We start from the raw sequence: 54,475 nt of genomic DNA, 5'->3' as shown, positions 1-54,475 counted from the left end.
TGTGGCATATCGGTCGCGTTCGTGCCGAAACCATCCTGCCGCCGATCCACGGTGCGCCCTGGGGCTACCGTCACCGGGCGCGCTTGGGCGTGCGCAAGGTCGATTCGCGCGGTGGCATGCTGATCGGCTTCCATGAGTGGCGCAGTAGCTATATCGCTGACATTCGCAGCTGCCTGGTGCTGCCTCCTCACGTTTCCGACTTGCTGATGCCCTTGCGTGAGCTGATCGGTGGTCTGAGCGTTGCCGATCGTCTGCCGCAGATCGAAGTGGCCGTCGGCGAGCACTGTACGACGCTGGTCTTCCGTATCCTTCAGCCGCTGATCGGGGGCGACGAGAAGTCGGTTCGGGCATTTGCCGATCGTCACGACGTGGTGATCTACCTCCAGCCGGCCGGTCCGGACAGTGCCCGGCGCTTCCATCCATTACCGGGGCCGCGCCTGTCCTACACGCTGCCCGAGTTCGATCTCGAACTGGATTTCCGGCCGACCGATTTCACCCAGGTCAACCATGCGGTGAATCGCGTCATGGTCCGCCGCGCGTTACGCCTGCTCGATCCGCAACCGGGTGAGCGGATCGCCGACATGTTCTGCGGCCTGGGTAACTTCACCCTGCCGATTGCGCGCAGCGGTGCCTCGGTCGTCGGTATCGAAGGCAGCCCGGCATTGGTTGCCCGCGGGCGCGAGGCGGCGCTGGCGAACGGTCTTGGCAAGTGGGTCGAGTTCGGCGTCGCCAATCTGTTCGAGTGCACCGAGCAGTCGCTGGCCAAACTCGGTCGCTTCGACAAGATGCTGATCGACCCGCCGCGCGAAGGCGCGCTTGAATTGTGCAAGGCGCTCGGCGACGATGCGCCGGGTCGCCTGGTTTATGTTTCCTGCAACCCGGCCACGCTGGCCCGTGACGCCGGCGTACTGGTTTCGCTCAAGGGCTACCGACTGGCCGCAGCGGGTATCGTCAACATGTTCCCGCACACCGCTCACGTCGAATCGATTGCACTTTTCGAGCGGGCATGAAAAAGGGCGGCCTTGGCCGCCCTTGTTTATACGCGGTGCAGCTTATTCGCGTTCGCCGGTCAGCGCCATGATCAGTTGCAGCAGGCCGACGAAGACGTTGTAAACGTTCAGGTAAACCGCCAGAGTGGCGCTGACGTAATTGGTTTCGCCACCCTGAACGATGCGGCTGATGTCGTACAGGATGTAGGCCGAGAAGATGCCGACGACAGCCGCCGAGATCGCCAGCGACAGCGCCGGGATCTGGAAGAAGATGTTGGCGACGATGGCCAGCAGAACCAGAATGACGCCAGCAAACAGGAACTTGCCCATGCCGGTGAAATCCCGCTTGCTGGTGGCGGCGATCGAGGACAGGGTGAAGAAGATGGCACCGGTGCCACCGGCGGCCAGCGCGATCATCGAACCGCCATTGGAGAAGCCCAGGGCGAATTGCAGGATGCGCGACAGCATCAGGCCCATGAAGAAGGTGAAGCCGAGCAGCAGCGCGACGCCGAGGCCGGAATCCTTGTTCTTCTCGATGCCCCACATGAAGCCGAAGGCAATGGCCATGAACAGCACGAAGGAAATCAGCGGGCTGCCGGCGAAAAAGGAAAAGCCCATCTGGATGCCGACCAGGGCGCCGAGGACGGTGGGTACCATCGACAGGCCGAGCAGCATGTAGGTATTGCGCAGGACACGGTTCTGCGGGGCGGCGAAACTGCCGGCACCTTGACGGGCGATCTCGAAATTGGTGGTCATGGTTGCTAGCCTCACATCAGTCTGGTTTCAACGAAGGCTAAGACTAGCGGAGAGGCGCACAAGTTTCAAACCCTGATTGCCGGTGAGGTGCCGCGAATCCCTGTGATATCATGCGCGCCTTCTGCGGGTCTGTGGCAGAGCGGTTGAATGCACCGGTCTTGAAAACCGGCGTGGGGAAACCCATCGTGAGTTCGAATCTCACCGGACCCGCCATATCTTATTGAAATAAAACAATTTTATTTCGTGCTGCTGGTGGCTTGGCCTAGAGCTTGCCCAAGCAGGCTGGTCTTGAGACCCTGTCTGCCAAAATTGTCTACTACGGTATTTTGGAAGTCATGCTTCCGCTTTTTCTGGCGGAAATCAGGGGTCAGGCCATGCTCGCCAGTGCGCTCATCAGGTCCGAGTTGTCGTTACCGCCAGCCGCCGTGCCGGCGTCGATCAGTCCGTTCTGTGATTCGACGTAGGCTGTATAGCCATGATTCCGCAGGGTTTCTGCCCATTCTTCCGCCAGTTTCCGGGTGGCGTGCCAAGGCCCCCGTTCGATGACGGGCCGGGTGCTGCCATTGCGGTATTGGGTGACGACGCGGTACACGGTTGCTGCCTCGGGAGTGTGTCCGATTATGCTGCCGTAGCCGGGTCGGGATCAAGCCTCATGCAGCGGTCCGGCCCTTTTGCCAGAGCACGTCGCCACGGCCGCCGCTGCGGTTGAGGCTGCGGCCGAGGACAAACAGCAGGTCGGAGAGGCGGTTGATGTAGCGGCGTGCCGGTTCGGACAGGGCTTCCGCGTGGTGCAGGGCGACCATGGCCCGTTCGGCCCGGCGGCAGATGGTGCGGCACAGGTGGGCGAGGGCGGCCGGGCGGGTACCACCCGGCAGGATGAATTCCTTGAGCATCGGCAGGTCGCTGTTGAAATCCTCGACAATGGCTTCGAGGCGGGCAACTTGCGACTGTTTCATGACCTCCATGCCGGGCAGACACAATTCGCCGCCAAGGTCGAACAGATCGTGCTGGATGTCGTGCAGCACGCTGCGGACCGGGTCCGGCAGTTCCTCGCAGAGCAGCAGGCCGAGTGCGGAATTGAGTTCATCGACATCGCCGATGGCGGCAATGCGCAGACTGTCCTTGGTCGTCCGGCTGCCGTCGCCGAGTCCGGTGGTGCCGGCGTCGCCGGTACGGGTCACGATTTTGGACAGGCGGTTGCCCTTGCGTTCCGATTCGCTGTTTTGCTGCTTTTCTTCGCTCACGCGCTTCTCCTTGGTATTGCCGGAATTATACTTTCCGGCCCACGCACTGACTGTCGTCACCATGCCAAAGTTCGCCGCCAACCTGAGTTTTTTGTTTGCCGATGCGCCTTTTTCCGAGCGCTTTTCCCGCGCGGCCGCCGCCGGGTTTGCCGGGGTCGAATACCTGTTTCCCTACGACTGGGCGGCTGGCGAGGTGGCCGCCTGGCTCGCTGCAGTCGAGGTCGAGCAGGTCCTGTTCAATCTGCCGCCGGGCGATTGGGCAAAGGGCGAGCGGGGGCTGGCCTGCTTGCCGGAACGGCGCGCGGAGTTTGTTGATGGCGTCGAACTGGCGCTTGATTACGCGATGGCGCTCGATTGCCGGCAGGTTCATTGCATGGCCGGGCTGAGGCCGTCAGGGCTGGCCGAATCGGTGCTGGAGAGCACTTACGTCGCCAATCTGCGGCATGCCGCCGGGCGTTTCGCGAGCATCGGTGCGAACGTGCTGATCGAGCCGATCAACAGCCGCATCGACATGCCGGGGTACTGGCTCGACGACATCGGCCAGGCCTTGCGCCTGCTCGACCGGATCGGTTGCGACAATGTCCGCCTGCAACTCGACCTGTATCACGCCCAGATCATCCAGGGCGACCTGGCTCGCACCATCGAAAGCAATTTCGACCGGATCGGCCACATCCAGATCGCCGACAATCCGGGGCGGCATGAGCCGGGCACCGGCGAAATCCATTACCCCTACCTGTTCGCTTTGCTCGACCGGCTCGGCTACGCGGGCTGGGTCGGCTGCGAATACAAGCCGCTGGCTGCGACCGAGGCCGGGCTGGGCTGGCGTGAGCGGCTGGCCGGCGGCTAGAGTACGCGGTTGCGGCCGCTGTTCTTGGCGGCGTAAAGCTTGCCGTCGCAGGCGGCGATGACGTCATGGACGAGCCGGCTATCGACGACCTCGTAGGTGCCGGGGGCGATCTCGGTGACGCCGAAACTGGCGGTCAGGGTCAATGGTGGCTCGTAGGGCAGCGGTGTTCCGGCAATGCGCTGGCGCAGCTTTTCAGCGATGATGTGGGCCTGGGCCAGCGAGGTCGACGGCGCGACCAGCATGAATTCCTCTCCGCCGTAGCGGAAGATCAGGTCGGACTGGCGCAGGCTGTCGCGGACGATGCCGGCGATGTGCTCGAGGGCCAGGTCGCCGGTCTGGTGCCCATGGTCGTCGTTGAGCCGCTTGAAATGATCGAGGTCGAACATGATGATGGAAAACGGCGATTCGGTCGCCTTGGCGATTTCCATCTGGTTGACCAGCACCCGGTCGAGGAAGCGGCGGCTGAGGAAACCGGTCAACGGATCCTTGCTGTAGACGCTCATGATGACGATGCTGTTGAGCAGCGAGATTTCGTGTCCGAGCTCCAGCGAGTAGCTTTCGGCCTTCTTGAGCAGGGCATAAACGGGGCCGCTGGCACGTGGGTGGTTCATGATGCTGCCGACCTCGGTGACCACGTGGTGCATCGCCGCATGCAGGTCGCGGATCTGGGCAATGTGGCTGCGATCGCGGATCAGGCGGGCGCCGTCGTTTTCCAGCCAGCGGCCGAATTCGCAGCGGGTCGGGTCGAGTTCCGGCATGCCTGGCGGTTCGCGTTGGCTCACGGCTTCGACCAGTCGGGCCATCCATTCGAGATGGGCTTCGAAATAGGCGAGCAGGTTCTTGTCGCTGAGCGCACGAATATGGCTCAGTCGCAGGTGATTCCGGGTGCCCAGGCGGTTCAGGAAGACCTCCAGGTAGGCGGCAGCGAAGCTCTCTTCCATTTCGCCGAACAACTGCATGACGTGGCGCGCAGTCTCGATGGCGCCTTCGTCCAGTGTCTGGCCCAGGATCAGGTTGCGCAGCACGCCGAACTGGTGGGCGAAAAGCATGAACGGGGTATCGGTGGCGGCGAGTTGGCGGATCATCGCCAGGCAGTGGCTTTCATCGCCGGTGCGCAGGGTGCCGTGCAGGCAATCCTTGATGTGTGGCCAGGCAATGTTGGTGCTTTCGATGGCGAACACCTCGTCCGGCGGATCGGTGTCGATGCGACGGTCCAGTCCCAGCAGCAGTCGTTCAAGCAAATGCCGGTTGTCCGGCGATTTCCAGTCGATCATGGGCTCTCCTGTGTTTTATTGTTTTTTTTGATTGTACAGAGGCGGCCTGATTGCTTTCGTAAAGTTTTGCGCTGACCTAATGGCTTTCCCGAGTGCCGCATTGTTTTCGTCGGGTTTAAAATGCCTCCCATGAGTCGATCAGTTGCCGGTATCCAGCCCGATCGAGCCACCCTGGTTCGACGTCTGAAAAACATCCTGCCTGTCCATTGCCTGCTGGTCGAGGACGAGGACCTGCGCCCCTACGAATGCGACGGCCTCACCGCCTACCGTGAAATGCCGCTGGCGGTCTGTCTGCCGGAGAACGAAGGTCAGGTGGTTGATGTGCTGCGCACCTGCCACCAGCTCGGCGTGCCGGTGGTCGCCCGCGGCGCCGGCACCGGCCTGTCCGGCGGCGCGATGCCGCATGCCGAGGGCGTCGTGCTGTCGCTGGCGCGTTTCAACCGCATCCTCAAGGTCGACCGCGACAGCCGTACCGCCGTCGTCCAGCCCGGCGTGCGCAACCTGGCGGTGTCGGAAGCGGCGGCGCCGTTCGGCCTCTACTACGCGCCCGATCCCTCGTCGCAGATCGCCTGCACGCTCGGCGGCAACGTCGCCGAGAACTCGGGCGGCGTGCATTGCCTGAAGTACGGCCTGACCGTGCACAACGTGCTGCGCATCCGGATGGTCAGCATCGAGGGCGAGATTTTCGAGATCGGCTCGGGCGCGCCGGATGCCCCCGGCTACGACCTGTTGGCCCTGTGCATCGGCTCCGAGGGTCTGCTCGGCGTGGTCACCGAAGTGACCGTGAAGCTGGTGCCGAAGCCGGAACTTGCCCAGGTGGTGATGGCCTCGTTCGACGACGTCGCCCAGGCCGGCGACGCGGTCGCCGCGATCATCGCCGCCGGCATCATCCCGGCCGGGCTGGAAATGATGGACAAACCGGCGACCGCCGCCGTCGAGCCCTTCGTCAAGGCCGGCTACGACCTCGACGCCGCGGCCATCCTGTTGTGTGAGTCCGACGGCACGCCGGAAGAAGTCGCCGAAGAAATTGCCCGTGTGCGCGCGGTGCTGACCGGCTGCGGCGCCCGCGATCTGCGCGTCTCGCAGTCGGAAGTCGAGCGCCTGCGCTTCTGGGCCGGGCGCAAGGCGGCGTTTCCGGCAGTCGGCCGGATCACGCCGGATTATTACTGCATGGACGGCACGATTCCGCGGAAGCGCCTGGCCGAGATGCTGGCGGCCATCGCCGCCATGGAAACGAAGTACGGCCTGCGCTGCGCCAACGTCTTTCACGCCGGTGACGGCAATCTGCATCCGCTGATCATGTACGACATGTCCAAGCCCGGCGACTGGGAGAAGGCCGAGGCCTTCGGCGCCGAAATCCTGGAACTGTCGGTGGCACTCGGCGGTTCGATCACCGGCGAGCACGGCGTCGGCATCGAGAAAATCAACCAGATGTGCGTGCAGTACGCGACGCCTGAGCTGGAAACCTTCCATGCGGTCAAGGCGGCGTTCGACGACAAGCGCCTGCTCAACCCGGAGAAGGCGATCCCCAGCCTGCACCGCTGCGCCGAATACGGGCGCATGCACGTGCATCGCGGCGAACTGAAATTCCCCGACCTGGAGCGCTTCTGATGACGCTGGACGAAATCGTCGCCGCTGTCCGCGCCGCCCACGCCGGGCACACGCCGCTGCGCCTGCGCGGCGCCGGCAGCAAGGATTTCTACGGCGGCCTGCTGGCCGGCGAGGTGCTCGACCTGTCCGGCCATCGCGGCATCGTCGATTACGAGCCGACCGAGCTTTACGTCACCGCGAAATGCGGCACGCCGCTGACCGAGATCGAGGCCGCGCTGGCCGAACATGGCCAGATGCTGGCCTGCGAGCCGCCGCGTTTCGCCGGGGCGACGCTTGGCGGCTGCGTCGCCGCCGGCTTGTCCGGACCGCGCCGCATGCAGGCGGGGGCGGTGCGTGACTTCGTGCTCGGCGTCAAATTGGTCGACGGGCGCGGTCAGGTGCTCAATTTTGGCGGCCAGGTGATGAAGAACGTCGCCGGCTACGACGTCTCGCGGCTGATCGCCGGCAGCCTGGGGACGCTCGGCGTGATCGCCGAGGCGACGCTGAAGGTGCTGCCGAAGCCGGTTGCCGAGACGACGCTGGAATTCGCCTGCGCCGCCGACGAGGCGGTGCGCCGGCTGAACGACTGGGGCGCGCAACCGCTGCCGGTGTCGGCCTCGTTCTGGCACGAGGGGCGGCTGTGGCTGCGCCTGTCCGGCGCGGCGGCGGCGGTCGACGCGGCGGCGCGCAAGCTGGGCGGCAAGGCCTTGGCGGATGCCGGGTGTATCTGGGAAGACATCCGCGAACAGCGCCACGCCGCTTTCGTGGCGCCGGTGCTGTGGCGGGTCGCCCTGCCATCCACCGCGCCGACCCTGGCGGTCGACGGCCTGCAGGCAATTGAATGGGGCGGTGCCTTGCGCTGGTACGCCGGTGAGATCGACGCGGCGGCGATCCGTGCTGCCGCCAGTGCGGCCGGCGGCCACGCGACGCTGTACCGGGCACCGGAATCGCTGCGCTGCCGTGTCGATCCGTTCACGCCACTGCCACCGGCACTGCTCGCGCTGCACCGGCGTCTGAAAAAGGTCTTCGACCCGGCCGGCATCCTTAACCCCGGCCGACTTTACGCGGAGTTCTGATGGACTGCCGGATCGCCGACGAATACCGCGACACGCACGCCGGCCAGGTGGCCGGCGAGATTCTGCGCAAGTGCGTGCACTGTGGTTTCTGCACCGCCACCTGCCCAACCTACCAGTTGCTCGGCGACGAGCTCGACGGGCCGCGCGGTCGCATCTACCTGATCAAGCAGCTCCTCGAAGGTCAGCCAGTCAGCGAAAAGACCCGGCTTCACCTCGACCGCTGCCTGACTTGCCGCTCCTGCGAGTCGACCTGCCCGTCCGGTGTCGACTACGGTCATCTGCTAGACATCGGTCGCCAACTCGTCGAGGACAAGCTGCAGCGGCCGGTCCGTGAGGCACTGCCGCGCGCGCTGCTGAAAACCGTGCTGCCCGAGCCGGCCCTGTTCGGCGCTGCCGTGGCGCTCGGCCGTGTATTCAAGCCGCTGCTGCCGTCGGCGCTTGCCGACAAGCTGCCACCGGCGCCGGTCGAGGCCAAACCGTGGCCGGCGAATGGCCAGCATGGCCGGCGTATGCTGGCGCTAGCCGGTTGTGTCCAGCCGGTGCTGGCACCGAACATCAACGCGGCGACCGCCCGCGTGCTCGGACGGCTCGGTATCGAATTGTTCGAAGAGAAGAAGGCCGGTTGCTGCGGCGCCGTGCGCCACCACCTCAACGACCAATCCGCCGCCAAGGCAGATGTCCGGCGCAATATCGACGCCTGGTGGCCGCATGTCGAAGCCGGGGTCGAGGCCATCGTTGTCACCGCCTCCGGCTGCGGCGTCCAGGTGCGCGACTACGGCCATTTGCTCGCCGATGATCCGGCTTACGCGGAAAAAGCCGCGACGATCAGCGCGCTGTGCCGCGACCCCTCCGAAGTGGTGGCCGGCGAGGCCGCACGACTTGCCGATCTGCTGGTGCCGGCCGAGCGCGGCAAGCTGGCCTTCCATTCTCCGTGTACACTTCAGCATGGGTTGAAAATCAGGGGCGTGGTCGAGGGCTTGCTGAGGTCTGCCGGCTATTGCCTGACATCGGTCGCCGACGGCCACCTGTGCTGCGGCTCGGCCGGTACCTATTCGGTCCTGCAGCCGGAAATCGCCGGCCAACTGCGTGACAACAAATTGACTGCGCTCAATGCGGGCGCACCGGCCGTGATCGCGACCGCGAATATCGGCTGTCTGACACACCTGCAGGCCGGGGCATCGCTGCCCGTGCGGCACTGGATCGAATTGATGGATGAGGCAATCGGATGAGCAAGCAACCGACAATCAGGGAAATCAGCGCCGGGCTCGGCGAGCAGGATGCCGCCAGGGTCAAGCGCGTGCTTGACGGCGGGATCCGCATTCCGGCGCAGCCCCGCGTCCTCAACGAGTTGCGCAAACTGATCGCGCGCCAGGAGCTCGACGTTCGCCCGCTGGCCAGGACCATCAACCAGGATCCGGGGCTGACGGCGATGCTGTTCAAGGTGGTCGGTAATGCCGCTTACCGCAAGCATCAGCCCTTCGACTCGGTCGAGCAGATACTGCATGCGGTCGGTGTCGAGCAAACCTGTAACCTGATTCAGGCGATTGCCCTGCGTAACGTCGGCATGGCTTCCGACAAGCGTGTCTATGAGGCTTTCTGGGCGCGTTCGCAGGCCGTGGGCGAGCTGGCGATGCTGATCGCCGACGAGCGCGTGGCGGTTTGCAACCTGTTTCCCGATCAGGCCTATCTGGCCGGCATTTTCCACGCTTGCGGCGTGCCGCTGCTGCTGCAGCGCTTTCCCAGTTATTGCCGGGAGCTGCGGCTGGGTACACCGGGGCACTGGACCAACTGGCAGGAAGAGGATCGCAAGTTCAATACCGATCACGCTGTGGTCGGCTACCTGATCGCTCGCCACTGGTGCCTGCCGGACTTCATCTGCAACGCCATCCGTTACCAGCATTCGATGCTGGAACTGGGCGATCACGAAGCGCGCAGCATGGTCGCCATCCTGCAACTGGCGATTGAACTTCATGCCCGCGATCAGCGTGTTCCCAATCCCGACTGGGATCTGGCCAAGCCCCAGGTTCTGCCAGAGCTTGGCTTGAGTGAGGATGCGCTGCCCGAGTTCGTCGATGTCGTCCTGGAGCGCTATGGTGCGACGGCCGCCGTATGACTTTCATGCTAATCTTCGCGGCTTGGAGGAGGATTGATGCCTATCGCCGTTGACGCATGCGCAGCCCAGCACCAGGGGGATCGCAAGGAGCAGCAGGATCGTGTTGCCATCCTGCCGCATGCGCGCAGCAAAGGTGTGGCCCTGGCGGTCGTGGCTGACGGCATGGGCGGTCATACTGGTGGGGCATTGGCGGCAGAGCAGGTGATTCACACCACCAAGAACAACCTTGATCATTTTGCGCCGGCCGAGGAAAGTGCCCGCTGGCTGCTGGAAAACAGCATGCGCGAAGCGCACACGATGATCAAGGCCTCCCGCTTCATGAACGAAAAGGATCCGCACAGCACGGCGGTAATGATGCTGCTGCAACCGGGGCGGGTGACCTGGGGACATTGCGGCGACAGTCGTCTTTATCGCTTCCGCGATGGCCAGTTGCTCGGTCGTACCGTGGACCACTCCTTTGTCGAGCATCTGGTGGCTATCGGCAAGATCACGCCGGAGCAGGCGGAAACCCATCCCAACCGCAACGTGTTGATGACTTCACTGGGCGGCCAGGACGAACCGCGCTTCGATTTCGGCGATACCGATGACCTGCGCCCCGGCGACAGTTTCATGCTGTGTTCGGATGGTATCTGGGCCTACTTCGACGAAGCCGAAATGGGCGCCCTGCTCAAGCAGAATTCAGCGCGCAAGGCCTGCGAGAAGATCATCGAACTGGCGCGCCAGCGAGCGGCCGGTAGCGGTGACAATCTCTCGCTGGCCGTCATCCGCCTGCTGGAGATCGAGGTGCCAAAAAGTCGGCCGCCAGCCGGCTTCGTGCCGCGTACGTCGAGTTAACGCAAAAGCGGCCCGCAGGCCGCTTTTTTCATTCCGGGGAGGCTCAGCCTTTTCGGCCGAGGCCGCCGAGCAGCGCCGCCACCACCCGTTTCGGCTTGTGCGGATCAGCCTTGGCCGGGGCCGTGGGCGAATCTGGCACTTCACCGTGGGGTTGGGGTGTGGATTCATAGGGCTTGCTGAAGTCGAAGCCGTCGGCGGCGATCATCGGGTTGCGCCGGGGGCGTTCCGGACGGTCCCGGCGTTCGCTACGCTCGCTGCGTTCCGGCCGGGTGGCTAGCGGTGCCTTGGGCGGCGGCGTACGCTTCTTCTTGTTTCCCGGCGGGTATTCGTATTCCGGTTCCGGTTCGAAACCGGCCACTTCAACCTGTTCGATCGGGCGCTTGATCAGCTTCTCGATATCCATCAGGTACACGACTTCGTGTACGCTGACCAGCGAGATGGCGTTGCCCGTCTTGCCGGCACGACCGGTCCGGCCGATGCGGTGTACGTAGTCTTCCGGAGTATGCGGCAGTTCGTAATTGATCACGTAGGGCAGGTCGTCCACGTCGAGGCCGCGGGCGGCGACATCGGTGGCGATCAGGGCATGCGTGTCGCCAGCCTTGAAAGCGTCGAGCGCCTTGATCCGGTCGAGCTGGCTCTTGTCGCCGTGAATGGCGTCAGCCTTGATGCCGGCGCGCTGCAGTTCACGGGTCAGGCGCGAGCAGCCCTGCTTGGTGCGCATGAAGACGATGCACTGGCGAATCTCACCGGACTTGAGCAGCTTGGTCAGCAGGCCGCGTTTGCCATATTCGGAGACCGGATGCACGCGGTGAGTGATGGTGTCGGAAACCTGATTGCGGCGGGCGACTTCGACCAGCACTGGCGACTGCAGCATGGTGTCGGCGAGTTTCTTGATCTCTTCCGAGAAGGTCGCCGAGAACAGCAGGCTCTGACGTTGCGCCGGCAGCATGTTCAGGATGCGGGTGACGTCCGGGATGAAACCCATGTCGAGCATGCGGTCGGCTTCGTCGAGGACCAGCGCCTGTACCGAGTTGAAGCTGACGCTCTTCGATTCGACGTGGTCGAGCAGTCGGCCCGGCGTGGCGACGAGGACTTCGACGCCTTTTTTCAGTTCGGCGATTTGCGGCTTGATATCGACGCCGCCGAAGGCGCACATGGCGCGGATCGGTGTGTGCTTGCTGTAAGCCTTGACCGATTCGAACACCTGCAGTGCCAGTTCACGCGTCGGTGCCAGGATCAGCGCACGTACCGGATGTTTGGCCGGCGACGGGCTGCTGCTGGCAAATGGCAGGATGCGCTGGAGGATGGGCAGCGTGAACGCGGCGGTCTTGCCGGTGCCGGTCTGGGCGCCGCCCATGATGTCCTTGCCGCTGACGACGAGCGGGATGGCCTTGGCCTGGATCGGCGTCGGCTTGCTGTAGCCCATGTCGTTGAGGGCGCGCAGCAACTCGGGCGCGAGGCCGAGGTCGGCGAAGGTGATTTCTGGGACTGCTTCCGCAGGCGGGGGGCTGACCGTGTTGTCAGCTAACGTATTGATTTCAGACATGGGCCGGAATTATACCCGCGAAGGCGCCTGCATATCGGGCGAGTTTGCACAAGGCCAGCCAGCGGCTCAGGGAATCTGTGCCAGCGCCTGCAATTGCTCGCGGTTGATCGGTTTGACCAGGATGTCGTCGAAGCCGACGGCCAGGAAGCTGGCGCGCTCTTCGGGAAAGGCGTGCGCCGTGTAGGCGATGATCCGGATGTTGCGTCCAGCGTACTGTTGGCGCAGGCGTTCGCAGGTTTCCTCGCCGCTCAGTCCGGGCATGCTGATGTCGAGCAGGACCAGCCGGAAGTCATGGCGGGCGGCGAGTTCGAGCGCGGCTTCGCCGCTGTCGGCCTCGTGTGTCTGCCAGCCCATCTTGCGCAGCAGGGTGGTGGCAATCAGGCGGTTGGTCGGGTGATCGTCGACGATCAGGGCCAGGTGTTCACTCATCCTGCGCTTTCTTCGGCATCAATACGGTAAAGGTCGCTCCCTGGCCGGGCTCGGATTCGACGCTGACCTGGCCGCCCATGTGGGTGACGAGTTGCCGGACCAGCGCCAGCCCCAGGCCGGTGCCGCCGTGTTCGCGGGTGAGGAAGTTTTCCAGCTGCTTGAATTTCTCGAAGATCACTTCCTGATCCTCGCGGGCAATGCCCGGGCCGGTGTCGCGCACGTAAATGGCGATCCATTCCTTCTCGTCGCGGGCGCCAAGGACGATGCTGCCCTGCTGGGTGAATTTGACGGCGTTGCTGAGCAGGTTGTTGATGATCTGGCGCAGGCGGGTGGCGTCGGTTTTCAGGTAATCGGGCAGGTCGGCGGCAAGGTGCAGCGAGATCGTCAGCCCCTTGGCTTCCGCGCTGCTGCGATGCACGGCCAGTGCATTTTCCAGGAAGCCGTGCAGGGGAACCTCGTTCTGCTGGAATTGCATCTCGCCGGCTTCGATCTTGGCCAGGTCGAGGATTTCGCTGACCAGGGTGAGTAGGTGTTCGCCGCTCTGATGGATGATTTTCGCGTATTCGAGATGTTCCGGCGATTGCAGGTCGCTGCGCAGCAGGTCGGCGAAACCCAGAATGCCGTTCAGTGGCGTCCGCAATTCGTGCGAGACGGTCGCCAGGAAGGCCGACTTGGCGCGGCTCGCCTGTTCGGCTTTCTCGCGGGCTTCTTCGAGGCGCTTGAACGACTCTTCGACGGAGTCGGCCATGGCGTTGAAGGAATGCGCCAGTTCGCCCATTTCGTCCTTGGCAGAGTCGTCCAGGCGGCGACGCAGGTCGCCGTCGCGGAAGGCACGGATGCCGTCGATCATCGAGGTGATCCGGGCAGTCAGCAGATTGGCCATCCAGATGGCGATGAAGATGACCACGACGACCATGGCCACGGTCGATCCCCAGAGACCGATTGCGGTGGTGGTCAGGCTCTGTTCGATGCCTTCCAGCAGGTCGCTGCGCTGGGCCTTGAACTGACGGTCCTTTTCGCCGACCAGGGTATTGATCTTCTCGGCCGTGTCGGTGGCGGCCTTGTGGAAATCGTCCACATTCGCGCCGATGGTGACGAAGCCGAATCCTTGCGGTGTCTTGCCGTACTGGCCGGTGTAATAGGGAATCGCGGCCGCCGTGGTCAGTTTCCACAGGCCGGAGAAGAAGATCACGAAGGAGCCGGAGCCGCCGTGTTCGGTCAGTGCATTCCAGCCGTCGCATTGGGGCGAGAAATTGAGGTAGCGGCAGTCCAGGCCGAGGGTGCCGGCCTTGATCTGCTCGGGCGCCGGCTTGCGGGTCAGGCGCTGGTCGCGGAAGGGGGGAATGTCGGCCAGGAATTCGTGCGAGGGTTTGCCGCTGGCCTGCCATTCGGCGTACAGCTCGGTGTCCAGCCACGGGGTGACCGGGTGGCCGGTCTCCGGGTCGTAGCCGACGATCATGTAATCGCGCGGATGCGAGATTGAGCGGCTCTTATGGTCCCAGATGAAGGCGTAATTGCCCTTGATCGCGTCGATGATCGGTGTGTAGCGCTCGGCGGTCGGCATCAGCCGGTCGGTGAACTGGCGGATGTGGTCGTGATCGAGTGCCAGCGTGACGTAGCCGGTGACCTGGCCGTTGCGCACGACCGGTGTGGCCCAGCGGACGATGCCGCGGAAACGCTTGCCGACGGGGTTTTCCGTGCCGGCGTAGGCAGCCTTTTCCGGGGAAAAGGGCAGCCCGATCTTTTCCAGGCGCTCGGGGATGTAGGGACCGATCAGGTCGGTGCGGACGTAGGCGCCGATGACGTCGGATACGTAGATTTCCCCGGGCTTGAGGCTTTTCAGTTCGGCAAAGTAGTTTTCGGCGCGGACAAAGGTGTTGCGACGGTCGCTGACATTCTTCAATGCCTTGTCGGTCAGGTCGCCCTGAGTGATCTTGATCTTTTCGTTGCCGGCCAGGTCGATGTAAGTCATTTCGACGAACAGCGGCGTGACTTCGGGTTCGCCCAGATATTCCGGTGGGCGCAGGTGGAAGTCGCGGGCATTGTCCGGCAGGATGGGGCGCGTCCGTTTGGCTTCAAGGCTGACGGCTTCGACCGGCTCCCAGGTTTTGGTGTCGGGCGCCAGCCGCCAGGGGCCGTGCCGGTAGAGGGTACGCTTGCGTTGCGCCAGGAAGCGGCGGAAAGCGGCTTCGCTGAGATCGCTGTCGGCCGCCTGCAGGATGTCGGCATCGCGGGCGTAGAGGAAGCGGGCGATGTTGCGGGCCGCGTCGGTGGTCAGGGTCTCGATGGCGTCGCGTGAGCGCTCGTCGAGTGCCTTGATCGAATCCTCGGTGACTGTCTTGCCGATGTCCTGGATGGTCTGCAGCGAGGTGTCGGCCATGTCGGCCGCCTTCTGCGATACCGCGTCGCCCAGGCCTTGCGCCGTGTACCAGGCAAACCAGGCCAGCAGGACCAGTGGCACGACCTTGATCAGGACGAAGATGGCGATCAGCTTGCCGCGGATTCCGTGCAGAAATTTTGGCAGCCGGTTCTTCATGTGGAATGTCTCGGTAGGCGCAGTAACGGTCAGGCTGAGCTTACTTGTTTTCTGTCGCGGCAGGTGGTGCTGTTTCTGTCGGCGCGGCCGGTGCAGCGGTGGTGTTGGCAGTTTCGGCTTCCGCTGCGGCGGCGGGCCGCCGCCGTTTCACGCCGGGCGGTTCCGGTGGCGGGAGTTGCGGGGCGATGGTTTCCAGCTGGTTCTCCCGCATGTACTCGTCCATCTCGCGCCAGCCGCTATATACGCTGGCCTTGGGTAGCCAGCTGTAGATTGCGTAACAATCCTCGATGGCCCGCCCGGAATGGCGGCAGGCGCTGCCGACGGCCTTGCCTTCGGCGTCGACCTTGGCTTCCTTGAGGGCCGGGTTCTCGATGCCGAGCTTGGCGGTCACCTGGTCGCAACCGGTCAGCACCATTGCGGTCAGGCTGAGAATGAGGGCGTGCTTGATCATGCGGGGGATTCTCGCATATCTGTCACCAATCTGTCGAAATCTGGCAAGCTGACAAGGCGTTATAATTCGCCGACGTTTTTTGCCGGGTGTTGCACATGCTGCGTGTCGTTCGTTCCTTGTTGATTGTTTCTTCCCTGGTGCTGGCCGGGCCCGGTCATGCTGCCAAAACACCGGCCAAGGCGCCGGCCGTCGAGCCGACGTTGGCGCATAACCTCGATGCTGCCAATGAAGCCCGTCTGGCTGAGATCATCGAGCGCTATCGCAAGGAAACCGGTAATTCGATTCGTCTGGTCCGGATCGAGAAAGGCGACAAGCCGGCGACGCTGAACCTGCTCAGCCGCTATCAGATGAGCGATGTGCTCAGCCAGCCCAAGGATTTTGTGCCGCTGCACTCGATGATGAGCCGGGCGGGTGTCCCGCTGTCGCTGAGCTTGTCGGAAGTGCTCAAGCCGGGTGTCACCGACGCTCGGGGCCGCCTGGTGGCCCTGCCGGTGCTCTATTCGACGCCGGTGCTGTTCTACAACAAGAACGCCTTCCGCAAAGCCGGGCTGAATCCCGACGTGGCGCCGAAGACCTGGTTCGAAATGCAGGGCTATCTCGACAAGCTGCAATCGGCCGGCTATGACTGCCCGTACACCTCGTCGTGGCCGGTCTGGGTGCATATCGACAATGTCAGCGCCGTTTCCGGCGTGCCGGCCACCGACGCCAAGGGCGGGCTGCGTTTCAACGCGCTGCCGCAGGTCAAGCATGTGGCGATGATGGCGACCTGGAGCAAGGCCCGCTATTTCCGCCAGTTCGGTCACGGCAATGAAGCCAGCCAGCGGTTCCGCGACGGCCAGTGCGCGATGATCACCACCGATTCCCGCGAGCACGCCGACTTCCAGGATGCGCGCGGTGTCGAACTCGGCGTTGCGCCGCTGCCGTATCACGACGATGTCTATGGCGGTCGTCGTCCGGCGCTGGCCGACGGTCCGTCGCTGTGGGTCGGTGCCGGCAAGCCGGCGGCTGAATATCGTCAGGCGGCGCGTTTTGTTTCCTTCCTGCTGTCGCCGGAAATCCAGATCGAACTGGTGCGCAACCACGGTGGCTTGCCGATGACCGAAGCGGCGCGTCTGGCTTCGCTCAGCCGCCTGCTGCAGGATGGCAAGCAGGCGCTCGACGCAGCCTATGCCTCGCTGCAGGGCAAGGCCGAGACGCCGTCGCTGCGGGTCAGCAATGTCGATGGCGCGCGCATCATCGCCGACGAAGAGCTGAGCGCCGTCTGGGCCGACGAGAAGCCGGCCAAGGCCGCGCTCGACACGGCGGTCAGCCGTGGCAATTCGGTACTCGGCGCACGCCCCGCGCTGAAAAAGGTGCAGCCCTTCTGAATTCCCTGCGCCTGCCCCGCTGGATTGCCCACCGGGGCGGCGGCGCGCTGGCGCCCGAGAATACGCTGGCCGGCATCCGTCTGGCGGCCCGGATGGGATTCCGGGCGGTCGAGTTCGACGTGATGCTGAGCGCCGATGCCTCGCCTTTCCTGATTCACGACGAAACCCTGGAGCGCACCACCAACGGCCGCGGCGCGGTCTGCCGGACCGGCGACCGGGAACTCGCAGCGCTCGACGCCGGCGCCGGCGAACGGGTGCCGAGCCTGAGCGAGGCGGCGCTGCTTTGCCGGCAACTAGGCCTGCGCGCCAATGTCGAAATCAAGCCGGCGCAGGGGCTGGCGCGGCAGACTGCCGAAGTCGTCGTCCGCCAAGCGCAAACTTTGTGGGGCGGCGACTCGCTGCCGCCGCTGTTGTCCTCGTTCTCGCTGGAAGCCCTGGAAATCTGTCGCGATCTCGCGCCGGAACTGCCGCGGGGGGTGCTGTTCGAAACCTTGCCCGGCGATTGGCCGGCGGTGGTTCGCCAGCTCGGGGCCGTTTCCGTTCATTGCGACGCGACCCAACTGAGCCCGGAACAGGCGGCAGCGGTTCGCCAGCAGGGTCTGCTGCTGTGTTGTTATACGGTCAACGACGCGGTACAGGCGGAGCGTCTGCTGGCCTGGGGCGTGAACAGCCTGTTTACCGACCGCCTCGATCTTTTTGCGGCAGACGCTGCCGCCTGAGCGCGGATCGGCATTTTTTCTTTTAAAATCACGGGTTCCGTATTCTTCGAGCCCAAGGGGCAGATCGTTCATGAAAAGCGCCGAAATCCGCCAGAAATTCCTCGACTTCTTTGCCGCCAAGGGCCACCAGATCGTCTCGTCCAGCTCGCTGGTGCCGCACGACGATCCGACGCTGCTGTTCACCAACGCCGGCATGAATCAGTTCAAGGACGTCTTCCTCGGTTTCGACAAGCGCCCCTACAACCGGGCGACGACCTCGCAGAAATGCGTGCGCGCCGGCGGCAAGCACAACGACCTCGAAAACGTCGGCTACACCGCCCGTCACCACACCTTCTTCGAGATGCTCGGCAACTTCAGCTTCGGCGACTACTTCAAGCGCGACGCGATCAAGTACGCCTGGGAACTGCTCACCGAGGTCTATGGCCTGCCGAAAGACAAGCTGATGGTCACGGTGTATGCCGAGGACGACGAGGCCTACGACATCTGGCACAAGGAAGTCGGCGTGCCGGCCGAGAAAATCGTGCGCATCGGCGACAACAAGGGCGCCCGCTACGCCTCCGACAACTTCTGGATGATGGGTGATACCGGCCCTTGCGGCCCGTGCACCGAAATCTTCTACGACCACGGTGAGAAGCACTGGGGCGGCCCCCCGGGATCGCCGGAAGAAGATGGCGACCGTTTCATCGAAATCTGGAACAACGTCTTCATGCAGTTCAACCGCGACGAGCAGGGCGTCATGCACCCGCTGCCCAAGCCGTCGGTTGACACCGGCATGGGCCTCGAACGCATCTCCGCCGTGCTCCAGGGCGTGCATGCCAACTACGAGATCGACCTGTTCCAGGCACTGATCGCCGCTGCCGCTCGCGAAACCAGCGATGCCGACATGAATTCGCCGTCGCTCAAGGTGCTCGCCGACCACATTCGCGCCTGTTCCTTCCTGATTGCCGACGGCGTCATTCCGGGCAACGAAGGCCGTGGCTACGTGCTGCGCCGCATCATCCGCCGTGCCATCCGCCATGGCTACAAGCTCGGCGCCCGCGCCACCTTCTTCCATCGCATCGTCCCCGACCTGGTCGGCGAGATGGGCGAAGCCTATCCGGAGCTCAAGGAAAATCAGGCCAAGATCGTCGCCACGCTGAAGCAGGAAGAAGATCGCTTCTTTGCGACCATCGAGAACGGCATGGAAATCCTCGAAGGCGAACTGGCGGCGATGGCCGATAAGGGCGTCACGGTGTTCAACGGCGAAACCGCCTTCAAGCTGCACGATACCTACGGCTTCCCGCTCGACTTGACCGCCGACATCTGCCGCGAGCGCAACGTGACCGTCGACGGCGCCGCCTTTGACGCGGCCATGGCCCGCCAGAAGGAGCAGGCGCGTGCTGCAGGCAAGTTCAAGATGGCTACCAATCTGGAATACGCCGGTACGGAAACGACTTTCCACGGCTACGAATCGCTCGACGCCAAGGGCAAGGTGCTGGCGCTGTACAAGGATGGCGCGGCGGTCGATGAGCTGCACGAAGGCGATCTCGGTGTCGTCGTCCTTGACCACACTCCGTTCTACGCCGAATCCGGCGGCCAGTGCGGCGACCGTGGCGAACTCAAGGGTGTCGGCGGCATCTTCGCGGTCGAAGATACGCTGAAGATTCAGGCCGCGGTGTTCGGCCACCACGGCATCCTCAAGACCGGCAAGCTGGCCGTCGGCCAGGAGGTCGGCGCCCGCGTCGATGCCGTCGCCCGCGCCGCCACTGCCCGCAACCACTCGGTCACCCACCTGATGCACAAGGCGCTGCGCGAAGTGCTCGGCGCCCACGTCCAGCAGAAGGGCTCGCAGGTCGATCCGGACAAGACCCGTTTCGACTTCGCCCACAATTCACCGATGAGCGCCGAGGAAATCCGTGAGGTCGAGGAAATCGTCAATGCCGAGATACTCGCCAACGCCGCCACCGATAGCCGGGTGATGGGGCTCGAAGACGCGCAGAAATCCGGCGCGATGATGCTCTTTGGTGAAAAGTACGGTGACGAAGTGCGCGTCGTCGCCATCGGTTCCTCCAAGGAACTGTGCGGTGGCACCCACGTCACTCGCAGCGGCGACATCGGCCTGTTCAAGATCGTCTCCGAAGCTGGCGTTGCTGCCGGCGTGCGCCGCGTCGAAGCGGTCACCGGCACCAATGCACTGGCCTACGTCCAGGAGCAGGCAACCCGCGTCGCTGGCATCTCGGCACTGCTCAAGACGCAGCCGGACGACATCGCCGAGCGCATCGCCGGCATGCTCGACAACGTCCGTTCGCTGGAAAAGGAACTGGCCCGTCTGAAGTCCAAACTGGCTGCCTCGCAGGGCGATGATCTGGCCGCCGGCGCGGTCGAGGTCAAGGGCGCGAAAGTCCTGGCGGCAACGCTGGAAGGTGCCGACGTGGCGACCCTGCGCGAGACCATGGACAAGCTCAAGGACAAACTGAAGTCGGCGGCGATCCTGCTGGCTTCGGTGGCCGATGGCAAAGTGACGCTGATCGCCGGCGTCACCGCCGACCTGACCGGCAAGGTCAAGGCCGGCGAGCTGGTCAATATGGTTGCCCAGCAGGTCGGCGGCAAGGGTGGCGGGCGTCCGGACATGGCGCAGGCCGGCGGCACCCAGCCGGAAAACCTGCCGGCGGCGCTGGCTTCGGTCAAGTCCTGGGTGGAGGGAAAACTGTGAAAAAAATGCTGATGATGGCCTTGCTTGCCGCTGGGCCGGCCCTGGCGACGGAACTGGATCGTACGCCACTGACGGCGGTGACGGCCGATGGCCAGTCGGTACGCTTGTTCCCGAACGGTCGCTGGGAATATGTCGATCAGGCCAAGGCGGCGGAAGCTCAGAAAGTGGCTGCCGAATATCCGGAAAACAAGACTCGCCCAATCGAGTCTCAGGGGATCGTGATCGGCGGTATCGGCCGCTACGTGATGCCCGGTGACAAGGATTACAACCGCGGTTCGCTGAATCCGAAGATGCGCTGAGCGCTCAGCGCAGCAAACGGTCGTCGGGGGTTTCCCGGACGCATTCCCCGTCGATGAAGTCGCCGCCGCCGGCCTGGCCCGGCATCGGCGCGGCTTCGCGCATGGCCTTGCGCAGGGCGCGGGTCTTCCACCAGAACCAGCCGGCGAAGAGCAAACCGCCGACAGCGGCCACCGCCAGTGCTACTAGCGAGAACATCAGCGCCAGTACGATCAGCACGCCGGTCAGGGTGAAGGCAACGATGCGCCCAAGCAGGGTTTGCGGTGGGCGGACGAAGTTGCTGCGGGCGTGAAAGCGATTCATTGTGGCTGACAGGGTTGGGGAAACAGGCTGACATTGTGCCGCAGCATCCTGGCGGCGTTTGTATTGTCTTGTCGCTGCTTGTGTAACCGTAGCCTCAAGCGGATTTTTCCTGGGTCAGGCTGTTGGCCCATTGCAGGGCGCCGGTCTGTGCCCGGTTGAGGGCCTTGGGGCCGATCGCCGGCAGGCGGGCAAAGCAGCTGGCCAGACGCGACAGGTCGCCGCTCTCGCTGCATTCGGTCAGGCTGAGCAGGTCGGCCAGTGGGCCGGTGTCGTCGCACAGCGCGCCTTTGACATCATCGCCGAGGCCGAGCGGGGCCACGATCTCGCGGATCGGCTGGCCGACCAGCACCGGCATCAGCGACATGATGCCGACCATGAAGGCCTTGTCGGCGAAAGCCGGGTTGGCCGGTTCGACTTCGGCGGCCAGCAGCTCCATCAGGCGGCCGCGGGTTGCCGCCAGTTGCAGCAAGGGGCTGGCGGTGCCGTTCTGGCTGCCGGAAGCGAACAGCAGGAGTTGCAGCCAGCGCTGCAACTGGCGCCGGCCGAGCACGGCGATGGCGTGGCCCAGCGAAGTGATCGTTTCGGTAGTGCCGCTGCCGACCGAATTGGTCATGCGCAGCAGGTTCATGGTCAGGCCGGGTTCGGGTTTCAGCGCCTGTTCAATCGCGCCGGTATCGGCGTCCGAGAGCAGCAGGCCCATCAGCTTCATCAGCGAAAGCTGGGAATGGTCGAGCTTGCGGCCGGCGATGATGGTCGGCTTGGCGAAGTAATAGCCCTGGAACAGCGAGAAGCCGAGCTTCATGCATTGTTCCATCTGTTCCCGGGAGTCGACCTTTTCGGCGAGCAGGACTTTGCCGCTCGGCTTCAGTTTCATCGCCAGTTGCATCAGTTCGACGCGGCTGAGCGGCTGGATGTCGACCTTGACGATTTCCACCAGCGAGAGCAGTTCGGCGTATTCCGGGGCGAGCTGGATGACGTCGTCGAGCGCCAGCGTGAAGCCGGCGGCCTTCAACATCCGGCAGCGGTCGACGACGGCTTCGCTGGGCGGAACGGTTTCAAGGATTTCCAGCACCACCGACTGGCGGGGCAGCAGTTCCAGCATGTCGCTGAACAGGAATTCCTCGTCGACGTTGATGAAGCCCCGGCAGTTGCCGAGCGCCGCTTCGACGCCGAGTTCGGTGAAGACATTGGCAATGACCGTGGCGGTTGCCGCGACGCCGTCGGTGACGTCGGCGGCATTGCCGCTGCCGTTGCGGAAGAGCAGTTCGTAAGCGTGGAGCCGCTGGTCGCGGTCAAGGATGGGTTGGCGTCCGAGAAAAAGCTGATCGGCGGCGTCGCTCACGAAATCTCCTTAGAACGGCAGTTGTATCCCCGGCCAGACGGCGTTCAGCGCCTGCCGGAAGCCGGCCTGGATGCGCGCCAGTGCTTCGGCGTTGTCCGCTTCGAAGCGCAGCACGACCACCGGCGTCGTGTTCGACGGCCGGGCCAGGCCGAAACCATCCTTGTATTCTACGCGTACGCCGTCGATGGTGATGATCTCTTCAGCACCGTCGAAGCGGCCTTCGGCCTTGAGCTTGTCGATCAGGACGAAGGGTTCGCCTTCGGCCATCTTGATGTTCAGTTCCGGGGTCGATGGCGAATTCGGCAGCGCCTTCAGCGGGGCATTGACGTCGGCCGAGCGGCTCAGGATTTCTAGCAGGCGGGCGCCGGTGTACAAACCGTCGTCGAAACCGTACCAGCGTTCCTTGAAGAAGGTGTGGCCGGACATCTCGCCGGCCAGTGGGGCGCCGGTTTCCTTGAGCTTGGCCTTGACCAGCGCGTGGCCGGTGTTCCACATCAGCGGCGTGCCGCCGTGCTGCTTGATCCACGGGGCCAGCAGGCGCGTGCATTTGACGTCGTAGATGATGGTCCCGCCCGGCACGCGCGACAGCACGTCGGCAGCGAACAGCATCAGCTGGCGGTCCGGGTAGATGATTTCGCCGTCCTTGGTGACGACGCCGAGACGGTCGCCGTCGCCGTCGAAGGCGATGCCGATTTCGGCGTCGGTATCCTTGAGCGCCTGGACCACGTCGGCCAGGTTTTCCGGCTTGGACGGGTCCGGGTGGTGGTTGGGGAAGTTGCCGTCAACCTCGCAATACAACGGCACGATCTCGCAACCCAGGCGCTTGAACAGTTCCGGTGCGACCGCGCCGGCCACCCCGTTACCGCAATCCATGACGATCTTCAGCGGCCGTGCCAGTTTGACGTCGCCGACGATCTTGTCGATGTAGGCGGCAACGACATCGGCGCTGCGCTTGCTGCCCTGGCCGTTGCGTACCTGGCCGGCCTCGATGCGCCGCTTCAGGTCCTGGATCGCGTCGAGTGCCAGCGTGGTGCCGGCGATCACCATCTTCAGGCCGTTGTAGTCGGGCGGGTTGTGGCTGCCGGTGACCGAGACGCAGGAGTTGCAACCGAGCTCATAGGCGGCGAAGTAGGTCAGCGGGGTGGGCACGCAGCCGACGTCGATGGCGTCACAGCCGGCTGCCATGATGCCGTCCATCAGCGCACCAGCCAGTTCTGGTCCCGACAGGCGGCCGTCGCGACCGACGGCGATCGCCGTCTGGCCCTGTTCGAGTGCCAGCGTGCCGAGCGCCTGGCCGACCTGGCGGACGACATCGGCGGTCAGCGATTTGTTGACGATCCCACGAATGTCGTAGGCCTTGAAGATTTCTGCGGGGAGAGCTTGGTTCATGATGGGCGCTTATGACGTTTCGAAAAGGAAGAAGTGTAAGAGCCTTTGCGGGAGCCAGTCCAGCCGTCCGGGAAAACTGCCGCCGACAAAACCGACGTGACCGCCGCTGGCCGGTTGTTCAAGGCGGACGCAGGCGGCCACTTCGGCGGCGCCGGGCAAGAAGCGGGCGGGCAGAAACGGGTCGTTCTTCGGATTGACCGCGAGTGCCGGGACGGCAATCGATTTCAGGAAGGGCTTGGCCGAACAGCGCCGCCAGTAATCGTCGGCGCCGGCAAAGCCGTGCACCGGGCCGGTGACGGCGTCGTCGAACTGCCACAGGTTGGCGGCGCGGCGCATGCGGGCTTCGTCGAAAATGCCGGGGAAGCGGCGCAGGCGCTCGGCCGAGATGGCTTTCAAAGTGTTCAGGAAGTGCCGGGTATAGACGCGGTTGAAACCGCGCGCCAGGTGGTGGCCGCAGGCGGCGAGGTCGAGCGGCGCGCACATCGCGGCGACGCCGGTCACCACCTCGGCGGCGGCTGTGCCGCGTTCGCCGGCCCACTTGAGCAACGCGTTGCCGCCGAGCGAGACGCCGGCCGCGTGCAGTCGCCGGCCACCTTGCCCGGCCTGGATGCGACGAAGGATCCAGTCGATCTCGTCGCTGTCGCCGGAATGGTAGGCACGTGGCTGCCGATTGAGTTCGCCCGAGCAGCCGCGGAAATGCGGCAGCATCAGGCGCCAGCCGGCGGCCCGGCAGGCGTGCGCGGTCGAGATCGCGTAGTGGCTGCGCGAACTGCCTTCGAGACCGTGGAAAAGCACCAGCGTCGGTGCGTCGTCCGGCGCATCGAGAAAATCGACGTCGATGAAATCGCCGTCCGGCGTCGGCCAGCGTTCCCGGCGCAGCGGCAGCGGGCGCGGCTTGATCAGCAGCGGCCACAGCGTCTGCAGGTGGCCGCCCGGCAGCCAGGACGGCGCGTGATAGGCGGGCGGTTGAGCGCTCAATGCAGGGTGTGCGGCATGGCGTCGGCCATCGCCTGGTGGCCGTCGTCGGCGGCCGAGGCGTGGCGGCTGGCCAGGCGCCAGCCGTGGGCGCCCCGGACATAGACGTGGGTGACGTGCAGCGGCCCGTGCGGCGAGGGATCGTCCCCGACGAACAGGATTTCGGTCAGGTGATGTACCGCCATCACCGTGCCCTGCCAGTGGGCGATGCGCTCGGGCTGGATACGCAGGCGGGCGTTGGCAAAGATGCTGCGCCAGCTTTCGCGGATCGGCACGATGCCGGTCAGGCGCACCCCGGTCGGATGCACGCACAGGGTTTCGTCGTCCTCGCACCAGTAGTGCATCAACAGGTCGGCATCGCCGCCGGTGAGGGCGTCGTAAAAGGCGATTTCCAGGTCGTCGGGCGAGGCGAAAGTGATCGGCTGGCTCATGCGGGTATCCATTTCTCGCAGGCGGCGGCGACTTGCGCGGGGTAGAGCCGGTTCAGGCAATCGAGGTGGCCGAGCGGGCAGTCGCGCTTGAAGCAGGGGCTGCAGTCGAGTTTCAGGCTGAGGATGTCGGCCCGGTCGGACAGCGGCGGCGTGAAACCGGGCGACGACGAGCCGTAGAGGGCGACGATGGGCCGGTCGACGGCAGCGGCGACATGCATCAAGCCGGAATCGTTGCAGACGACGAAATCGCTCAGGGCGAGCAGGTCGACCGCCTGGTCGAGGGTCGTTGTGCCACAGAGGTTGCGGCAGCAGCCGGGGGCCAGCGTGGCGATTTCCTCGGCGACCGCGTGATCCTTGGGCGAGCCGAACAGCCACACGGCGTAGCCGCGCCCGGCGAGTGTCCGCGCCAGTTCGGCGAAGTGCGCGGCCGGCCAGCGTTTGGCCGGGCCGTACTCGGCGCCGGGACAGAAGGCGACGACCCGGGCCGGGCGTTCAATGCCGAGTTCGCCGAGCGTACGTGCCTGGTCGGCGCCGGTCGAGCGCAGGCGCGGATGGGCGAGCGGCCGCTGCAGCGCGGCACCGGGCGTCTCGGCCAGTTGCATGAAGCGTTCGAGCATCAGCGGCAGGGCCGCCTTGTCGAGCGTGTGGCGGACGTTGATCAGGCCGTAGCGCGACTCGCCGGTGAAACCGATGCGTTGCGGGATGCCGGCGAGAAACGGGACCAGCGCCGACTTCAGCGAGTTGGGCAGGACCCAGACGGCGTCGTAATCGCGCGCCGCCAGTTCGCGGGCCAGCCGCCAGCGTGCCTTGAGCGAGAGCTGGCCGTGGCCGAAAGGACTGTCGACGAGGTCGGCGATCTCGTCCATGCGGCGCAGCACCGGCGCCACCCAGCGCGGTGCCAGGGCGTCGATCTGCAGGCCGGGATGGCGCTCGACCAGCCGCGCGAACAGCGGCTGCGCCATGATCGTGTCGCCGATCCACGAGGGGGCGACGATGAGGGCTTTCTTCATGTGAAAACGGCGGGTGTTGTGCCCGCCGTCCCTGTGTCAGTGATGGCCCTTGGGCGCCTCACCGGTGAAGACATACTTCGTGCTGCAGTAGGGGCAGACGACTTCGCCGGTCTTCAGCACGTCGAGGAAGACGCGCGGATGCTGGCTCCACAGCGCCGAGCCCGGCTGCGGGCAGTGCAGCGGCAGGTCGGCTGCGGTGACTTCGATGGTCTTGTTATCGGACATCGTTCTCTCCCTGAGGATAGCGATCAGACGTGGGCCAGCCAGTCGGCGTGGGCGGCCGAGCGGCCATAGACCACGTCGAAGTACTTTTCCTGCAGTGCCTTGGTGATCGGGCCGCGGTGGCCGGGGCCGATCTGGCGGTTGTCGAGTTCGCGGATCGGCGTCACTTCGGCGGCGGTGCCGGTGAAGAAAGCCTCGTCGGCGCAATAGACTTCGTCGCGGGTGATGCGCTTCTCGACGACTTCGATGCCCAGTTCGCCGGCCAGTTGCATGACCGTGGCGCGGGTGATGCCTTCCAGGCAGGCGGTCAGGTCCGGCGTGTACAGCTTGCCGTTCTTGACGATGAACAGGTTCTCGCCGGCGCCTTCGCAGGCATAGCCTTCCGGATCGAGCAGCAGGGCTTCGTCGTAGCCGTCGGCGGTGGCCTCGTTGTTGGCCAGGATCGAGTTCATGTAGTTACCCGAGGCCTTGGCGCGGACCATGGTGATGTTCACATGGTGACGGGTGTAGGACGAGGTCTTGATGCGGATGCCGCGCTGCAGGCCTTCCTCACCGAGGTAGGCACCCCACGGCCAGGCGGCGATGATCACGTGCACCTTGGCGCCCTTGGGCGAAACGCCCATCTTTTCCGAGCCGTAGAAGGCGAGCGGACGCAGGTAGCCGGATTCGAGCTTGTTGGCGCGGATGACTTCCTTCTGCGCCTCGTTCAGTTCTTCCTGCGAGTACGGCATCTGCATCTGGAAGATGTGCGCCGAGCGGAACAGGCGCTCGGTATGTTCCTTGAGCCGGAAGATCGCGGTGCCGGATTCGGTCTTGTAGGCGCGGACGCCCTCGAAAACGCCCATGCCGTAGTGCAGGGAGTGGGTGAGGACGTGGGTGGTCGCTTCGCGCCAGGGCACAAGCTTGCCATCCTGCCAAATGAAACCGTCGCGATCCGACATGGACATGGTGGGAATCTCCGTGATGCTCTCTTGAAAGCAGACGATTTTAGCCGAAATCAGCGGTTAAAATAATGCTTTTGCACAAGATGCCACCGATGATCTGGAAGCCGAACGTGACTGTCGCCGCCGTGATTTTCCGCGACGGGAAATTCCTGCTGGTCGAGGAGGAAACCGAAACCGGGCTGGCCTTCAATCAGCCGGCCGGTCACCTCGAACAAGGCGAAGCGCTGGTCGATGCGGTGATCCGCGAAACGATCGAGGAAACCGCCTACCACTTCAAGCCGACGCATCTGGTTGGCGTCTATAACTGGCGGCATCCGGCCAAGGATGTCACCTACCTGCGTTTTGCCTTTACCGGCGAATTGCGCGGCTACGATGCCGGTCGCCGGCTCGACGACGGTATCGTCGGCGCCCGCTGGCTGACCCTCGACGAAGTCCGGGCCACGCAGGCGCGCCATCGCAGCCCGCTGATCCTGCGCTGTTGCGAGGACTGGTTGGCCGGTAAACGCTATCCGCTCGATCTGCTGGTGCATTACGACTGATGCGTCGGCTGTTCGCGCTGCTGGCCTTTTTTGCGCTGCCGGTGGCGGCGGCCGGCGAAGCGCGGGTGTCGGTGTGCCACGGTTACAGTTGTGTCGCCCAGGCGGAGATCGTGTACTCGGCGGCACAGCTGGACGAAATCCGGCGCTTGCTGCTTGCTGCCGCTGATGCGCCGGGGGAACGCGATGCCCTGGCCGAGGTCGTAGGACGGCTGTATCGATGGGGCGGTGAGCAGTCGGCGATCGCCAGCGACCGTGCGGGGAATTTTTCGGATGGTGATGGGGTGGGCCGGATGGATTGCATCGACCACTCGACCTCGACCACGCGGCTGCTGCATCTGCTGGGCGAGCGCAAATGGTTGCGCTGGCATCGTGTGCTGGAACCGCAGGCGCGATATTTTCTGGGGCTGATCGCCAACCACTGGTCGGCGGTCATCGAAGCGAGCGACGGCGAGCGTTACGTCGTCGATAGCTGGTTTGTGAACAACGGAGAGCCGGCGGTGATTCTGCCGCTGGACGAATGGAAGAAAGGGGCTGGGCCCGATGTCTAAGGGAACCGTGGTAGTGGGATTGTCCGGCGGCGTCGATTCGTCGGTCGCAGCGCTGCTGTTGAAGCGCCAGGGCTGGAAGGTGATCGGCCTGTTCATGAAGAACTGGGAAGACGACGACAACGACGAATACTGCTCGACGCGCCAGGACCTGGTCGACGTGATGAGCGTCGCCGACGTCATCGGTATCGATGTCGAGGTGGTCAATTTCGCCGCCGAATACCGCGACCGCGTGTTTGCCGAGTTCCTGCGCGAATACCAGGCCGGGCGAACCCCAAATCCGGATATCCTGTGCAACTCGGAAATCAAGTTCAAGGCCTTCCTTGACCACGCCATGCAACTGGGCGCCGAGAAGATCGCCACCGGTCACTACGCCGGTGTGCGCGAGTTCAACGGCGAATACCAGTTGCTCAAGGCCGAGGACGGGACCAAGGACCAGAGCTATTTCCTCTACCGGCTGAACCAGGCGCAGTTGTCGAAGACGCTGTTCCCGCTGGCCGACCTGTACAAGCGTGAAGTGCGCAAGATCGCCGAAAGCGAAGGCCTGCACGTCGCCACCAAGAAGGACTCGACCGGCATCTGCTTCATCGGCGAGCGGCCGTTCAAGGACTTCCTGAGTCGCTACCTGCCGCCCAAACAGGGCGAAATCCGCCGTCTCGACGACGGCAAGGTGCTCGGTAGCCACGACGGTCTGATGTACCACACCATCGGCCAGCGCAAAGGCCTGCACATCGGCGGTTTGAAGGAGAAGGGCCAGCCCGGCGGTGGCGATCACGACGCCTGGTTCGTCGCCGGCAAGGACATGGAGAAGAACGTGCTCTACGTCGTCCAGGGGCACGATCACCCGGCACTGCTGCGCGACGATCTGCTGGCCGAGCAGTTGAGCTGGGTGTCCGGACGGGCGCCGCACACCCACTGGGTTTACACCGCCAAGCCGCGTTACCGGACCAGCGATCAGCCCTGCCATGTCGAGGCGGTCGATGGCGAAACCTGCACGATCCGCTTCGCCGAACCGCAGTGGGCGCTCACGCCGGGTCAGTCGGTGGTGGTTTACGAAAGCCGGGTTTGCCTGGGCGGTGGGGTGATCCGCTAGTCGCCGTCAGGCAGCGCGCATCGGCGAGTGTTCGATGACGTGGCGGAAGGCGTGCAGGAGGTCGGGGTCGAATTTTTCGGCGTCCGGCCCGGACATCAGGTCGATGATTTCGTGATGCGTGCGTCCCGGATGGTAGGGGCGCGGCGCCGCCATCGCGTCGTAGTTGTCGGTCAGCGAGACGATGCGGGCGAATAGCGGAATCGCGGTGCCGCGCAGGCCGTCCGGATAACCCGTGCCGTCGAAGTTCTCGTGGTGGTGACGGACGATTTCAGCAAGCCGGTCAGCGCGTTGATCGGCGATGGCTCGAACGATCCTTTCGCCGATCAGCGGGTGGCGGCGCATGGTCTCCAGTTCGTCTTCGGCAAAGCGGCCGGGCTTGTGCAGCACGCGGTCGGGGATGCCGATCTTGCCGATGTCGTGCAGGCCGGCGCCGAGGCTGAGCAGGGCGAGTTCATTGCTGTCGAGCTCGATGTGCCGGCCGAGTTCCTGGGCCAGTGCAACGACCCGGCTGCAGTGGTCGTGGGTGTCACCATCGCGCTCGTTGAGTGCGGTGCAGAGTGAGTTGAAAATCCGGTGCATGGGCGTGATCTAAAAGGGGGAGTGCTTCATTGACCCTGCAGATGCTGCCGGGTTCAGAATAAAAAAGGCGCCGTTGCGGCGCCCTGGTAAGGTGTTTTTGACCGGGTCAGGTCTGCGGCACGGTGTCGATGAACGACTGGCGCTGCATCAACTTGTCGTACAGGCGGGCCAGGTTGGGGTGGCTTTCCTGCCAGGCGATGTCGGGGAAGCGCAGGCACAGGTAGCCGAGTGAGGCACCGACAGCGATGTCGGCCAGCGAGAAATGGGTGCCCATGCAGAAGTTCTTTTCGCCCAGATGCGTTTCCATGAAGCGCAGCGTCCGCGTGATCACGTCGCGCTGGCGGGCGATCCAGTCGGCACTCTGTTCCTTCTTCGGGCGCAGGCCTTCCATGACCGCACTGACGGCCGCGTCGTTGAGGCCGTCGGCGACGGCTTCCCAGCGTTTGACCTCGGTGCGCTCGCGGTTCGGCGCCGGCAGCAGCTTGTTGTTCGGGGTGATGTTGTCGATGTGCTCGACGATGACCCGCGAGTCGAACAGCGGGGTGTCGTCGTCAAGCAGCAGGGCCGGAATGCGGCCCAGCGGATTGATGTCGGGTACGGTGCTACCGGCCTGACGGGGCGAATCGATCACGAAATCGTATTCCATCTTTTTTTCAGCCAGGACGATCCGGACTTTGCGGACGTAGGGGCTGGTATGGGTGCCGATCAGCTTCATCGCATGCTCTTGGATTGGGGAGTGCAATTATAGCGTATGGCGCTGGGTGTGGTCGGGCGGGTAAAATCACGCCCTCACCGAAAAGGATGTATTTATGGACTTCAATCCCCTGACCGCCATTTCCCCGCTCGACGGCCGCTACGCCGGCAAGGTCGACGCCCTGCGCGAACATTTCTCCGAGTTCGGCCTGATCCGTGCCCGCCTCAAGGTCGAGATCGAGTGGCTGAAGGCGCTCGCCGCTGAAGCGCATTTCACCGAAATCGCCGCTTTCTCGCCGGCGACCATCGCCGAACTGGATGCGCTGGTCGCCAATTTCGGCCCGGTGCAGGCAGCCGAGGTCAAGGCCATTGAAGCCACCACCAACCATGACGTCAAGGCGCTCGAATACTGGATCAAGGACAAGACCAAGGGCAACGCCGAAGTGGTCAAGGTCAGCGAGTTCATCCACTTCGCCTGCACTTCCGAAGACATCAACAACCTGTCGCACGCGCTGATGTGTCAGGGCGCCCGCGAACAGGCCATGCTGCCGACGCTGGACAAGGTCATCGAGAAGCTGCGCGAACTGGCCCACGCCTACGCCGACATCCCGATGATGAGCCGCACCCACGGCCAGCCGGCGACGCCGTCGACGATGGGCAAGGAAATGGCCAACGTCGCTTACCGCCTGCAACGCGCCCGCGTCCGTATCGCCGGCGTCGAACTGCTCGGCAAGATCAACGGTGCCGTCGGCAACTACAACGCCCACCTGGCCGCCTACCCGGGCTACGACTGGGAAGGCTTTGCCAAGCGCTTCGTTGAGTCGCTCGGCCTGACCTTCAACCCCTATACCATCCAGATCGAGCCGCACGACGCGCTGGCCGAGCTGTTCGACGCCTTTGCCCGCGCCAACAGCATTCTGGTCGACCTCGACCGCGACGTCTGGGGCTACATCTCGCTCGGTTTCTTCAAGCAGAAGGTCAAGGCCGGCGAAATCGGCTCGTCGACGATGCCGCACAAGGTCAATCCGATCGACTTCGAGAACTCCGAAGGCAACCTCGGCCTGGCCAATGCCGTCCTCAAGCACCTCGCCGAAAAGCTGCCGATCTCGCGCTGGCAGCGCGACCTGACCGATTCGACGGTGCTCCGCAACATGGGCGTCGGCCTCGGCTACACGCTGCTCGGCTACGATTCGCTGTTGAAGGGCCTGGGCAAGCTGGAAATCAATGCCGACCTGATGAAGGCCGACCTCGACGCCAACTGGGAGCTGCTCGCCGAGCCGATCCAGACGGTGATGCGCCGCTACGCCGTGCCGAACGCCTACGAAAAGCTCAAGGAACTGACCCGCGGCACCCGCGTGTCGCGCGACGGCATGCAGGCCTTCGTGTCCACGCTGGACATTCCGGAAGCCGCCAAGGCCGAACTGCTCAAGCTGACGCCGTGGGACTACACCGGCAAGGCCGCCGAACTGGCCAAGCGTATCTGATAGCAACGACCCCGACAGGCCGATTCGCTTTGCGGATCGGCCTTTTTCATGGAGAAAAAAATGTCCTTTTCCGAAAACCTGAAGAAATTACCCGGCATCTCCCACCTGGCCGCCCTCAATTTGCTCGATGCCGACGGCAATGTCGTCGCCACGATCGAGAACAAGGCCGGCAGCCAGGGTTCGCTGGCCGTCTACAACCATCTGGCCCAGACCTACGGTTCGATCAATGTCGAAGCGGCAAAAAAAGGCATTGAAATCTTTGCCGAACACAGCGAGGACGAGCGCGCCAACCCCGGCAAGCACCCGAATATCGCCCGTCTGCTGAAGATCGAAGCCGGGGCGCCGGTGCTGCGGGTCAAGCACGTATTCGCGGTTTGAGGCGACGCCTCAGTCCGCGTCTTCAACAAAGGTCCATTCCCGCCCGTCGGCCCGCAGGCACAAACGGCCGTCGCTCAGGGTGACGGCAAGCCCGGGATAGTCGATATCCAGCGCGCTCTCGAAGCGCGCACCGTTGCGGAAGCCGAGTTGCAGGCGGCCGGCTTGCGGCAGGACCTCCAGGCGTCCCTGGCAGGCCGGGCAACGGGCGGCGAGAATGCCGCCCTCGCTATCGACCAGTTCGTCGCAGGCATCGAGCCAGGCCGAAGGGGGGATTTTTGCGCCGCAAAGAGGGCAGTTGGCGTCGCGTTTCATTCCAGACTCCGGTTGCATTCATGAACCGCCAGCTTAGCGCGAACCGCTTTCGCCAGAACGAACTTTGTGCCGGCATGCGCTTGCCATTGGCTTATCGTTCGAATTCATTCATTGGTTTCGTGAATATCGGTCAGCGAGCGGGCTGTCATGCCGCCGGGCTGGCTGCGTATAATCCGTCAGAGAACTTCGGGGGCGGAGTGGTTCGCAAAATCAATCATTTTCCTTCAACACAACGGAGATTACACGATGAAAAGCAAGTTGCTGCTCGCACTGATCGCTACGGCGACCGTCACCACCGCACATGCCCAGGTCAAAGTCGAGGATGCCATCAAGTGGCGTCAGTCGGCCTATGCCACGATGGGCTGGAGCATGAGCCGGATCAAGGCCAATATCGACGGCACCTACAACAAGGATGACGTGATCAAGGCGGCCAATGTGATCCAGGCCATCGCCAATTCCGGCATGGGCGCGCTCTACGTTCCGGGCAGCGACAAGGGCAAGGGCTGGGTCGATACCCGCGTCCAGCCGGCGCTGTTCACCGATGGTCCCAAGGTCGGCAAGATCGCCGGCGACTTCAACGCAGCCGCCAACGAGCTGGCCAAGGTTGCCGCCACCGGCAATGCCGGCGCGGTCAAGGATGCCTTCGGCAAACTGGGCGGTACCTGCAAGTCCTGTCACGACGACTATCGCACCAAGCAGTAAGCTGCTTGCCTGACAGGAAGCAAAACGGGGCGCCGCGAGGCGCCCTTTTCATTCGACAAGGAGTTTCAGGATGAACAGCAAAAAAAGAATACTGGTCTGGGATCTGCCCACCCGCTTGTTTCACTGGTTATTGGTCGTCGCCGTCGTTGGTCTGGTGGTGAGCGGCAAGGTCGGCGGCAACCTCATCGACTGGCATGGCAAGATCGGCCTGCTGGTGCTTGGCCTGGTCGTTTTTCGCCTGGTCTGGGGCATCGTCGGCTCGACCTACGCGCGTTTCTGCCAGTTTTTCCCGACACCGGCCAAGATCGCCACCTATCTCAAGGGCGGCTGGCAGGCACCGGGTCACAACCCGCTTGGCGCTTTTTCGGTATTCGCCCTGCTTGGCGTGCTGATCTTTCAGCTACTGACCGGCCTGGTGGCCAACGACGACATCGCCTTCGTCGGCCCGCTGTACGACCTGGTCGGGCGCGACTTGAGCAACCTGGCCACCGGCTGGCACCATCTTTCGGTCAATGTGCTGATCGCGCTGGTCGTGCTGCACCTGGCGGCGATCATGTTCTACGCGCACGTGAAGAAGGACAATCTGGTCAAGCCGATGGTGCGTGGCTGGAAGGAAGTCGACCAGGGCGAATCGGCCCGGGGCGGCGGCGCGCTGGCGCTCGTGGTGGCCCTGGTGATCGCGCTGGCCGCCGTGTTTGCCGCCAGTGGTGTGTGGTTGCCCGAACCGCCGCCACCACCGGCTGCGGTGGAGACGCCGGCCTGGTGAATTTTCGGGGAATAAATATCAACATTGGCAAGAAATGCCTTGCCTATAATCTAAGTGAGGAAAATACCAATCCGCTGAGAGGGAGGCATGTCCTACCGCGCCATTCTTGTGCTGGCCAGTCTGTTGCTGATGGCGATCTTCGCTGGCGTCGCCCTGTTCGGGGCGCGCCTGGTGGATGCCCGTCTGCAGTCCAGCCTGGAAAGCGAGGCGCTGCGCTTGAAGACGGCCTACGAGTTGTCGCAGGGCGAACTGGAACAGCAGATGATGGCCCTGGCCGGCATGGTCGCCGCCGATCCGGAAGTCATCCGCCTGCTCAAGGCGGCCGGCGCCACGGTCGAAGGCGAGGGCAATGGTAGTGGCGGCGAGGAGGCCGATCTCCTGCGGCGCCAGCTTTACCTGCATTTGCGCCAGCACTGGTCCTACATGCAGAAGGAACTGGGCATCCGCCAGATGCAGTTCGTCTTGCCGGGCAGCCTGTCCTTCCTGCGCTTTCATGCGCCGACCCAGCATGGCGATTCGCTGGCCGGGTTGCGCTGGCTGTTGCGCGATGTCGAACGCAAACGGACAGCGGCCAGCGGTTTCGAGACGGGGCGCGCCTACGCCGGCATTCGTGGGGCGGCGCCGATCTTCGACAGCGAGCTTCGTCCGGGCGATGCGCGAGCCTTGCTGGGCGTCATGGAAGTCGGCATGGCCTTCGATGGTTACATCGAGCGCCTGAGCGAACGTACCGCCGTCGGCTTTGGTGTGCTGCTCGACCCCGCCTCCGTGACCTCGGCAATGTGGGAAAACTACCGTCCGCCGGCCCCTGCCGAGCAGCCCGGTGCCTGCTGTTACCTGCTGGCGGCGTCGCGCGGTGAACTGGCCGACTGGATGGCCGACAAGGCACTGCCCGCGTATGCCGGGACTTTCCGCAACGATCTGGTGGACCATCAAGGACTCCGCTTCCAGTTGATCCGTTTCCCGCTGCGCGATTATCCGGGGCTGCAGGACCCGGCCCGGCCGCCGATCGGTTCGGTGGTGATCTGGCAGGATGTCGGCGCGATGATTGAGGCCAGCGGCGATTTCAAGGACAAGGCGTTTTTCAACCTGGTTTTTGCCTATGTGGTGACGCAGTTGCTGGTGCTTTTCCTGGTCAATCTGTCGCGCCGCGAATGGATCAGCCAACTGCTTGAACAGACCGCGCGCGTCAAGGAGCTGTCGCATCAGAACGAAGTCCTGCTGATGGCGGCCGGTGAGGGGATTTTCGGTGTCGACCGCGGGCATGTGGCGACCTTCATCAACCCCGCCGCCCAGAAAATGCTGGGTTACGCCCCGGACGAAGTGATCGGCAACAATCTCCACAGTCTGATTCATGCCCTGCGTCCCGATGGCTCGGCGTACGACGAGTCGGCCTGTCCGATTGCCATGACCCTGGCTGATGGACAAGCGAGGACACTGGAAGAAAACCTGCGCCGGCGCGACGGCAGCAGCTTTCCGGTGCAGATGACGGTGTCGCCGATCCGGGAAAACGGTGTCTGTACTGGCGCCGTGGTGGTTTTCCACGACATCAGCGAGCTGAAGGAGAAGGAAGCGGCGCTGACCTGGCTGGCCAGCACCGACACCCTGACCGGACTGGCCAACCGGCGGCATTTCATCGCGCAACTTGAAGCTGAAATCCACCGCTGGCAGCGGACGGGGTTCACCTCGGCCCTGTTGATGGTCGATCTCGATTGGTTCAAACGGATCAACGACACCTGGGGGCATGCGGCGGGCGACGAGGTACTGCGTCACTTTGCCGAGGTGCTGCGCCGTTCGCTGCGGCGGGTTGATCTGCCGGGGCGGGTCGGCGGCGAGGAATTTGCCGTCCTGCTGCCCGGTAGCAGTGCTGAGGATGCGCTGGTGGCGGCCGAACGCCTGCGGCGCAATATCGAGAACGAGCCGGCGATGACCTCGTTCGGTAGCATTCCGTTCACGGTCAGCATCGGTGCCACCCTGCTGATTACCGGTGACGACTCGCCAGATCAGCCCCTGCTGCGCGCCGACCGGGCGCTGTACCGGGCCAAGGCGGCCGGGCGCAACCGCGTCGACAGTGACTTTCCGGACAGCCTTACGCCAGTTGGCGAGCCGACATCAGTTGCTTGACCCATTGTTTCTGGGCTTCCTGACGCCGTTTTTCGGTCAGCCGTTCGATGATGCGGGCGCGCACCTCGGCGAAGGGAATCATGCCGCTGGGCAGGATTTCGTCGCAGCGGATGATGTGCAGCCCCATTTCCGAGGCCAGCACTTCACTGACTTCGCCTTCGCTCAGGGCAAATGCCGCGCTTTCGAGCTCCGGGTACAGCTGATTGCGGCGGACCACGCCGAGCAGACCTTTTTCCACCGCGCTCGGGCACTGCGAGTGGCGTAGCGCCGCCTTGGCGAACTTTTCGGGGGCCGTGTGGGTGACACGCAGGCCGTCGAGCAGGCGATGCGCCTGGTCGGCTTCCTGCGGGGTGTCGACGGTGATCAGGATGTGGCGCAGGCGACGGGCCTCGGGGCGATCGAAGGCGTCCGGGTGCAGGCGGTAGTAGATTTCGGCATCGACTTCGCTGACTTCGGGCACGGCCGAAACCACGCGGTCGAGGATGGCCTCGACCCGCAGGTCGCGTTCGACCGAAGCGGCCAGCGAATGCCGGTCCAGGCCGATGCGGGCGAGATCCTGGAGGAAGGTTTCTTCGTCCGGATAGCGTTTGCGGATTTCCTCGATCCGGGTGCGCAGGGTCGGTTCGGGCACCATGACATTGCGCGCCTGTTCGCTGGACAGGATGCGTTGCTCAATGCTGTCCTGCTTCGCAGCGACTTCGCCGAGTCGGTTGCGCTCCGGCGGGCTCAGCGTTTCGGGTGCTTTCTGGAAGAGTTCCCAGGACAGCTTCAGTTCGAGGTAGGCGTGTTCCATGGCTTCATTCCGGGGTGAGGGATTCGAGCAGACGCTCCGGGATCTGCAGGAGGCGTCCAGGCAGGCTGTCGAAATGGATGTGGTAGGCGACGCCGCCGGGCGCATCGCGGATGACCTTGATGACTTCACCGATGGCGCCTTCGGCAATCACGGCATCGCTGCCGACCGGCAGTTCGACGACGATCCGCACTTTCTCGCGGAACTCGAAGCGCGACGGGGTCCACGGCTCTTCGGCGCCGATCAGTTCTTCCTCGCGGCAACCGACGATCATGTTGATGTCGAGAAAACTGACCGAGTAGATGATCTGGTCCTGCAGGAAGGTGCCGACATCGACCACGTAGCCGATGCTGCCGCGACGTACCAGCGGCGCCCCCGGATCGAGCCCGGGATAGGTGCCGTCGTTACGCACGTTGCGGATCAGGCGGACGCTGTCCTCGATCTGCCATTTGGGTCTGCTCATCGGGTTGGACTCAGTCGCGGAAGATCTTGTCGATGGAAACGAAGGAGCTGTAACCCCCGTCCGGCTTGGCCTGGTTCTGGAACACGGCGAAGACCTTTTCGGTCAGCGAGTCGGACTCCACGAAATCCTGGTAAGCGCGTTCCAGCCACAGACGGTAGATGGCGCGCTGCTGCTCTTCCTCTGGCGGCAGGTTGGGCGTCTGGCGGGTCAGATAGTCGTGAAAGCGCTGCAGGATGTGCAGGCGATTGACGTGGACCACCGAAGGTTCGAAGGGAATCTCGAAGTACTCCAGGAAATCTTCAGCGGAAACCAGTTCTTCCATGGCTTCGGCAAGGCTCAGTGTATCTTCCATGATGGCCTCCTCAGGCTGCGGCAAGGGATAAATCGGAATTGGGCCGGGACGACGCCCCGGTGCCCTGGAACTCATCGACAACTTCAAGCAGTTTTCCGGCGCCGAGCTGGTCGCGGCTGTCGAGCGCAACCAGTTTGATCAGGCGTTGGCGCGAGGCCTCGATCCGGCCCAGACGCAGCAGCACCACGGCACTGGCTTTCAGCGCCAGCAGGTAGAAACGCAGCAGGCCGAAGGAACTGGCGGCGGCGGAACCGAGGTGGTTGTCGCCGATCTTCGCCCAGTCATCGGGCAGGCCAAGGTGCTGGGCAGTCAGGTGCATGACCCGCTCGGCGACCTTCAGCGCGTCTTCCAGGCGGTGCTGGTAGAAGTAATAGCGGTACAGACCAACCAGCACGGTCAGGTTGTCCGGGGCCAGCAGGTTGGCGCGCAGCAAGGACATTTCCGCTTCCGGATCGCCGTATTCGGCGGCCGCCCGGGCGATCAGCGCTTCGGCCTCGGCCGGCAGCGGATCCTCGAAATAGAGCTTGCAGTCGGAGAAGTCGAGCAGATCCATGTCAGTGCGCTGCCTCGTGCATGGCTTCACTGTCGCAGCAAAGGTCGCCGGCCGAGCAGGTCTGGCATTCGCCACCGTGGTTCGGCGCCGGTTGCTGGCGCAGGGCGGCGAGTTCGTTCTCCAGCGTATCGATACGGTCGATCAGGCAGGCAATCGAGCGTGCCACCGGGTCGGGCAGGACGTTGTGGTCGAGGTTGATGCCCTTGCCGGCCGGGCGGGCCAGGCGGGTATCGACGATGCGGCCGGGAATGCCGACCACGGTACGGTCGGCCGGCACGTCCTTGACCACCACCGAGTTGGCGCCGACGCGGACGCGCTCGCCGATGCTGATCGGCCCGAGAATCTTGGCGCCGGCGCCAACGACCACGCCGTCGGCCAGGGTCGGATGGCGCTTGCCCTTGTTCCATGAGGTGCCGCCCAGGGTGACGCCGTGGTAGAGGGTGACGTCGTCGCCGATCTCCGCCGTTTCACCGATGACCACGCAGGCGCCGTGGTCGATGAAGAAGCGGCGGCCGATGGTGGCGCCGGGGTGGATGTCGACATTGGTCAGCAGGCGGCCGGCGAACGACAACAGGCGGGCGCTGTAGCGCCAGCCGCCGCGCCACAGCTTGTGCGCCAGGCGATGGGCGAGGATGGCATGGACACCGGGGTAGGTGGTCAGCACTTCCAGCGTCGAGCGGGCGGCCGGGTCGCGTTCGAAGACGCAGGCCAGGTCTTCCTTGAGGATGGCCCACAGGCCCGGTACGGGAGGATTCGGTGCGGTCATGGTCATCGCTTCAGACATGGAGCGGACTCCTGGAAGAAGCCAGCAGGCCGAGCAGATCGGTGGCCTCCGGCGGGTGCTTGTGGGCGGCGACAAAATTGCGGACGCTGGCGAGCAGGGCTTGCGCCTCGTTCTCGCCGAGCTCGATACCGAGTTCGCGATAGACGACCTGGACCGCGCGCGAGCCGGAATGCTTGCCGAGCACGATGCGGTGCGCCTGGCCGACTTCGCGCGGGTCGAAGCCCTGGTAGTTGTCCGGATGCTTGAGCAGGCCATCGACGTGGATGCCGGCCTCGTGGGTAAAGGCGCCGGCGCCGACGACGCTCTTCTGCCAGGGCACGGCGCGGCCGGAAGCGCTGGCGACGGTAGCCGACAGTGCCGGGAAGGCGCGCAGTTCGACGCCGGTGTCGATGCCGTGCAGCTTCTTCAGCCCGAGCACGACTTCTTCCAGCGGCGCATTGCCGGCGCGTTCGCCGAGGCCGTTGACCGTGGTGTTGACATGCGTCGCCCCGGCTTTGCAGGCGGCCAGGGTGTTGGCCGTGGCCAGGCCCAGGTCGTCGTGGGCGTGCATCTCGATCTCCAGCCCGGTGCGGGCACGCAAGGTCGAAATGCGGTCAAAGGTGGTGAAGGGTTCGAGGATGCCCAGCGTATCGGCAAAGCGCAGGCGGCGGGCACCGGCGCGTTCGGCGGTGGCGGCCAGCGCGCACAGGAAATCCAGGTCGGCGCGCGAGGCATCCTCGCAACCGACGCCGACTTCCAGCCCGAGATCGAGCGCCATGCCGATGTAGCGCGGCAGCTCGCGTAGCAGCCAGCCGCGCTCCTGCTTCAGTTTGTAAGCCAGGTGCTGGTCGGACGCCGGCACCGAAATGTCGATCAGGTGCGCGCCCAGATTGGCGCTGGCGGCGATGTCGGCCGCGTGCATGCGGCTCCACACCATCAGCCGGGCATTCAGGCCGAGCCCGGCAACCGCCCGGACCGACTCGCGCTCCTCGGCGCCCATGGCCGGAATGCCGACCTCCAGCTCGGGCACGCCGATGGCGTCGAGGCGGCGGGCGATGTCCAGCTTTTCCGCCAGGGAAAAGGCAACACCGGCCGACTGCTCACCGTCGCGCAGGGTGGTGTCGTTGATGGTGACGAAGCTGGACTGGCTCATGGGAATCTCCTTGCAATGTGTCTAGCAAGGGGGGTGCCAGTTTTTAACTAACTGAATTTTAACGATTAATTTATTGCGGTTTGGTTCTGGTGCCTTGCTTGTCGCAAAACCGACAAAACGCCTGGCCGCTCTGGCGGGATCAGTCCTGTGCCGGCCGGGTACGGTAGTGGGCTTCGGCCATGCCGGCCGCCGCTTCCCATAGCGCCGGTGCGCCGGCTTCGATCGGTGGGCGGCAGCGGGCGGTGATCTGTTCGAGCGTGACCGCGCATTCCACCCAGGTGCCGCCGTCGGTGGCGGCGTTGTGCAGCATCGGCTGGAAACGGTCCAGCGCCTTGGCAAATCGGGCGTCGTCGCTCTCCGCTGCCTCGAATTCCAGCCACAGCGCGTGGAACTCGGCCGCCTGTGCCTCCGGCAGCAGGCCGAAGATGCGTTCGGCGGCCAGGCGTTCGCGCTCGGCCTGCCCGGCATGCGTCGCCGGGACGTGGAAGGGTACGTCGCCGGCGTCGATCTCGACGATGTCGTGAATCAGCAGCATCTTGACGACGCGCAGCACATCGACCGAGCCGGCGGCGTGATCGGCCAGCACCAGCGCGTATAGCGCCAGATGCCAGGAGTGCTCGGCACTGTTTTCACGGCGCGAGCGGTCGATCAGCGGCGACAGGCGAACGACATTCTTGAGCCGGTCGATTTCCTTGAGGAAGTCCAGTTGCCGTTGCAGATCGGCGGGGGTCAAGACTTTCTCCACTTCGCCCAGGGATCGGCATTGTCCGACGCAGCATCACGATTCGACGGCCGCCGCTCCGGGCCTTTACGCTGGCCGGCATCGCGGTCGTGGGCGGCGGCTTTCCGCGCGCGCTTTTCACGCAGGCGCTCGGCATCCTCCAGGCTCAATTCGGCCGGCTCGCCCGGTTGTTGATCGCGGGGAATGATGCGGTCCCGGGGCGGCAGCTCGAACTGCTCGGCCGAGGCGCGCGGCAGGCTCTTGAACTGGTACAGGTAAAAAGCCTCAACCTTCTCCCGCGCCCAGTCCGTCTTCTTGAGGAACTTCACGCTGGATTCGACGCTGGGATTGTTGTTGAAGCAATTGATGTTCAGGTAGGCGTAGAGGATGTCGAAGCCGTAGTGATCGACGATCTCCGTCAGCAGTTGTTTCAGGCTGAGGCCATGCAGCGGGTTGTTCTGGTAATCGATATCGGTATTCATGGTGCAGGATTGCTGAGGATGGGATTCAAGGCGGTTGTAAAAAGGCGCGAAAACGACGAACATGCCGCCCCCCCTGTTATACCCGAATTTTCTCCCCGCCATGGCTTTCAAGAATAGTCCCTTCCGCTTCCAGATGGTCGATGTGTCCCTGCTCGATCCCGATCCCGCACACGTCCGCCAAAGCATCAACGAGGAGGCGCTCAAGGGGCTGACCAACGCGGTGCGCAAGCTGGGCATCATCCAGCCCATCGTCGTCCGACCGGCGGCTGATGACCGTTACTCGGTCATTGCCGGCGAGCGCCGGCGCCAGGCGGCGATTCAGGCGGGCGAAACCCAGGTGCCGGTCATCGTCCGCGACTGTAGCGACGAGGACGCGCTGGAAGTGCGGGTTTTCGAAAACATCGGCCTGGGCGTCCGCTCGGCGCTCGAACCGCGCGACATGGCCACGGCCATCCAGGCCATCGCCCAGCGTTTCGCATCGCCCGAAGAAGCCGCCCAATACTTTGGCCGCGCCCCGACCTGGCTGGCCCAGGCCACAGCCGCCGCCAACCTGTCGGAAAAAGTCACCGCCCTGCTGGATGCCGGGAAAATTTCCAGCACCGGCGCCGCCGTGCAACTGGAAAAACTGGCCAGGAAGAACGAAGCCAAGGCGGAATCCCTGATCGAGCAGATCGAGCAGTTGCCGGACGGCGAAAAGATGTCGAAGAAGGACATGGATGAAGTCCTCGCCGTCGCCCCTGCCAGCAGCGAACCCACCGAAGCGGCGCCATCACCCGTTGCGCCGGCACCGGCAGTCAACCAACCCGAACCGGCAGCCGCCGCTATGGATACGCCGCCCAGGGAAGCGCCGCCCGATGCTCCTCAACCTACGCCCACGCCCCGCACCAAGGTCAACCCCGGCAAGGTGAAGCTGGTGGCTGAACTCCTCGGCTTGAGCGAGGAAGATGAAGAAACGATCCTGGCGCGGCTGATTGACGAGTTCTTGTCGCTGAGGGGCGGTTGAATTCGGCAATAGCTGACAAACGCAGGGTAGCTGTCGGTCGATAGCTGTCGAGACAAAAGTACCTGGTATTCCCTCGTCTGCCGTTGAGTCCGGAAAACCTGGCGAATCACGTTTTTGCACGTTTTCTTGAGATTCGTCCGGTAGGCCGGACTCTTGAGCCTCTTTCTAATTGGCAGCGCCGGTGCCGGCACGGTTTCTATGCTTTTCCGGCGAACAGTTCGATCTTGCGGGTCGGCCCGGAGATGATCAGCAGGTCGCCGGGAAGAATTTGGCTGCTCGGCGTTGCGTGCTGAAAATCTTCATGGGCCCGCTTGATGCCGACCACGGTGACGCCGAATTTCTCCCGGATCATCGACTCGCCGAGCGTTTGCTGATGGGTGCTGGCCGGGGCGTGAATCCTGGCGATGGCAAAGCCATCGTCGAATTCGATGAAATCGATCATTCGGCCGCTGATCAGGTGGGCTACCCGTTCGCCCATGTTAGCTTCGGGATAGACCACATGATGGGCGCCGATGCGTTCAGCGATCTGGCCGTGTTCAGCAGTCAGCGCCTTGACCCAGATATCCTTGATGCCGAGCTCGGTGAGAACCATCAGCGTCATCAGGCTGGCGGCAATGTCGGTGCCGATACCGACGATGGCGTGGGAGAAGTCGGCCACGCCCAACTGGCGCATGATCGCAGTATTGGTCGAGTCGGCCTGCACGGCGTGGGTCAGCAGGTCGGCCCATTCGCGGACCAGTAGTTCATCACGGTCGATACCCATGACATCATGCCCAAGATGAACCAGCGACTGGGCAACCGAGCTGCCGAAGCGGCCAAGTCCAATGACGACGACACTGTCGCCCTTGGCAAAGGAATACTGTTCGGTGAAAAGTCTAGCCAACAATGGGATGCTCCTCGGGATAGCGGAAAGGCATGCGTCGCTCGCCCAGGGCCAGTGACGCTGCAAGGGTGATGATGCCGACTCGTCCGGTGAACATCAGTACGGTCAGTACCAATTGGCCGAATGGTGGCAATTCGGCGGTGATGCCGGTGGACAGGCCAACCGTGCCAAAGGCGGAAATCACCTCGAAAATCACCTTGTCGGTGGGCAGGTCGGTGTGGATGAGGATGCTGATTGTGCCGAGCACGACCATCGCACTGCCCAGGACGAGAACAGTGATGGCCTGGCGCTGGGCGGACAGGCTGACCCGCCGCCCAAAAGCCTCGCTATCGCTGCGGCCACGAATTTCGGCAATGACCAGTAGCGCCAGTATGGCGACGGTGCCAACCTTGACACCACCCGCCGTACCGGCGCTGCCGCCTCCGACGAACATCAGGAAGTAGTGCAGTGCCCAGCTTTCGTGGGTCATGGCGCCGATATCGATGGAGTTGAAGCCGGCCGTGCGCGCGGAAACGGAAGCAAAGGCTGCCGACAGGAGCTTGTCGGGAAGGTTCATCGGACCGAGTGTGGCCGGATTCGCCCATTCAAAGAGCAGCAGGACGAGAAAGCCGCCAAGCAACAGGATGCCGGTAGCGAGCAGTGTCAATTTGGTATGCAGAGACCAATGGCGGGGATCGTGGCGTTTTGCCCGCAGGTCGTGCAGTACCGGAAAACCGATGCCGCCAACAACAATGGCAAGCATGACCGGCAGCAGGACCAGTGCGTCTGTCGCGTAACGCATCAAGCTGTCAGGGTGGATCGAGAAGCCGGCATTGTTGAACGCCGAAACGGCATGAAAAATCCCGCTCCAGAGGGCCTCGTGCCAGGGTAGGTCGTAGGCGAGGTGCAGCCGCAGGGTAAGCAGGGCGGCAATCAGCAACTCGGCCAGCAGCGTGACCGTGAAGACGAGGCGGGCGACGCTGCCGACATCGCCGAGTCCAAGCGTGTGCGTTTCAACCTGGCTGATCAGCTTGGTCCGCAGACGTAGCGAGCGATTGACCATCAGGCCGAGCAGGGTGGCGGCGGTCATCATGCCGAAGCCGCCGATCTGGAACAGGGCCATGATGACGATCTGGCCGAAGCTCGACCAGTACGTGCCGGTGTCGACAATGACCAGTCCAGTAACGCAGACCGCCGAGACAGCGGTGAAGAATGCCGTCAGCCACGGAGCGGAAACACCGTCTGTCTGTGCCAGTGGCAGCATCAGCAAGGCGGTGCCGAAGAGGATCGCCATCAAAAAAGCCAGCGCTACGGTCTGGCTCGGATGTAGCAAAAATTTCATGCGTCGATACGGAAGAAGCGATGGGCCGAATTCTGGCAAGCACGGCATAAAAATGTCGTAAAGAATTGCTTGCCGTTTGCTGCCGTCCTAGCGCAGCCGCACGAAAATCAGTAATCGGTTATAAACTGATCGCCCTGACGGAGGAGGAAGACACAATGAAAAAAATACTGCTGGCGCTGACTGGCGCCATGATGCTGTTCGCCCAGAGCGTTCGCGCCGAGGCGGTGCTGACGGTCGATCAGCTTGGCAACGGGGTGTTTGCGCTGATCGGTCAGACGGCGGGTCGCTTGTATGGGAATTTTGGCTTGAACGCCAATTACGGGGTGATCGATACGCCGGAAGGGGCCATCCTGATCGATTCGGGGGCGTCCAGCGTTGCTGCCAGGCTGCTCGATGGCGAAGCCCGCAGGCTGACCGGCAAGCCGGTCAAGTGGGTGATCAACACCGGCGTTCAGGATCATCGCTGGCTGGGCAACGCCTATTTTGCCGCGCAGGGTGCGCAGATCATCGCGCTGCAGCGCACGGTGACGGACCAGGCGCGTCTTGGTCAGGGGCAGATCGAGTCGCTGGCGCGCGAACTGAAGGAACAGATGGATGGCACGCTACCGGCGCCGGCCGTCCAGCCACTGACGGGCGATATGCAGACGCTGACCCTCGGTGGGCGTACGCTGGTGTTGCGTTACTTTGGGCATGCCCACTTTGCCGGCGATGCCGTGGTCTGGTTGCCGCAGGAGAAAATCCTGTTTTCTGGCGACCTGATTTATGTCGACCGTTTGCTCGGCATCCTGCCCGAGAGCAATGCCGAGACTTGGCTGGCGGCGTACCGGCAGGCGGTCGCCTTGCAGCCGGCGCGCATCGTGCCCGGGCACGGCCGCGTCTGCGATGTCACCCAGGCCCAGCGCGAAACGGGTGACTATCTGGCTTTCGTCGTCGGCGGCGTGAAGAAGTTTGCCGAGGACATGGCGGGGGTGGATGCCGCTGTCGCCGCCTTGAACGATGCGCCCGCGTTCAGGCATCTGCGTAATTTCGATGATTTGCACCGGGGCAATGTCAATCGCGCTTATCTGCGCTTCGAGTCGGCGCAGTAGTTTCGCCCGCTCCGGTCTGCGGTGCCTCGGGCGCCGCAGTTGCTGCCATGGTCAAGTTCTCGCGTCTGGGTGTTCTGCTGTTGTTGTCTCTGTCGTTGCACGCCGCGATCATCGTCGGCTGGCAGCGCGCTGGCGCACGCCCTGCGCCAGCGCCGGACGTGATCGAAATCCGTGTCGCCGCGCAGCTTCGGGAGGTGCCACCGGCCGACGTCGAAACGCGTGCGCCAGCGACTGCCGCCCCGGATGTTCGCCCGCGTCAGCGCAGGATTCCGGCGGTCGAGCCCAAAGCAGCCGCAAAGCCAGCCTCGCTGGCGGCCCCGGCGCCACCCAGTGCCGAGGAATGGCAACTGGCTTCGACCTACAAGCTGAAGAACAGCAAGCGCTATCGCCACAACTGGGGGCAGCAGGTGCGGAGCATGATGGGCACGGCGGTCGAGGGGTCGGAGCAGGGCATGGTGCGTTTCCGGATCGAGATCGCGCCTGACGGGACGTTGGCGAATGCCACCGAGTTGTGGTCGACCTCGACAACTGCTTCGGAGCGCGCCTGGAAGGCGATCAAATCCCTGCCGCCCTTGCCGCCCACGCCAACGGGCAAGCCCCTGATATTCGAGCGGACGATTTCGTTCATGCCCTACGAAACCGGCTGGCCACCCAGCTACACCCTCGATTGCCTGCCCGATCCGCCGGCCTTCAGGAATCCCTTTGCCTGGGATGGCAAATCGCCGGCCTCACCGTCGCCGCGACAAACGCCGGAAGCACAGCAGCCGGCCGCCGATGAAGAAGCGGTGAAATGTGTCACGGACTCGACAGCCGAGACGATAGAACAGGAAGAAGGCGAGATGAAGCGCCAGGTGGAGGTTTATCGCTGGGGGCGGTAACGCTCAAACCGCGTACGGCCGATGCAGCCAGTTGCGGATGATGTCCACATCGCGTTGCGGCAGGTAGGCGAAGCCGGTCAGGGCGTCTTCGACGGTGCTCTGGGCGACCCAGTGCGGGACGGCCTTGGTGGTGAGCATGTGGAAGTACCAGGCCATCGGGTAGCCGACGGCGCGGTCGAAGCGTTGCAGGGCTTCCTGGAGATTGAGGCCGCTGGTGCCGGGGGCGGCTTCGAAATCCGGCGGGTCGCCGGGCAGGGTGGCGATTGGCTGGGCGCGGAAGATCGGCTGGTGGTAGCGGTCGAGGTGTTCGCGGGTGGCGATCACCCAGTGGTTGGCATAGTCGCTGTTGGCGCCGGCGCTGCTCTTCGACCAGTCGTCGAGCATGCGGTGGATGGGCGCGGCTTCCTGCTTTTGCGCCTGCATGCGCGTGAGGAAGGCGCCGATGTGCTGGATGCGGCGCAGCGTGTAATAGGGCAGGCCGAGCGGTAGCGGGTTGAGGTTGCCGCCGCGCGGGTCGACCAGTTCTTCCAGCGTCGTCGGTTCGTTGCTGAACAGGCGATGCGCGCGCATTTCCTGCAGGTCTTCGATTTCCAGTTGCAGAAAATTGTCGGCCTCGTCGCCGACGTTGGCGGTCAGGTAATGGGTCTGGCCGACCAGTCGGGTGGCGTACAGGGTCCGCCCTTCGTTTTCCTCGATCAGTTGCTGGATGTCGCCGTCGCAGGCGTCGAGGGCATCTTCGACCCATTGTTCGAGGTTGTCGGTGATCCGCTGGCCGTGTTCGTCGACGATGCCGCCCAGACGATACCAGCCGCCGCGCGCCAGGGCATGGCGGAACTGCCAGTCCGGCAGCGCTTCGTGCAGGGCCCGGGCCAGGCTGGTGCCGCCGGCGCTGACCGGCGTGCGGGCGCAGGTTTCGACAATCGCGGGCGACAGGGATTTGCAGTATTCGGTCCAGGCCTGGTTGCTTTTCATGATCACTTTCCGGCGGTAGGGGTGGCTGGGGTTTCGGCGAGTCGGCTGGCGACGGCTTCCCGGACTTCGAGTTCCGGGTCGTCGAGCAGCGGCGGCAACAGTTCCGGCGGCGCGTTGCCAACGGCGGCCAGGCGGACCCACCACTCGCCATCAGTAAGCAGGCGGGCAGCCAGTTCGGGCAGGGCGCGTTCGGCGACGATGGCCCGGACTTCGGGTTCGGCATCGTTAGCCAGCAGGTGCAGGGCGAAGGCCGGCAGCCGGCTGGCGACGACCTTGCGCACCTCGCGCTCCGGATCGCGGGTCATCTGGGCGAGCTGGCCGTGGGGCAGGCGACGGGCGACGGTGGCACGGACCAGGTAATCGCTGTCGTCGATCAGTTGCTGCAGTTCCGTTGGTGGCAGGCGGGCGGCGACGCTCAGGCGGACTTCACGGTCCGGGTCGCGGGCCATGGCATGTAGTTGGTTGTCCGGTAGGCGGCTGGCGACGACGCGGCGAACGACTTCGTCGCTGTCGCTACGCAGCCGGAAGATCCGGTCGATCGGGGCGTAGCGGGCGGCAATGGCGCGCCGTTCCCAGAAGATGTCGTCGAGGTAGTTCTCGGCTTCGCCGGGGTTGCGGCGAAAAAAGCGGTCGATCTGGCGGCCGCTATGGGCACGCACGCAGGCATCCCCGGGTTGGCAGCGATCCGCTTCGGGAAAGGCAGGAGACAGGGGGCAATGCGCGCAAAGCCCGCCTGTCGGACGTTCTGTCGTTTGCTGGACCATGGCCGGGCGAGTGACGCTTGGTGGCTGCCCTTACCGCTGGTGGAACCAACGGTAAGGCGCGATCACACTGCCAGCGGTGCGTAGGTGAAGCAGTTCTTCGGGCAGACGCGACCACAGGCGCTGCAGCCGATGCAGTCGTCGATGTCCTTCAGCGTCATCTTGGCGGCGGCGCTTTCGTCCTCATCCTCATCCTCGTCGGAGTCGATCAGATTCAGCACGTCACGCGGGCAGACCTTGTAGCAGCGACCGCAGCCGATGCACTTGTCTTCGGCCAGCGCGACGACGAACTCGGGAACCCAGGAGGCGCCGCCACGGGTCAGCGCAGTGTAATCAGCCATGACTATTTCCTTTCTTGACAAGTTCCGGGCCAGTGGCTGCCGACCGCGGTTTGTTCGGTGTGTATATGTCCAGGTCTGCGCCGGCACCTTCCGGTAGTTTGCTGTCCTGGGGCACGCAACCCTGTTCAGCAAATTTGGTGCCACTTTGTAAGTTATTGTTTTTATTGAGTTGGGCTGTGGTGTTGTGAGGAATGCGACAGGCGTTTTCCCACACATCGCCCGAGGTGTCATATGGACAAGGCTGCGTCTTTTTGCTTTAATTAATCCAACAGGTGTTGGATTTTTTGTGCGTCCCGTTTCTGTCGGGCAAGCTATGACCTGAGGGTATTTGGGCTTTCGGGTTTGAGGAGCGCAGAAATGTCAAAGCAGTCTTGCTTGAAGCCGAGGCAATGTGCAGGAGCCGTGCTGGTGCTTCTGGCTACGCTCGGTGGGTGCTCGCTTGCGCCGCCTTATGTGCGTCCGGATGTGGCGCTCGGAAAGTATTCCCCGACCGATATGCAGCCAGTTGGCGGCCAGACTCAGGCTGCCGATCTGGCCTGGCAGGATTATTTCGCCGATCCCCGTCTGCGTGATCTTGTCCGGGTTGCGCTGGACAACAGCCGCGACTTGCGCGCTGCCGTACTGCGTGTCGAAGAGGTCCGTGCGGCCTATGGCATCACTCGGGCAGAGCGCTTTCCGACCATTGGGCTGGGTGCCGACGGGGCGCGCAGCCGGACGCCAGCCGACCTGAACGTGACCAGACGGATCCAGTACGGTGGGCAGTACCAGGTTGGTCTGGGGCTGGTCGGCTGGGAGCTGGATTTCTGGGGGCGGGTGCGTAATCTGGAAACGGCTGCACTGGAGTCTTTCCTGAGTAGTGATGCGGCGCGCCGCGCTGCTACGGTGGGGCTGGTGGCCCAGGTTGCCGATGCCTACCTTGGTTTGCGTGAACTGGACGAACGCATCGCGCTCGCCCGTCACACGGTGACAACGCGTGAGGAGGCCCAGCGGATATTTCGTCGGCGCGTGGAGGAAGGGGCCACCTCCAGGCTCGACCTGACCCAGGTCGAAACCCTGCTCACACAGGCCCAGGGGGTACTTGCCCAACTGGAACAGGCCCGTGCGTTGCAGGCTCATGCGCTGACCCGGCTGGTTGGGGTACCCGTTGACCTGTTGCCGCAGGTGGACGGGTTGGACGATGGACAGATACTGCACGAGCTGGATCCCGGCTTGCCTTCGATGTTGCTTGCCGGACGGCCGGACATCATGGCCGCAGAACACCAATTGAAAGCGGCCAACGCCAATATCGGTGCGGCGCGCGCAGCGTTTTTCCCGCGCATTGCCCTGACCGCTTCGGCCGGTACCGCCAGCGCCAGCCTCGACGGCCTGTTCGAAGCCGGTAGCGGTGCCTGGCGTTTTGCCCCCAGCTTGTCCTTGCCGATCTTCGATGCCGGACGGAATCGTGCGGCGCTGGCGCTGGCCGAGGTCAGGCGCGATCAGGCGGTGGCCGGCTACGAGAAGGCGGTGCAGCAGGCTTTCCGCGAAGTGGCCGATGCGCTTGCCATGCGCCACTGGCTCGAAGAGCAGGTGCGTATTCAGCGTGTGGGCTTGAGCGCACAGAGTGAGCGCGCCCGTCTGGCCAAGCTTCGCTATGACAATGGCGCTGCGCGCTATCTGGAAGTGCTGGATGCGCAGCGAGACCTGTTGGCCATCGAGCAGCAACTGGTGCAAACCCGGCGGGCCCTGTTGTCCAGCCGGGTGGCGCTGTATGCGGCATTGGGCGGCGGCAGCCGGGTGGCTGAGGACGATTGAAGGAGTGGCTGGGATCATGAACGCGATATTCAAGAGACGATGGGTGGGGCTTGCTGCTGTTGCGGTCTTGCTCGGCGCCGGGCTGGCCTGGTACGTGGTGCAGCAGCCTGGACCGGTGGCTGGGTTTGTCAGCGGCAACGGACGCATCGAAGCGACCGAGGTTGATGTTGCTACCAAGCTGCCGGGGCGTGTGGTCGAGGTCTATGCCGGCGAGGGCGATTTCGTACTTGCCGGTGCGGTATTGGCCCAGATGCAGGTGGACGGCCTGAATGCTCAGCGTGACGAAGCCGTGGCCCATCAGCAACAAGCGCTGAACGCGGTGCGTAGCGCCGAGGCGCAGGTGGCGGTACGTCAGAGCGATCTGGTGGCGATCCAGGCGCTGGCCTTGCAGCGGGAGAGCGAGGTGGATGCCGCTCAGCGCCGCCTAGCTCGCTCGCAGACCTTGTCGGCGGAGGGCGCGGCCTCCATTCAGGAGCTGGATGATGACCGGGCACGCACGCGCAGCGCGGAGGCAGCGCTGAATGCTGCGCGCGCCCAGATTGCTGCCGCGCGTGCAGCGGTACTGGCGGCCGAGGCTCAGCTCGTTGGCGCGCGCTCCTTGGTCGAAGCTGCGGCGGCAACCGTGGCGCGCATCGATTCGGATATTGCCGACAGTCAGTTGAAGGCGCCGCGCGACGGGCGTGTCCAGTTTCGCCTGGCACAGGCCGGGGAGGTGCTCGCCGGTGGCGGCAAAGTGCTCAATCTGGTCGATCTGTCTGATGTCTACATGACTTTCTTCCTGCCGGAAACGGTGGCTGGCAGGGTGGCGCTCGGGGCCGAGGCGCGCATCGTGCTCGATGCCGCGCCGCATCTGGTGATTCCGGCGACCATTTCCTTCGTCGCCAGCACGGCGCAGTTCACCCCCAAGACGGTGGAGACTGCCAGCGAACGGCAAAAGCTGATGTTCCGTGTACGCGCACAGATTGCCCCGGAACTGCTGCGCCAGCATCTGGCACAGGTCAAGACCGGCTTGCCGGGGGTGGCCTGGGTACGCCTCGACCCGGAGGCAGAATGGCCGGCTGAACTGGCGCTGCGGGTTCCGCAATGAGCAGCGATGGCGGCGCCCCCGCGCCGGTCGCTCGTCTGAGCGGCGTCGGTTTGCGCTATGGCGCGACGCAGGCGCTCGTGGGCGTCGATCTGGAGATTCCTGCGGGCTGCATGGTCGGGCTGATCGGTCCGGATGGTGTTGGCAAATCCAGCCTGATCTCCTTGCTCGCCGGCGCGCGTGCCGTCCAGCAGGGCAGGGTGGAGGTGCTCGGCGGTGACATGGCCGTGCGCCGCCACCGCGAGGCTTCGTGCCCGCATATTGCCTACATGCCACAAGGTCTGGGCAAGAACCTCTATCCGACCCTGTCGGTGGAAGAGAACCTGCAGTTCTTTGCGCGATTGTTCGGCCACGGTGTCGCCGAGCGCAGGCGTCGCATCGACGAGCTGACCCGAGCCACCGGCCTCCAGCCTTTTCTGGCGCGCCCGGCGGGCAAGCTCTCCGGCGGTATGAAGCAGAAGCTTGGCCTGTGTTGTGCGCTCATTCATGATCCGCAGTTGCTGATCCTGGATGAGCCGACGACCGGGGTCGATCCGCTTGCCCGCAGCCAGTTCTGGGCGCTGATTGCACGGATCCGGCGTGATCGGCCGGGTATGAGCGTGATCGTGGCCACCGCCTATATGGACGAGGCTGAACGCTTCGACTGGCTGGTGGCGATGAATGCCGGGGGCGTGCTGGCCACCGGAACGCCCGGCGAACTGCATGCCCGAACCGGCACGGCAACGCTGGAGGCCGCCTTCATCGCCCTGCTGCCGGAAGCGGTGCGGCGCGGTCATCGCGCGGTGGAGGTGCCGCCCCTGGCAGAGGACGAGGATGCGCAGATCGCCATCGAGGCGCGTGAGTTGACCATGCGTTTCGGTGATTTCACTGCGGTCGATCAGGTCAGTTTCCGGATCCGGCGTGGGGAGATTTTCGGCTTCCTGGGATCCAATGGCTGTGGCAAGTCGACCACCATGAAGATGCTGACCGGCTTGTTGCCGGCAAGTGCCGGCGAGGCCTCGCTGTTTGGTCACAAGGTCGATGCCCGCGATATCGATACGCGCCGCCGCGTGGGGTACATGTCGCAGGCCTTCTCGCTGTATTCGGAGCTTACGGTACGCCAGAATCTGGTGCTGCATGCCCGCCTGTTCAATGTGCCGGCGCCGGAGATCGACCGGCGGGTGGCCGAAATGAGCGCACGTTTCGAGCTCGACGCCGTGCTCGACAGTCTGCCTGAACAATTGCCATTGGGCGTGCGCCAGCGTCTGTCGCTGGCGGTGGCGATGGTGCATCGGCCGGAACTGCTGATTCTCGATGAGCCGACTTCCGGTGTTGATCCGGTGGCGCGGGACAATTTCTGGCGCTTGATGATCGATCTCGCGCGCAAGGATCGTGTGACGATCTTCATTTCCACTCACTTCATGAACGAAGCGGAGCGTTGCGATCGCATTTCACTGATGCACGCCGGGCGGGTGCTGGTCAGTGAGTCGCCAGCCGAACTGGTACGCCAGCGTGGTACGGCCTCGCTGGAGGCGGCGTTCATTTCCTATCTTGAAGCGGCTGGTGCGCAGGAGTACGGGGTGACTGGCGAGGTGGTGCCGGTGGCCGTCGAGCCGGCCGCAAGCACGGCTGCGGTTAGGCGCCCTGTGCTGTTCAGTCCGGCACGCGCACTGAGCTATTCGCAGCGAGAGGCGATGGAGCTGATGCGCGATCCGGTGCGCGGTACCCTGGCCTTGCTCGGGAGCCTGATCCTGCTGCTGATCATGGGTTTCGGTATTACCCTGGATGTCGAGAATCTCGACTTTGCGGTGCTCGATCACGACCAGAGCACACTCAGTCAGAACTACGTGCTCAACCTTGCCGGCTCGCGCTACTTCACCGAGCGTCCACCGATCACCGATCATGCAGATATGGATCGGCGCATGCGCGCCGGTGAACTGGCCCTGGCCCTGGAAATTCCCCCGGGGTTCGGGCGTTCGCTGCTGCGCGGTCAGCCGGTGCAGATCGCCGCCTGGGTCGATGGTGCCATGCCGCAGCGCGCTGAAACCGCGCAAGGCTACGTCGCCGGCATGCACCAGACCTGGCTGGCGGAGATGGCACGCACCCGACTGGGGGTGAAAGTCGGTGCCGGCATCGCCAGCATCGAGACCCGCTACCGATACAACCCGGACGTGCGCAGTCTGCCGGCCATCGTACCGGCGGTGATTCCCCTGTTGCTGCTGATGATTCCCGCCATGCTTACCGCCCTCGCCGTGGTGCGGGAGAAAGAGCTTGGTTCCATCCTCAATCTCTACGTCACCCCGGTGACGCGGGCCGAGTTTCTGATCGGCAAACAACTGCCTTATGTGCTTCTGGGCATGCTCAATTTCTTGCTGATGGTCTGTTTTGCAATGTGGCTGTTCGGCGTCCCGGTCAAAGGCAGCTTTCCCGGTCTGACCCTGGCGGCACTGGTCTACGTGCTGTTCGCGACCGGTTTTGGCCTGTTTGCCTCGACCTTCACACGGAGCCA

57 protein-coding genes and 1 tRNA gene (2 of these 58 cut by a window edge) are annotated in these 54,475 nt (G+C 64.0%); 26 read left to right on the top strand and 32 right to left on the bottom strand.

What is annotated here, in order from left to right; translation table 11 throughout:
* Positions 1-1,010, top strand: partial view of a 23S rRNA (uracil(1939)-C(5))-methyltransferase RlmD gene (gene rlmD / locus G471_RS0116040; RefSeq protein WP_028996229.1) — the 3' portion only. It extends 289 nt beyond the left edge of the window; only the last 1,010 of its 1,299 coding nucleotides appear in the window; its start codon lies beyond the left edge, outside the window; its stop codon occupies positions 1,008-1,010.
* A 42-nt stretch (positions 1,011-1,052) separates the two neighbouring features.
* Here rlmD and G471_RS0116035 read toward each other — a convergent pair whose 3' ends face one another.
* A complete protein-coding gene (locus tag G471_RS0116035) occupies positions 1,053-1,745 on the bottom strand; it encodes a Bax inhibitor-1/YccA family protein (protein WP_028996228.1) in 693 nt (230 codons plus the stop codon).
* A 125-nt stretch (positions 1,746-1,870) separates the two neighbouring features.
* On the opposite strand from G471_RS0116035, the gene G471_RS0116030 reads away from it, so the two are divergent.
* Positions 1,871-1,958: transfer RNA gene (locus G471_RS0116030), tRNA-Ser, on the top strand.
* A gap of 154 nt (positions 1,959-2,112) precedes the next feature.
* Here the strand turns inward: G471_RS0116030 and G471_RS0116025 are convergent.
* On the bottom strand, positions 2,113-2,337 hold the full coding sequence (locus G471_RS0116025; RefSeq protein ID WP_028996227.1) for a hypothetical protein: 225 nt from the start codon (positions 2,335-2,337) through the stop codon (positions 2,113-2,115).
* A gap of 58 nt (positions 2,338-2,395) precedes the next feature.
* Positions 2,396-2,989: a cob(I)yrinic acid a,c-diamide adenosyltransferase gene (locus G471_RS0116020; protein ID WP_051295559.1), complete on the bottom strand. Its 594-nt coding sequence runs from the start codon at positions 2,987-2,989 to the stop codon at positions 2,396-2,398.
* A gap of 61 nt (positions 2,990-3,050) precedes the next feature.
* Between G471_RS0116020 and hyi the strand changes: the two genes are divergently transcribed.
* The gene (hyi, locus tag G471_RS0116015) at positions 3,051-3,836 is read left to right on the top strand and encodes a hydroxypyruvate isomerase (RefSeq protein WP_028996225.1); all 786 of its coding nucleotides are present in this window, start codon (positions 3,051-3,053) and stop codon (positions 3,834-3,836) included.
* On the opposite strand, the gene G471_RS18525 is transcribed toward hyi, so the two are convergent.
* Positions 3,833-5,110, bottom strand: coding sequence for a GGDEF domain-containing protein (locus G471_RS18525; protein WP_028996224.1), 1,278 nt, complete (start codon positions 5,108-5,110; stop codon positions 3,833-3,835). The two genes, hyi and G471_RS18525, sit on opposite strands and share 4 nt — an antisense overlap.
* 129 nt (positions 5,111-5,239) lie before the next feature.
* On the opposite strand from G471_RS18525, the gene G471_RS0116005 reads away from it, so the two are divergent.
* The 5 genes from G471_RS0116005 to G471_RS0115985 are packed head-to-tail and all read left to right on the top strand — an operon-like array spanning position 5,240 to position 10,723.
* Entirely contained in the window at positions 5,240-6,721 is a 1,482-nt protein-coding gene (locus G471_RS0116005) for an FAD-linked oxidase C-terminal domain-containing protein (protein WP_028996223.1), read from the top strand.
* The gene (gene glcE, locus G471_RS0116000) at positions 6,721-7,776 is read left to right on the top strand and encodes a glycolate oxidase subunit GlcE (protein WP_028996222.1); all 1,056 of its coding nucleotides are present in this window, start codon (positions 6,721-6,723) and stop codon (positions 7,774-7,776) included. Before G471_RS0116005 ends, glcE begins: the two co-directional genes overlap by 1 nt.
* Entirely contained in the window at positions 7,776-9,005 is a 1,230-nt protein-coding gene (glcF, locus tag G471_RS0115995) for a glycolate oxidase subunit GlcF (protein ID WP_028996221.1), read from the top strand. The genes glcE and glcF overlap by 1 nt, the downstream gene beginning before the upstream one ends.
* A complete protein-coding gene (locus G471_RS0115990) occupies positions 9,002-9,889 on the top strand; it encodes an HDOD domain-containing protein (protein WP_051295554.1) in 888 nt (295 codons plus the stop codon). Before glcF ends, G471_RS0115990 begins: the two co-directional genes overlap by 4 nt.
* Before the next feature lie 36 nt (positions 9,890-9,925).
* Positions 9,926-10,723: a PP2C family protein-serine/threonine phosphatase gene (locus G471_RS0115985; RefSeq protein WP_028996219.1), complete on the top strand. Its 798-nt coding sequence runs from the start codon at positions 9,926-9,928 to the stop codon at positions 10,721-10,723.
* A gap of 43 nt (positions 10,724-10,766) precedes the next feature.
* On the opposite strand, the gene G471_RS0115980 is transcribed toward G471_RS0115985, so the two are convergent.
* From G471_RS0115980 to G471_RS0115965, 4 genes are all read right to left on the bottom strand, one after another.
* Positions 10,767-12,203, bottom strand: a complete 1,437-nt coding sequence (locus G471_RS0115980) for a DEAD/DEAH box helicase (RefSeq protein ID WP_028996218.1) — start codon at positions 12,201-12,203, stop codon at positions 10,767-10,769.
* A gap of 132 nt (positions 12,204-12,335) precedes the next feature.
* On the bottom strand, positions 12,336-12,698 hold the full coding sequence (locus G471_RS0115975; RefSeq protein ID WP_028996217.1) for a response regulator: 363 nt from the start codon (positions 12,696-12,698) through the stop codon (positions 12,336-12,338).
* Positions 12,691-15,234 carry an ATP-binding protein gene (locus G471_RS0115970; protein ID WP_028996216.1) on the bottom strand — a complete coding sequence of 848 codons (2,544 nt, stop codon included), beginning with the start codon at positions 15,232-15,234 and terminating at the stop codon, positions 12,691-12,693. Before G471_RS0115970 ends, G471_RS0115975 begins: the two co-directional genes overlap by 8 nt.
* A 40-nt stretch (positions 15,235-15,274) precedes the next feature.
* A complete protein-coding gene (locus tag G471_RS0115965) occupies positions 15,275-15,685 on the bottom strand; it encodes a hypothetical protein (protein WP_028996215.1) in 411 nt (136 codons plus the stop codon).
* Positions 15,686-15,780: 95 nt separating this feature from the next.
* Between G471_RS0115965 and G471_RS0115960 the strand changes: the two genes are divergently transcribed.
* The 4 genes from G471_RS0115960 (at position 15,781) to G471_RS0115945 (ending at position 20,762) form a co-directional block, all read left to right on the top strand.
* On the top strand, positions 15,781-17,052 hold the full coding sequence (locus tag G471_RS0115960) for an extracellular solute-binding protein (RefSeq protein WP_043421940.1): 1,272 nt from the start codon (positions 15,781-15,783) through the stop codon (positions 17,050-17,052).
* The gene (gene ugpQ / locus G471_RS0115955; protein ID WP_028996213.1) at positions 17,049-17,771 is read left to right on the top strand and encodes a glycerophosphodiester phosphodiesterase; all 723 of its coding nucleotides are present in this window, start codon (positions 17,049-17,051) and stop codon (positions 17,769-17,771) included. The genes G471_RS0115960 and ugpQ overlap by 4 nt, the downstream gene beginning before the upstream one ends.
* Before the next feature lie 70 nt (positions 17,772-17,841).
* On the top strand, positions 17,842-20,463 hold the full coding sequence (gene alaS, locus G471_RS0115950; RefSeq protein WP_028996212.1) for an alanine--tRNA ligase: 2,622 nt from the start codon (positions 17,842-17,844) through the stop codon (positions 20,461-20,463).
* A gap of 5 nt (positions 20,464-20,468) precedes the next feature.
* Complete coding sequence (locus tag G471_RS0115945) at positions 20,469-20,762, top strand: hypothetical protein (RefSeq protein ID WP_043421990.1); 294 nt, start codon at positions 20,469-20,471, stop codon at positions 20,760-20,762.
* 4 nt (positions 20,763-20,766) lie between these two features.
* On the opposite strand, the gene G471_RS0115940 is transcribed toward G471_RS0115945, so the two are convergent.
* From G471_RS0115940 to G471_RS0115905, 8 genes are all read right to left on the bottom strand, one after another.
* Complete coding sequence (locus tag G471_RS0115940) at positions 20,767-21,063, bottom strand: hypothetical protein (protein ID WP_028996210.1); 297 nt, start codon at positions 21,061-21,063, stop codon at positions 20,767-20,769.
* 94 nt (positions 21,064-21,157) lie between these two features.
* On the bottom strand, positions 21,158-22,405 hold the full coding sequence (locus G471_RS0115935; RefSeq protein ID WP_028996209.1) for an EAL and HDOD domain-containing protein: 1,248 nt from the start codon (positions 22,403-22,405) through the stop codon (positions 21,158-21,160).
* Between the two features lie 9 nt (positions 22,406-22,414).
* Positions 22,415-23,794, bottom strand: a complete 1,380-nt coding sequence (locus tag G471_RS0115930) for a phosphomannomutase/phosphoglucomutase (protein ID WP_028996208.1) — start codon at positions 23,792-23,794, stop codon at positions 22,415-22,417.
* Positions 23,795-23,803: 9 nt separating this feature from the next.
* Entirely contained in the window at positions 23,804-24,772 is a 969-nt protein-coding gene (locus tag G471_RS0115925; protein ID WP_028996207.1) for a YheT family hydrolase, read from the bottom strand.
* Positions 24,769-25,200 (bottom strand): YybH family protein, encoded by a 432-nt coding sequence (locus tag G471_RS0115920; RefSeq protein WP_028996206.1) that lies wholly within the window; start codon positions 25,198-25,200, stop codon positions 24,769-24,771. Before G471_RS0115920 ends, G471_RS0115925 begins: the two co-directional genes overlap by 4 nt.
* On the bottom strand, positions 25,197-26,210 hold the full coding sequence (gene waaF / locus G471_RS0115915; RefSeq protein ID WP_028996205.1) for a lipopolysaccharide heptosyltransferase II: 1,014 nt from the start codon (positions 26,208-26,210) through the stop codon (positions 25,197-25,199). The genes G471_RS0115920 and waaF overlap by 4 nt, the downstream gene beginning before the upstream one ends.
* A 36-nt stretch (positions 26,211-26,246) precedes the next feature.
* Complete coding sequence (locus G471_RS0115910) at positions 26,247-26,435, bottom strand: zinc-finger domain-containing protein (RefSeq protein WP_028996204.1); 189 nt, start codon at positions 26,433-26,435, stop codon at positions 26,247-26,249.
* A gap of 23 nt (positions 26,436-26,458) precedes the next feature.
* The gene (locus G471_RS0115905; RefSeq protein ID WP_028996203.1) at positions 26,459-27,379 is read right to left on the bottom strand and encodes a branched-chain amino acid transaminase; all 921 of its coding nucleotides are present in this window, start codon (positions 27,377-27,379) and stop codon (positions 26,459-26,461) included.
* 65 nt (positions 27,380-27,444) lie between these two features.
* On the opposite strand from G471_RS0115905, the gene G471_RS0115900 reads away from it, so the two are divergent.
* Genes G471_RS0115900 through mnmA form a run of 3 tightly spaced genes read left to right on the top strand, consistent with a single transcriptional unit; the run spans position 27,445 to position 29,553 of the window.
* Positions 27,445-27,915, top strand: coding sequence for an NUDIX hydrolase (locus G471_RS0115900; RefSeq protein ID WP_424243835.1), 471 nt, complete (start codon positions 27,445-27,447; stop codon positions 27,913-27,915).
* Positions 27,915-28,463, top strand: a complete 549-nt coding sequence (locus G471_RS0115895) for a hypothetical protein (protein ID WP_028996201.1) — start codon at positions 27,915-27,917, stop codon at positions 28,461-28,463. The genes G471_RS0115900 and G471_RS0115895 overlap by 1 nt, the downstream gene beginning before the upstream one ends.
* A complete protein-coding gene (gene mnmA, locus G471_RS0115890; RefSeq protein WP_028996200.1) occupies positions 28,456-29,553 on the top strand; it encodes a tRNA 2-thiouridine(34) synthase MnmA in 1,098 nt (365 codons plus the stop codon). Before G471_RS0115895 ends, mnmA begins: the two co-directional genes overlap by 8 nt.
* Before the next feature lie 6 nt (positions 29,554-29,559).
* On the opposite strand, the gene G471_RS0115885 is transcribed toward mnmA, so the two are convergent.
* The gene (locus G471_RS0115885; protein ID WP_028996199.1) at positions 29,560-30,132 is read right to left on the bottom strand and encodes an HD-GYP domain-containing protein; all 573 of its coding nucleotides are present in this window, start codon (positions 30,130-30,132) and stop codon (positions 29,560-29,562) included.
* A 106-nt stretch (positions 30,133-30,238) separates the two neighbouring features.
* Entirely contained in the window at positions 30,239-30,847 is a 609-nt protein-coding gene (locus tag G471_RS0115880) for a glutathione S-transferase N-terminal domain-containing protein (RefSeq protein WP_028996198.1), read from the bottom strand.
* 94 nt (positions 30,848-30,941) lie between these two features.
* Between G471_RS0115880 and purB the strand changes: the two genes are divergently transcribed.
* Together purB and G471_RS0115870 are read left to right on the top strand one after the other, a co-directional pair.
* Positions 30,942-32,309 (top strand): adenylosuccinate lyase, encoded by a 1,368-nt coding sequence (gene purB / locus G471_RS0115875; RefSeq protein WP_028996197.1) that lies wholly within the window; start codon positions 30,942-30,944, stop codon positions 32,307-32,309.
* A 60-nt stretch (positions 32,310-32,369) separates the two neighbouring features.
* On the top strand, positions 32,370-32,687 hold the full coding sequence (locus G471_RS0115870; RefSeq protein WP_028996196.1) for a DUF2322 family protein: 318 nt from the start codon (positions 32,370-32,372) through the stop codon (positions 32,685-32,687).
* Positions 32,688-32,696: 9 nt separating this feature from the next.
* On the opposite strand, the gene G471_RS0115865 is transcribed toward G471_RS0115870, so the two are convergent.
* A complete protein-coding gene (locus G471_RS0115865) occupies positions 32,697-32,999 on the bottom strand; it encodes a hypothetical protein (RefSeq protein ID WP_028996195.1) in 303 nt (100 codons plus the stop codon).
* Positions 33,000-33,245: 246 nt separating this feature from the next.
* Between G471_RS0115865 and G471_RS0115860 the strand changes: the two genes are divergently transcribed.
* The 3 genes from G471_RS0115860 (at position 33,246) to G471_RS18520 (ending at position 36,588) form a co-directional block, all read left to right on the top strand.
* On the top strand, positions 33,246-33,701 hold the full coding sequence (locus tag G471_RS0115860) for a c-type cytochrome (RefSeq protein WP_028996194.1): 456 nt from the start codon (positions 33,246-33,248) through the stop codon (positions 33,699-33,701).
* 70 nt (positions 33,702-33,771) lie between these two features.
* On the top strand, positions 33,772-34,467 hold the full coding sequence (locus tag G471_RS0115855; protein ID WP_028996193.1) for a cytochrome b/b6 domain-containing protein: 696 nt from the start codon (positions 33,772-33,774) through the stop codon (positions 34,465-34,467).
* Positions 34,468-34,554: 87 nt separating this feature from the next.
* Positions 34,555-36,588: a sensor domain-containing diguanylate cyclase gene (locus G471_RS18520; protein ID WP_028996192.1), complete on the top strand. Its 2,034-nt coding sequence runs from the start codon at positions 34,555-34,557 to the stop codon at positions 36,586-36,588.
* Here G471_RS18520 and nifM read toward each other — a convergent pair.
* The 8 genes from nifM to G471_RS0115810 form a co-directional block, all read right to left on the bottom strand.
* On the bottom strand, positions 36,554-37,381 hold the full coding sequence (nifM, locus tag G471_RS0115845) for a nitrogen fixation protein NifM (protein WP_028996191.1): 828 nt from the start codon (positions 37,379-37,381) through the stop codon (positions 36,554-36,556). The two genes, G471_RS18520 and nifM, sit on opposite strands and share 35 nt — an antisense overlap.
* A gap of 4 nt (positions 37,382-37,385) precedes the next feature.
* On the bottom strand, positions 37,386-37,841 hold the full coding sequence (locus G471_RS18085; protein WP_043421937.1) for a nitrogen fixation protein NifZ: 456 nt from the start codon (positions 37,839-37,841) through the stop codon (positions 37,386-37,388).
* Between the two features lie 10 nt (positions 37,842-37,851).
* The gene (gene nifW / locus G471_RS0115835) at positions 37,852-38,193 is read right to left on the bottom strand and encodes a nitrogenase-stabilizing/protective protein NifW (RefSeq protein WP_043421984.1); all 342 of its coding nucleotides are present in this window, start codon (positions 38,191-38,193) and stop codon (positions 37,852-37,854) included.
* A 10-nt stretch (positions 38,194-38,203) separates the two neighbouring features.
* Complete coding sequence (locus G471_RS0115830) at positions 38,204-38,746, bottom strand: hypothetical protein (RefSeq protein WP_028996189.1); 543 nt, start codon at positions 38,744-38,746, stop codon at positions 38,204-38,206.
* Between the two features lies 1 nt (position 38,747).
* Entirely contained in the window at positions 38,748-39,530 is a 783-nt protein-coding gene (gene cysE / locus G471_RS0115825; protein ID WP_081700318.1) for a serine O-acetyltransferase, read from the bottom strand.
* Positions 39,523-40,662: a homocitrate synthase gene (nifV, locus tag G471_RS0115820; RefSeq protein ID WP_028996187.1), complete on the bottom strand. Its 1,140-nt coding sequence runs from the start codon at positions 40,660-40,662 to the stop codon at positions 39,523-39,525. Before nifV ends, cysE begins: the two co-directional genes overlap by 8 nt.
* A gap of 139 nt (positions 40,663-40,801) precedes the next feature.
* The gene (locus G471_RS0115815; RefSeq protein WP_028996186.1) at positions 40,802-41,395 is read right to left on the bottom strand and encodes an HD domain-containing protein; all 594 of its coding nucleotides are present in this window, start codon (positions 41,393-41,395) and stop codon (positions 40,802-40,804) included.
* Positions 41,392-41,967 carry a VF530 family protein gene (locus G471_RS0115810; RefSeq protein WP_245580584.1) on the bottom strand — a complete coding sequence of 192 codons (576 nt, stop codon included), beginning with the start codon at positions 41,965-41,967 and terminating at the stop codon, positions 41,392-41,394. Before G471_RS0115810 ends, G471_RS0115815 begins: the two co-directional genes overlap by 4 nt.
* Here G471_RS0115810 and G471_RS0115805 point away from each other — a divergent pair.
* Positions 41,966-42,868, top strand: coding sequence for a ParB/RepB/Spo0J family partition protein (locus tag G471_RS0115805; protein WP_028996184.1), 903 nt, complete (start codon positions 41,966-41,968; stop codon positions 42,866-42,868). The genes G471_RS0115810 and G471_RS0115805 overlap by 2 nt on opposite strands.
* Positions 42,869-43,064: 196 nt before the next feature.
* Here G471_RS0115805 and G471_RS0115800 read toward each other — a convergent pair whose 3' ends face one another.
* Positions 43,065-43,751 carry a potassium channel family protein gene (locus tag G471_RS0115800; RefSeq protein WP_028996183.1) on the bottom strand — a complete coding sequence of 229 codons (687 nt, stop codon included), beginning with the start codon at positions 43,749-43,751 and terminating at the stop codon, positions 43,065-43,067.
* Positions 43,744-45,072 (bottom strand): TrkH family potassium uptake protein, encoded by a 1,329-nt coding sequence (locus tag G471_RS0115795; protein ID WP_028996182.1) that lies wholly within the window; start codon positions 45,070-45,072, stop codon positions 43,744-43,746. The genes G471_RS0115800 and G471_RS0115795 overlap by 8 nt, the downstream gene beginning before the upstream one ends.
* 155 nt (positions 45,073-45,227) lie before the next feature.
* Between G471_RS0115795 and G471_RS0115790 the strand changes: the two genes are divergently transcribed.
* Positions 45,228-46,160, top strand: a complete 933-nt coding sequence (locus G471_RS0115790; protein WP_028996181.1) for an MBL fold metallo-hydrolase — start codon at positions 45,228-45,230, stop codon at positions 46,158-46,160.
* A 47-nt stretch (positions 46,161-46,207) separates the two neighbouring features.
* Positions 46,208-47,038 (top strand): hypothetical protein, encoded by an 831-nt coding sequence (locus tag G471_RS0115785; protein ID WP_028996180.1) that lies wholly within the window; start codon positions 46,208-46,210, stop codon positions 47,036-47,038.
* A gap of 3 nt (positions 47,039-47,041) precedes the next feature.
* Here G471_RS0115785 and G471_RS0115780 read toward each other — a convergent pair whose 3' ends face one another.
* From G471_RS0115780 to fdxB, 3 genes are all read right to left on the bottom strand, one after another.
* The gene (locus G471_RS0115780; protein WP_028996179.1) at positions 47,042-48,010 is read right to left on the bottom strand and encodes a hypothetical protein; all 969 of its coding nucleotides are present in this window, start codon (positions 48,008-48,010) and stop codon (positions 47,042-47,044) included.
* 2 nt (positions 48,011-48,012) lie between these two features.
* Positions 48,013-48,774: a 4Fe4S-binding leucine-rich repeat protein gene (locus G471_RS0115775; protein WP_081700317.1), complete on the bottom strand. Its 762-nt coding sequence runs from the start codon at positions 48,772-48,774 to the stop codon at positions 48,013-48,015.
* A 62-nt stretch (positions 48,775-48,836) separates the two neighbouring features.
* On the bottom strand, positions 48,837-49,112 hold the full coding sequence (gene fdxB, locus G471_RS0115770) for a ferredoxin III, nif-specific (RefSeq protein WP_028996177.1): 276 nt from the start codon (positions 49,110-49,112) through the stop codon (positions 48,837-48,839).
* A gap of 408 nt (positions 49,113-49,520) precedes the next feature.
* Between fdxB and G471_RS18080 the strand changes: the two genes are divergently transcribed.
* The 3 genes in view from G471_RS18080 to rbbA are tightly spaced (at most 16 nt apart) and all read left to right on the top strand, a layout consistent with a single transcriptional unit that may run on beyond the window.
* On the top strand, positions 49,521-50,903 hold the full coding sequence (locus G471_RS18080) for an efflux transporter outer membrane subunit (RefSeq protein ID WP_245580579.1): 1,383 nt from the start codon (positions 49,521-49,523) through the stop codon (positions 50,901-50,903).
* 16 nt (positions 50,904-50,919) lie between these two features.
* On the top strand, positions 50,920-51,990 hold the full coding sequence (locus G471_RS0115760; protein ID WP_028996176.1) for an HlyD family secretion protein: 1,071 nt from the start codon (positions 50,920-50,922) through the stop codon (positions 51,988-51,990).
* Positions 51,987-54,475, top strand: the 5' portion of a protein-coding gene (gene rbbA / locus G471_RS0115755) for a ribosome-associated ATPase/putative transporter RbbA (RefSeq protein WP_028996175.1). The gene runs 268 nt beyond the window's last position; only the first 2,489 of its 2,757 coding nucleotides appear in the window; it begins with the start codon at positions 51,987-51,989; its stop codon lies beyond the right edge, outside the window. The genes G471_RS0115760 and rbbA overlap by 4 nt, the downstream gene beginning before the upstream one ends.

Source organism: Azonexus hydrophilus DSM 23864 (assembly GCF_000429605.1).
Taxonomy (GTDB): domain Bacteria; phylum Pseudomonadota; class Gammaproteobacteria; order Burkholderiales; family Rhodocyclaceae; genus Azonexus; species Azonexus hydrophilus.
This window is presented reverse-complemented; position numbering and strand designations above follow the sequence as displayed.

Bases quoted from the DNA above. Each gene is read 5' to 3' on its own strand.
- G471_RS0116035 (WP_028996228.1), bottom strand. From the start codon at position 1,745: ATGACCACCAATTTCGAGATCGCCCGTCAAGGTGCCGGCAGTTTCGCC.
- G471_RS0115960 (WP_043421940.1), top strand. From the start codon at position 15,781: ATGCTGCGTGTCGTTCGTTCCTTGTTGATTGTTTCTTCCCTGGTGCTG.
- G471_RS18525 (WP_028996224.1), bottom strand. From the start codon at position 5,110: ATGATCGACTGGAAATCGCCGGACAACCGGCATTTGCTTGAACGACTG.
- G471_RS0115895 (WP_028996201.1), top strand. From the start codon at position 27,915: ATGCGTCGGCTGTTCGCGCTGCTGGCCTTTTTTGCGCTGCCGGTGGCG.
- G471_RS0116005 (WP_028996223.1), top strand. From the start codon at position 5,240: ATGAGTCGATCAGTTGCCGGTATCCAGCCCGATCGAGCCACCCTGGTT.
- G471_RS0115920 (WP_028996206.1), bottom strand. From the start codon at position 25,200: ATGAGCCAGCCGATCACTTTCGCCTCGCCCGACGACCTGGAAATCGCC.
- G471_RS0115865 (WP_028996195.1), bottom strand. From the start codon at position 32,999: ATGAAACGCGACGCCAACTGCCCTCTTTGCGGCGCAAAAATCCCCCCT.
- cysE (WP_081700318.1), bottom strand. From the start codon at position 39,530: ATGTCTGAAGCGATGACCATGACCGCACCGAATCCTCCCGTACCGGGC.
- glcF (WP_028996221.1), top strand. From the start codon at position 7,776: ATGGACTGCCGGATCGCCGACGAATACCGCGACACGCACGCCGGCCAG.
- G471_RS0115990 (WP_051295554.1), top strand. From the start codon at position 9,002: ATGAGCAAGCAACCGACAATCAGGGAAATCAGCGCCGGGCTCGGCGAG.
- nifM (WP_028996191.1), bottom strand. From the start codon at position 37,381: ATGGAACACGCCTACCTCGAACTGAAGCTGTCCTGGGAACTCTTCCAG.
- G471_RS0115870 (WP_028996196.1), top strand. From the start codon at position 32,370: ATGTCCTTTTCCGAAAACCTGAAGAAATTACCCGGCATCTCCCACCTG.
- G471_RS0115880 (WP_028996198.1), bottom strand. From the start codon at position 30,847: ATGAAGCTGATCGGCACCCATACCAGCCCCTACGTCCGCAAAGTCCGG.
- G471_RS0115780 (WP_028996179.1), bottom strand. From the start codon at position 48,010: ATGAAAAGCAACCAGGCCTGGACCGAATACTGCAAATCCCTGTCGCCC.
- G471_RS0115965 (WP_028996215.1), bottom strand. From the start codon at position 15,685: ATGATCAAGCACGCCCTCATTCTCAGCCTGACCGCAATGGTGCTGACC.
- G471_RS0115970 (WP_028996216.1), bottom strand. From the start codon at position 15,234: ATGAAGAACCGGCTGCCAAAATTTCTGCACGGAATCCGCGGCAAGCTG.
- G471_RS0115910 (WP_028996204.1), bottom strand. From the start codon at position 26,435: ATGTCCGATAACAAGACCATCGAAGTCACCGCAGCCGACCTGCCGCTG.
- G471_RS0115810 (WP_245580584.1), bottom strand. From the start codon at position 41,967: ATGGCGGGGAGAAAATTCGGGTATAACAGGGGGGGCGGCATGTTCGTC.
- G471_RS0115985 (WP_028996219.1), top strand. From the start codon at position 9,926: ATGCCTATCGCCGTTGACGCATGCGCAGCCCAGCACCAGGGGGATCGC.
- G471_RS18085 (WP_043421937.1), bottom strand. From the start codon at position 37,841: ATGAGCAGACCCAAATGGCAGATCGAGGACAGCGTCCGCCTGATCCGC.
- G471_RS0115945 (WP_043421990.1), top strand. From the start codon at position 20,469: ATGCTGATGATGGCCTTGCTTGCCGCTGGGCCGGCCCTGGCGACGGAA.
- nifW (WP_043421984.1), bottom strand. From the start codon at position 38,193: ATGGAAGATACACTGAGCCTTGCCGAAGCCATGGAAGAACTGGTTTCC.
- G471_RS0115975 (WP_028996217.1), bottom strand. From the start codon at position 12,698: ATGAGTGAACACCTGGCCCTGATCGTCGACGATCACCCGACCAACCGC.
- G471_RS0115900 (WP_424243835.1), top strand. From the start codon at position 27,445: ATGCTTTTGCACAAGATGCCACCGATGATCTGGAAGCCGAACGTGACT.
- G471_RS0115905 (WP_028996203.1), bottom strand. From the start codon at position 27,379: ATGTCCATGTCGGATCGCGACGGTTTCATTTGGCAGGATGGCAAGCTT.
- G471_RS0115805 (WP_028996184.1), top strand. From the start codon at position 41,966: ATGGCTTTCAAGAATAGTCCCTTCCGCTTCCAGATGGTCGATGTGTCC.
- alaS (WP_028996212.1), top strand. From the start codon at position 17,842: ATGAAAAGCGCCGAAATCCGCCAGAAATTCCTCGACTTCTTTGCCGCC.
- waaF (WP_028996205.1), bottom strand. From the start codon at position 26,210: ATGAAGAAAGCCCTCATCGTCGCCCCCTCGTGGATCGGCGACACGATC.
- glcE (WP_028996222.1), top strand. From the start codon at position 6,721: ATGACGCTGGACGAAATCGTCGCCGCTGTCCGCGCCGCCCACGCCGGG.
- G471_RS0115940 (WP_028996210.1), bottom strand. From the start codon at position 21,063: ATGAATCGCTTTCACGCCCGCAGCAACTTCGTCCGCCCACCGCAAACC.
- G471_RS0115855 (WP_028996193.1), top strand. From the start codon at position 33,772: ATGAACAGCAAAAAAAGAATACTGGTCTGGGATCTGCCCACCCGCTTG.
- G471_RS0115930 (WP_028996208.1), bottom strand. From the start codon at position 23,794: ATGAACCAAGCTCTCCCCGCAGAAATCTTCAAGGCCTACGACATTCGT.
- G471_RS0115830 (WP_028996189.1), bottom strand. From the start codon at position 38,746: ATGGATCTGCTCGACTTCTCCGACTGCAAGCTCTATTTCGAGGATCCG.
- G471_RS0115775 (WP_081700317.1), bottom strand. From the start codon at position 48,774: ATGGTCCAGCAAACGACAGAACGTCCGACAGGCGGGCTTTGCGCGCAT.
- purB (WP_028996197.1), top strand. From the start codon at position 30,942: ATGGACTTCAATCCCCTGACCGCCATTTCCCCGCTCGACGGCCGCTAC.
- G471_RS0115785 (WP_028996180.1), top strand. From the start codon at position 46,208: ATGGTCAAGTTCTCGCGTCTGGGTGTTCTGCTGTTGTTGTCTCTGTCG.
- mnmA (WP_028996200.1), top strand. From the start codon at position 28,456: ATGTCTAAGGGAACCGTGGTAGTGGGATTGTCCGGCGGCGTCGATTCG.
- G471_RS0115860 (WP_028996194.1), top strand. From the start codon at position 33,246: ATGAAAAGCAAGTTGCTGCTCGCACTGATCGCTACGGCGACCGTCACC.
- fdxB (WP_028996177.1), bottom strand. From the start codon at position 49,112: ATGGCTGATTACACTGCGCTGACCCGTGGCGGCGCCTCCTGGGTTCCC.
- G471_RS0115790 (WP_028996181.1), top strand. From the start codon at position 45,228: ATGAAAAAAATACTGCTGGCGCTGACTGGCGCCATGATGCTGTTCGCC.
- G471_RS0115795 (WP_028996182.1), bottom strand. From the start codon at position 45,072: ATGAAATTTTTGCTACATCCGAGCCAGACCGTAGCGCTGGCTTTTTTG.
- hyi (WP_028996225.1), top strand. From the start codon at position 3,051: ATGCCAAAGTTCGCCGCCAACCTGAGTTTTTTGTTTGCCGATGCGCCT.
- G471_RS0115760 (WP_028996176.1), top strand. From the start codon at position 50,920: ATGAACGCGATATTCAAGAGACGATGGGTGGGGCTTGCTGCTGTTGCG.
- G471_RS0115885 (WP_028996199.1), bottom strand. From the start codon at position 30,132: ATGCACCGGATTTTCAACTCACTCTGCACCGCACTCAACGAGCGCGAT.
- nifV (WP_028996187.1), bottom strand. From the start codon at position 40,662: ATGAGCCAGTCCAGCTTCGTCACCATCAACGACACCACCCTGCGCGAC.
- G471_RS18520 (WP_028996192.1), top strand. From the start codon at position 34,555: ATGTCCTACCGCGCCATTCTTGTGCTGGCCAGTCTGTTGCTGATGGCG.